The following is a 54,158-nucleotide window of genomic DNA, read 5'->3' as shown; positions in this document are numbered from 1 at the left end:
CTGAGCCAGGACATCGACATGGAGGGTCCGATGGCGTACCCCGCCTTCGAGAAGAGCATCGGCGCGCTGGTGATGGGGGCATCCACGTTCGAGTGGGTCATGCGCCATGAGGAGGGCCGCTGGACGTACACGCAGCCCACGTGGGTGCTCTCGCATCGTGATCTCGCGGTGCCGGAGGGGGCCGATGTCCGCGTGACGAGTGCCGACATCCGCGACGTGCACAGCGCGATGCTCGACGCCGCGGGTGGCAAGGATCTCTGGGTGGTCGGCGGGGGAGACCTCGCCGGGCAGTTCGCCGACGCGGGGCTGCTGGACGAGGTCTGGGTGCAGTACGCACCCGTGACCCTCGGCAGCGGGGCCCCGCTGTTGCCGCGGCGGCTCGATCTGGAGCTGGTCGAGGTGGCCCGCAACCGCAGCTTCCTCTGCGGGCGCTATCGCGTCGCACGGCCGGGCGCAGGGTCGTCGGCTCCCTAGACTGGTCCCATGGTCGCATTCACCAAGGGGCACGGTACCGGCAACGACTTCATCATCATTGCCGACCCCGATGGGCAGCTGGAGTTGACAGCGGAGCAGGTGGCCGTGCTCTGTGATCGCCACTTCGGCATCGGCGCGGACGGCGTGCTGCGCGTCGTGCGCTCGTCCGCGATCCCGGAGGGCGCAGCCGCCCTGGCAGAAGAGCCGGATGCCGAATGGTTCATGGACTATCGCAACGCCGACGGCTCCGTCGCGGAGATGTGCGGGAACGGGATCCGGGTCTTCGCCCACTACCTCGTCCGCTCGGGTCTCGCGGCGATCGAGCCCGGCAGCACGCTCCCGATCGGCACCAGAGCCGGCGTCCGTGACGTCACCCGCAGCGTGAGCGGCTATCAGGTCGACCTCGGCGCGTGGAAGCTGTCGGGAGACGACCCGCTGGTGCGCGCGGACGGGCTGACCGTCACCCGTCCGGGACTGGGCATCGACGTCGGGAACCCGCACGTCGTGGTGGCACTGGCCTCGGACGCGGAGCTCGGACTGCTGGAACTCACCCGCACGCCCGAGCTGGAGCCGGCTCCGCCCGCGGGAGCCAACGTCGAGTTCGTGGTGCCCGGTGAGCCCCTCGTCCGCGACGGCATCGGGCACGTGCGGATGCGCGTCTTCGAGCGCGGCGTCGGCGAGACGCTGAGCTGCGGGACGGGTGTCGCCGCCACGGCTCTTGCTGTGCGCTACTGGGCCGGCACTCAGGCCCCTGACAACTGGCAGGTCGAGGTTCCCGGCGGCACGCTCGGCGTTCGCATGTTCCCCGCCGAAGACGGAGAGCACGTCGCGCTGTCCGGGCCCGCGCAGCTCGTCTATCAGGGTGAGGTCGACCTCGTCTGAGGCCGCGGGGCTGACCTCTCAGACGACGTCGATGGGCTCCGTCGGCGGTGTTCCGTGCTTGCGCACCTTGAGGATGCGATAGCCCTTGCCGGTCGCCGTCCGGAAGACGCTGTAGCCGGGCTGGAAGGTCGCCGCGATCCAGCGCTGCAGGGAGTCGGCGCCGAGGTTTCGCTGGACGACGAGCCACGCATCGCTCCGCTCGTCGAGCCTCGGGATCCACTTCTCGAGCAGACCGTGCAGCTCGTTCTTGCCCACCCGGATCGGGGGATTGGATCGGATCGTGCGGAAGGTCACGTCTGCGGGAACATCTTCGGGCAGTGCGGCGTTGACATTGGAGAGGCCGAGGGCTGCGGCGTTGCGACGCACGAGGTCCAGAGCCCGCTCGTTCACATCGACCGCCCAGACGGTCGCGTGCGGCGAGGCCAGCGCCATCGACAGGGAGATCGGCCCCCACCCGCTGCCGAGGTCGAGAAGATGACCTCCCGGTGGAACCGGAGGCATGTTGGCGAGAAGCACTGCGGTGCCGGCATCGAGTCGATCCGGGCTGAAGACGCCACCCGCGGTGGTCACTTCGAGCTCTCGTCCTGCCAGGGATACGCGGATCTTGCGCAGGTTCTCGGGGCTAGCCGGGGCCGCAGTGAAGTAGTGGTCGGACCCCATACGGTGAGCGTACCGGACGGCGCGGGCTAAGGTTAAGGCTCGCGAGGAAACCAGAGACAGGAACGGATGACGGAGACGAAGACACCCTCCACCGACGACCAGACGGTCGACCGCGTGCTGGCGAACGCAGAGAAGCGATCGGAGGTGCGGATGTTCGGCGCCGCGCAGGCGCTCCAGGACGAAGCGACGGCCGCGCACTCGACCGCAGACGGCGACCAGTGGGACCTCGAGGACCGGCATGCGCTGCGGCGCGTGGGCGGTCTGTCGACCGAGCTCGAAGACGTCACCGAGGTCGAGTATCGCCAGCTGCGGCTCGAGAACGTCGTGCTCGTCGGCGTGTATCCGCAGGGGGCCCAGGAGGACGCGGAGAACTCGTTGCGCGAGCTCGCGGCGCTCGCGGAGACGGCAGGCGCCGTCGTGCTCGACGGCGTGCTGCAGCGCCGTCCGCACCCGGACGCCGCCACCTACCTGGGACGCGGCAAAGCGCAGGAGTTGAAGGAGATCGTCGCCGCCGTCGGCGCCGACACGGTCATCGCTGACGCCGAGCTGGCCCCCAGCCAGCGACGTGCGCTCGAAGACGTCGTGAAGGTCAAGGTGATCGACCGGACCACCGTGATCCTCGACATCTTCAGCCAGCATGCCAAGAGCCGAGAGGGCAAGGCCCAGGTCGAGCTCGCGCAGCTCGAATACCTGCTGCCCCGCCTGCGCGGCTGGGGTGAGTCGATGAGCCGCCAAGCCGGTGGACAGGTCGGCGCCGGAGGCGCGGGCATGGGCTCGCGCGGACCCGGTGAGACGAAGATCGAGCTCGACCGCCGACGCATCCGGACGAAGATGGCGCTCCTGCGCAAGCAGATCCGCGACTTCGCTCCCGCGCGCGAGGCGAAGCGGGCTGAACGCAAGCGCAACACCATCCCCTCCGTCGCCATCGCCGGGTACACGAACGCCGGGAAGTCGAGTCTGCTCAACGCTCTGACGAGCGCGGGCGTGCTCGTGGAGAACGCGCTGTTCGCGACCCTCGATGCGACCGTCCGTCGGTCCGAGACCGAAGACGGCCGCGTGTACACCCTCACCGACACGGTGGGATTCGTGCGCAACCTGCCGCACCAGCTCGTCGAAGCCTTCCGCTCCACGCTGGAGGAGGTCGGTGACGCGGACGTCGTGCTGCATGTGGTCGACGGCTCGCACCCCGACCCGGCCGGCCAGCTGCAGACTGTGCGCGACGTGATGGGCGATGTCGGCGTGCGCGACATGCCCGAGATCGTCGTCTTCAACAAGGCCGACCTCATCCCCGAGGACGAGCGGCTCGTGCTGCGCGGTCTGGAGCCGCGGGCGCACTTCGTCTCGTCACGGTCCGGCGAGGGCATCGTCGAGCTCCGCGCGGCGATCGAGGAGGCGCTGCCGAAGCCGGCCGTCGAGCTCCACGCCGTGATCCCGTACGACCGCGGTGACCTCGTCGCGGCGATCCACGAGACCGGGATGCTGCTGTCCGTCGAGCACCAGGAGGCAGGGACAGCCGTGCACGCGCACGTGTCCGAGCGTCTCGCCGCCGACCTCGCGGCCTACGTCGTCAGCGACTGACGGCGGAGGCTCAGCGAGCGAGGAAGCGCGCCTCGACGGTCGCCGTGAGGACGATGTCCTGCGGCTCGTACTCCATGGCCGGCGCGGTGTCGGCCGCGAAAGCGACGGCACCGCGTGCCTTCCCCAGCGGAGCTCCGGGCGATGGCGCCGCGGAGAGCAGGCCCATGTCGGCGATCTCCAGGGGCGTCACCTCGGCGAGGCCGAGCGCGGTGGCGTACGCCTCCGCTCTCGTCACCGCGACGCCGACGGCCTGCGCGGCGACCTCGCGCTCCACGCGGACGCGGGTCTCGAGGGTGAGGTGCCAATCGACCCCGCCGATCTCGACACCGTCCCACGCGGAGATGTCGGAGATCCAGAGGGAGAGTTCGGAGGCCTCCGCGAAGGTCGCGGTCACGTCGATGCTCGCGTAGTACACCGGGGCGAGCCGCTTGCCATCGGCGTTCCAGGGGCGCTCGGCGCGCACGGAGAGCCGCGTGCTGCTCCAGTCGAGGGCGGAGCCGGCGTCCACGCGTCCCACGATGCTGCTGCGGACCGGCTCGGCCAGGCGCATGACGTGATCGACGACGGTCGCGCGCTCCGGACCCTCGGCGCGGACCGAGACGCGGATGGTCGCCCGTTCCGGCGCCAGGCGGGCTTCGTGTTCGCCGCGGACGGTGACGGTCACATCGCTCATGGGGCGACTCTACGCGACGGGCACGGCGGCGGGGAATGGCGGCGGCGGCGCAGACGTTGTAGTCTGTGATGCTCGGGTGCTCGTCGCCCGAGGCTGACAATTCCACAGTGTGACAGCGGCTCCTTCGAGAGAAGGACCACGGGGCTGATCGGTTTCGACAGCGCCTGTGAATCCACGAGAAGCGGGCCGAGGATGCAGAGTTATCTCGTAAACGCTCTCTGCAAAACAATAGTTGCCGAATCCAAGCGCAACGACTTCGCCCTCGCTGCCTAAGCGAGCCCGATAGTCCGTCAGACCGTATGTGATTCCGATACGGATCCTGGCGTCATCTAGGAATCTTGCTGCGTGACGGCGTCTGGACGTCACGTGGGACTCTTCCCAGGCTGGGCTCGTCGACTTAGGTGTCTGTGACAAAGGTCGGAGCCGAGCAGAACGCTTCCACAGACTGCGCCCGGAGAAGGCGTGGAGACTCAGCGTTGGACGGGGGTTCGATTCCCCCCAGCTCCACCAGGTCGCTGTCACACAGAACGAGGCCCGCCTCCCTAGTAGTCACTAGAGAGACGGGCCTTTTCTGCGTTGTGGATAACTCGTCAGGCGCCGAGCCCTGCCCAGACTTTGCCCACATCTGCCGCCGTCGCGCGCTCGTCGAGCCGGTTCGCGACGTCGTCGAGGTCGGCGTCGAACAGGTCGACGTACGTGTCGAGGGTCATCGCCGCGGACTTGTGTCCGAGCATCCGCTGCACGGCCTTCACCAGCGCGCCCGAGCTGATGGCGAGCGACGCCGCCGTGTGCCTGAGGTCTTGCGGCGTGAGCCGCTGCAGGCGGGCTTCCTCAGTCGCGCGTGCAAACAGGGCCCGGCGCCCTCGCTCGTCTTGGCGCGCCGCAGGAAGTTGCCGCTCGCATCACCGAACACGAGATCGCCCTTCGACTTGCCGCCGCACTGCCCCTCGAGTGCGTCGACAACGAATCCGGGGAACGGGACTGTCCGCTTCTCCCACGACTTCGGCGCGCCGATCTCGATCACTCCGTGTGCCTCGACCGCGGCCCGGTTCACGTGCACGCGACGGCCGAGGATGTTGATGTCGGAGACGCGGCGCCCGATCGCCTCGCTCCATCGAAGCCCGCAGTAAGCGAGGACGAGGGTGAGCGTGGCGAAGGTGTGGTCGTGCGTCGCAGCCGCGAGGCGCACGACCTCCGCCTCGGAGAGGTATCGGCGCTCCTTGGCCGAGACCTTCTTCGGCAGGTTCCTCGCGCCGCGGGTCGGGTTCTTCGAGATCCGACGATCGCGCACCGCGACGTCGAGGATGCCGGCGAGCACGCCGAGCGCGCGCAGCACCACGGGCGCGGATCGCGGGCCGGGTGGTGTTCCGTCGGACCCGCTGCCGGTCGGTGACTGCCGTGCCGGCATCCTGCGCGACGACATCGACGAGATCAGGCGGATCGTCAAGGGCACCGACTCACGGCTCTACGGCGTCGAGCAAACCCAGAACTTCCAGGCACGCGACATCCTCGGCATCCGCGAGGAGATCGGTCAGATCCGCAAGTCCGAACGTTGCCAGTGGGACGCGATCGAAACGACGGCGGACAAGCGCCGGCAGAACCCAGGAGGCACTCCATGAGCAAGATATGGTTCCCGCTGCAGCGAGCGATCCGCACCGCGGTGCAGGTCTTCATCGCTGCGGCGGCCGTCCTCGCGACGACCGTCGTCGTCGCCCCGCAGATCATCGACGCCGTCGCCGACCTCGTGCCCGGGCCGGTGATCGCCTGGGCGACGGCCGCGGTCGCGACGCTCGCCGCGATCAGCGCCGCCATCGCCCGCGTGATGGCAATTCCTGCCGTCGACGAATGGCTCCGCCACATCGGCGCAGGATCGGCACCGGCCGGAGCCGTCGTCGCTCAGATCGACGGCAACGCGACCGGACTGACCCGCCGCCAATGGCGCCATGCAGGACGGCGCTGACACCGGCACCGACGACGTGGCCGAACTCTCCCGCGAGTGACGCCGACAGACGAGACCCCCACCTAGCCTCCTGGCTGGGCGGGGGCCTTTTCGCGTTCACGGGGCACCGAGGATCGCCGGGTCGGTGGTGACGTAGAGCGGCAGTCCGGCCGCGCTCATCGCGCGCACGGGCTTAGCTGATCGCGTCCATCTGTCCGGTGACCGGGCTGGTGTTCGCGGGCTCCGGGACGAGGTACAGGCCGGTTGGGGCGCTGGCTGTGTAGGCGAGCGCATCCACCCATGCGCGGTTGATCGCGGGTTGCCGGCTGCCGGCGTACTTGAAGACGATGGACGAGCCGGCGTGCACCCATACGGTCGTGCGTCCTCCGCCAACGCTGCTGTCGTCTTTCCAGGTGAAGGGAAAGGGCTCGCCGCGGCGGAGCTTTGCGGTGATGACGAGCTGAATGTGCGTGAGTGCGCGATCCTCGACCTCGACCTTGGGTCCACCGTCGTAGATGAACTTGCCCATAGTGGGCTCCTCTGTTCTGCCACAGGAACCTGTGTCAAGAGGCGCAACCGAGCTGATCGCTTTGTGGTGTAACTTCACGGTCCCACGTCACTGGAGGAATAGCCACCCTCTACGTTTGTCCGCCCGTGGAGACAAAAGTCGGGGTGAAGCTCAGCTCAAGCCTTCACCCCAGAAGTCGTCATTCCAGTCCCTGAAGGAGTTGCCCTGCGCACTCGGCGCGGCTCCAGCGGGGTGGTCGACGCTGACAACCGCTCTCGTGTACTGGGTGACGAGGACGCTGAGCGTTTCGAACCGAGAAGCGAAAGTCACAAAGCCCGATTCGCCCTGGGACGCGGATTCGATCCGCTCCATCAGATCGCCGACGTCGCAGTCTGCGGCCAAAATGAAACTGTCTCCGTCGATGCTGATTCGTGTGGTGGGATTCATGGGCAATCTGTGCATCGTTCGCGGAAAATGGTTCATGCGATGTTCTGTTCACGCAACACTACGCCCCTTACTGACCCTGCACTTCCGGGGCTTGCGTAACCGTCGAACCTGTGCAGGCCAACGCGCGTAGACCGTCACCCCTAGAGTGAACCCATGGGAACCATCCAGTACGGCGACAGCAGCGAGATCCACATCGAAGACCGAGCTCTCGCGCACCTCAAGGTTGCGATCGCGACCAAGCTGCGCCGCAACGAGAGCTTCACCCTCTCTTGGAAGCACCCAGAAGGCGACGCCCCCGGTCGCTCCACAATCTGGCTTCACCCGTCCATCCCCCTGCGTTTCACGTTCGAGACACCGGAGAACCCGCAACTCAACGCCAAGTGGGTTCAGACGCTCATGATGGAAGCCAGCTCCTCCGGCGGTATCACCCTCGTCGACGAGGTCGTTGACACCCCAGTGGAAATCGATGCTTCCACCCTCGCCGGCCTAGGGGCAGAATAGGCGGCACCGGGGAGGGGAGCGCGCGCCCATCTTGCGGCGCAGCTTGCTCGGCTGATCCCCTTCCCGCCGACCGCGGGGAGGGGATCATCTCTTCTCACTCGACGCTGATGGAGAGCGGTAGCGCGGCGGCCTGACCGTGGCCGAGAACTGCCGGTGTCGACGGAGCTGGGAGTGACCGGCGGTGCTGACCCAACGCGATGCACGGCTCTAGCGCGGCCAGCGTCCTTCGGCGAGCACGTCGGCGGGGTCACCGGCGGTCGAGCGGAGCTCGGCGATCACGGGTGCCGGGTCGGTGGTGTACCTGTTGCGGGAGCAGAGCGGGTCGAGGGCGATGCTGGGCTTCACGGTGGGGGAGAGGGCCCGAGTGGGCATGGCCGGGTGTCCTTCCTCCGGCCGAGACGAGATCTCAGTCTACGGTTGCCTCGTCGCCGCAGCGTGGGTGCTGGGGCGGAGGGGGGACCTCGTTACGAACGTGACCATCGCGCTGAGCTATGTCGGCGACGACGAGCTTCCTGCCGACGACCCCGGATCGACCAGAGCAGACAGCTCGTGGGCCCTCGCGCTCGAGCGCTTCATCACCTTCCCACCGTGGACGATCGAAACCCCGGAGGGACCCGAGTACGCGCTCTGGTGGGAAGCCCGCCAGGGAAGCGACTGCGAAGACGGTCTGCGACAGGCGCCGCGGCGCGGTGACCGCGATCGTCTATGCGGTCACCCAGCGGACGCCGTCGGCGTCGGGCGCGAAGCGGCGCCCGGCGTCCGTCTCCAGCTCCTCCATGAGCGGGATGATGACGCTCCACAGCGCCCAGTGCTCCGGCGTGCCTTCACCACCTTGTGCCCTCCCTTCCCACCGGGCGGCCGCCGGAAGTGGAACGCGGAAGCCGAACCGGGTCCCCGTCGAGTCGGTGACCTCTGCGCTCAGCGACCCCGCTCCGGCCGCCAACTGCGTCAGGGTGAAATCCCGGGGGACGATGAGTGTTCCCCGCGCACGGTCCCAGGCCTCGCGGACCGCCGTCAGGAACGGCCCCGCGATGATGTCGGTCGTCATCAGAAGTCTCCTTCCCCGATCGGCGGGACAGCGCCCGCCCGTTCGACTCCCTCATCGCGATGATCGCAGGCGGAGGGACCGGATGTCTGTCCCCTCTTCGGGGGACGCGACCGATGCGCGGTGCGCGTACGGCCGAACCGGCGCGCGCAAGGGGGTCGGAGGCGACTGCGCTCGCGAGGTACCAAGGGGGTCCACGACGAAGGGAGACGCCATGCCGAAGGGCGATGTCGACACGTTCCACCAGGAAGGCGGCTGGTTCAATCGCGTCCAGGGCGAGGTGAACACGTTCAGCGGGCCGCATGACACGAAGGACGAGGCGGTCGCCGTCGGGCGGGAGACGGCTCGGGCGCGCCAGGTCGAGCACCTCATCCGACGGGAGGACGGCACGATCGGGGAGCGGAACAGCTACGGCAACGACCCGCGCGACGTCCGCGGCTGAGAGGTGGGCGGGGATGCAGGCGGCATGACAGCCCTGGTGGCCGAGGCAGGCGAGGCCTAGCATTCGGTCATGGGGTTCATCATGTACGACAGCACGAGCCAGCTCCACATCGAGGACCGCGCGCTCGCGCACCTCAAGGTCGTGATCGCGACGAAGCTCCGACGCAACGAGAGCTTCACGGTGTCGTGGACCCACCCCGAGGGCGACGCATACGGACGCTCCACGATCTGGCTGCACCCGTCGATTCCGCTGCGCTTCACCTTCGAAGGGCGGGAACCGCCGAAGCTGAACCCACAGTGGATCGACGACCTCATGCAGTCGGCGAACTCGACCGGCGGCATCACCCTCGTCGACGAGATCGTCCAGAGCTCGTCGACGGAGTGACAGCGCAGGAGCCCCACCTCTTCGCGAGGCGGGGCTCCTGCGATCCGGACGAGCGGCTCAGTGTGAGCGGTCCGGATCCTCGGCGAGCACATCGTCGCCGTCGTCATCCGATCCGTCCGTGGGCGGAACGGTGCGCGGTTCGCCCTTGTTGTCCTCCGCGCCGAGGTTGTCGTTCTCCTCGGGGCCGGGGGAGGGCTCGGTGCTGATGTCGTTGCGGTCGCTGTCGGTACCCATGCGCGTTCCTTTCCTCGACGGATGTCACCAGCATCGTCCGTCTGCGGCCTCAGGCCCAGCGGCTTGACAACACCAGCCGAGTGGTGTGCGGCGTCAGCGCTGTCCCTCGATGAGGAGGAGCCCCTGCTTCGTGTCGGCGACCTTCACCCAGCCGTCGCCGAAGAGGTAGGTCATGCCGTACCCGTCCTCGTCCGTGCTCATGGCGAACTGCGGGTCCTCGGTGACGTACGTGCCCTGAGCGTCTTCCTCGCTCCGCCACCCCTCCTCCTCCAGGCCCGCCTGTGCGCGCTCCGCCTCCTCGGAGGACAAGGGAGACCAGCCGTACATCTGACCGTGGTCGGAGGGCACGCTGAAGTCCGCCCAGAAGCAGAGGAGTCCCTGCCTCAGCTCGATGCCCCCGACACGGAACTCGCGTGGCTCTGCCGTCCATCCGGCGTCGGTGAGGGCCGCGACGGTGCCTTCGGTGATCATCGACTCGCACGTGAGCTCGTCCCCGCTCGGTGTCGCGCTCGCGCCGCCGTCTCCCGTGGGAGTGGCGGAGGCCGGCGCCGACGGATCAGCGGTGTTTCCACCCGTGCACGCCGTGAGGGCGGCTCCCGCGAGCACGAGACCGGTCAGGATCGCGAGTCGTCGGGTGGTCATTGCGGCCTCGGGGTGGTCAGTCGTGCAGGAGACGGAGGAACTCGTCGTGAAGGGTGCCGTTGGTGGCGAGCGTCGAGCGGGCGGAGATCGTCTCGGAGCCGTCGAATGCCGTCATGCGCCCGCCGGCCTCATTCACGATCGCCACAGCCGCTGCGATGTCGTACTCCTTCACATCGAACTCCGCGACCGCCTCCAGTCGCCCTTCGGCGAGGAGCATGTAGGCGTAGACGTCCCCGTACGCCCGATCGCGCCAGACGTGCTCGCTCAGGCGCAGCAGGGCATCCAGCTGCCCGGCGTCACGCCACTGCGCGATGCTCTGGAAGCTCACGCTGGCCTCGTCCAGCGAGGAGACGGTCGAGGTGGCGAGACGGCGCTCGCTGCGGTCGCTGACGGTCCAGGCGCCATGTCCGGCCGCCGCCCACCAGCGTCGACCGAGGGCGGGCATGCTGACCACGCCGACGCGCGGCACGCCGTCGATCGCGAGGGCGATCATCGTGCCCCACAGCGGGACACCGCGGAGGAAGTTCGCGGTGCCGTCAATCGGGTCGATGATCCACTGCCGGGCGGTGCTGCCCTGAGCGCCGAACTCTTCGCCGAAGATGCCGTCGTCGGGACGATCCTCCTCGAGGATCCGGCGGATCGCCCGCTCTGTCGCCAGGTCGGCGTCCGTCACGTGCGAGTGGTCCGCCTTCGTGGAGATCTCCAGGTCGGCGGCGTCGAAACGGGGGAGCGACTGGGCATCCGCGGCGTCGGCGAGGCGAAGGGCGAGCTGGAGATCGGCGCGCAGGTCGGCGGCGTCGGGAGTGGCGGTCACGCTCTCAGGATAGTCGCCGCCCGGACCGCGCCCGCAGAGACCATCGGCCAGGATCAGGGGGCGAAACGCCCGAGCCACGCCCGGGCCGCGCTGGATTTCGTGTCGGCGCCATCCGCTGGTAATGTAATTCCTCGGTCGGGGTTATCCCGGGCCACGCACCTCTAGCTCAATCGGCAGAGCAACTGACTCTTAATCAGTGGGTTCAGGGTTCAAGTCCCTGGGGGTGCACGGAACAAGCCTCAGAGATCTCGCCATCTCCGGGGCTTTTTCTCTGCCTGTTTCGGGGCCGGATCGCTCAGGGCGGGATCGAAATCGTGCCTCTCGCGGCCGGGAGAGGCACCTTTTCGAACCCGCATGGGGCGGGAGGGACGACCTGCCGACGCGGGGATCGGAAACGCGCGTTGCGGCGGCGGGTGGCGCGCGCGTCAGGCGCGGCGGACGGAGAGCAGCTGCCAGCCCTCCGGGACCTTCGCCTCGATGCCCGTCATGTCCTCGGCCTCGATCTGCTCGACGCCGTCGACGCGCTGGAACGTCCCCGTGGCCTCCATCTTCGCCTCACCCTTGAGCATGCGCACCGGAGCGGAGGTGAGCGCGTAGCCCGGCTCACGATGAGCCTCGAGCTGTGTGTGGACGTCTTCGAGGGATGTCCCGGTGACGTCGACGGTCATGGATCCTCGGGGGCGGATGAGGGCGACGAGCATCCGTCCAGTCTACGAGCGGACCGTGCTGCTCACAGATCCCAGTCGAGCGTGGAGCGCACGTCGATGGGGGCGTCGTGGCCGGCGTCCTCGCGGATCAGGTAGACGACGACGCGCGACTGCGCGGTGATGAGCACGCTCGTCAGAGCGTCGCCGGTCGCCAAGTCGATGAACGTCGGTTGCGAGCGCGCCGCCGCCTCGATCCGAGACATGAGGTCCGCGACATCCGTGCTGCGAGGCAGGAGGAAGTCGTGCCCATCGATCTCGATGTGCGTCGTCGTCATTCCCGTCTGGTTCCCCATGGGCTCCACGGTACGAACCACCTCGATCCCCGACAAGAGGGGTTGAACCCTGTCGACCCTCGTGTTAGGAGCGGGTGAGAGCGCTCTCGCTGCCGTCCGGCTGCTGCTGGTCCGCGGGCTCGGGGACGAGGTACAGACCGCTCGGGGCGTTGGCGGTGAACGCGAGGGCCTCGATCCAGGCGCGGTTGACGCTGGGCTGGCGACTGCCGTGGTACTTGTACACCAGCGAGCTTCCGGCATGGATCCAGACCGTCGTGCGGCCGCCGCCCATGCTGACGTCGTCCTTCCAGGTGAAGCCGAAGGGCTCGCCACGGCGGAGCTTCGCGGTCATGACCAGCTGGATGTGAGTGAGAGCGCGGTCTTCGATGTCGACCTTGACGCTGTTCTCGTAGATGAACTTGCCCATCGCAAGATTCCCTTCTCTCCACGGGAACCTGTGCAAGAGGCGCGGCCGAGATGACCGCTGGTGTGGGGTGTGCTCAGCGTGTCACACATTCGCCCGATCTCCTATCCCACCGGGGTGTCGCGAGTCCTGGCGTGTCTCTCCGTTTCACGCCACCGGCTCGAGGAGGGTCGGGTCGGAGGGGTCGACGGTGCGGGTGTTGCTCACCTTGCGGTCGACGACGTGTCCGCGGAGCGTCGCCGCGACATCGGCGGAAGTGTGATCGAGCATCGCCAGCGTGTCGAGCTTGGTCTGCCCGGTGAGCTTCTCCGGTGTGAGCCACGCGTCCCAGGTGTCCGGAGTCAGGAAGGCGGGCATCCGGTCGTGCACCTCCCCACCGGCGTCTCGCGCTTCCCGGGTGACGACGACGAAGCAGCGCACCTTCTCTCCCTCATGCTCCATCGACCAGGTGAGGCCGGCGGCGGCGAGCAGGCCGTCGCCGTGGAGGAAGTGCGGGGTCTTGTGGCCCTTCTCGCCCGTCCATTCGAAGTACCCGCGCATCGGCACGAGGCACCGCGCGGCGGAGAACGCCGGCGCCCAGAACCCGGCGGCGAGCTTCTCCATCCGCGCGTTGATCAGCGGGGCGCGCTGCGGACGGTTGGGGGGACTCTGCCAGTCCCACCGCACGAGTTCGAGGATGCGGCCCTCGCCGCGGTCCCGCACGATCGGGGCGCTCTCGGTCGGCGCGATCGAGTACGCGCCGTGCCAGGACTTCCACCAGTCCTCCGGTCGCCCACCCTCGGCGACGAATTCCCGGATCAGCTCGTCCGTCGTCGCGTCGTTCGCGAATCGTCCGCACATGTCGTCGCCTCCGTCTCGCCGGTCGCTCGCGCCGCGGTCGGCATCGCCTCCATCATGGGGCATGGCGCGGACATCCGGTCAGACGACCTCGATCACCGTGCCTGCGGTGAGGCTCGAGAGCTGGGCGAAGGTCAGCGGCATGACGGTGTGCGGATGGCCGGCCGCAGCCCAGATCACGTCGTGCGCCTGCAGGGTGCTGTCGATGAAGGTGGGGAGGGACGTGGGATGGCCGACGGGCGCCACTCCGCCGATCGCCTGTCCGGTGGCGTCGCGCACGGTGGCGGGCGGTGCCATGACGACCTCGCTCGCCCCCACGCTTCGCGCCAGGACGGCGAGGTCCGCCCGATGCCCGCCGCTGGTCATGACGAGGACGGGCCGACCGTCGGCGAGGAAGACGAGACTGTTGGCGATCGCGGCGACGTCGCAGCCGATGGCGGCGGCCGCCTCGGCGGCGGTGCGCGCCGAGTCCGGAAGGACCCGGATCTCGGTCTCGACACCGGCCGCGAGGAGGTGTTCCTGCACGCGTCGGCTGCGCTCGGGGAGGGGAGGAGCGTCGGTCATGTCCTCACGGTAGCCGAGCGGGTCAGCCGGCGTCACCGACGAGGATCGCCGCCGCGTCCTCGGTGGCCACGTCGCCGGGCTCGTCGTCGATGTGCGCGAGGACCTTCCGGCCGAGGAGGATCGTCAGCGCGGCCAGCAGGACGGCGGCGGCGGCGAAGAGGTACGGCACGGTGGCGGTGAACAGGTGCCACAGCAGGGCCGCGATCGGCGGGGCCATCGCGCCGCCGAGGAAGCGGACCGCGGAGTAGGCCGAAGAGGCGACGGAGCGGGGGAGGTCGGTCGCCTCCATGACGGCCTCGGTCAGCACGGTGTTCATGATGCCGAGGAGCAGACCGCCCACGATGATGCACACGACGAGAGCGGCCGGTTCGGCGACGACGAGTCCCGCGACCACGAGGTCGACGGCGAGCAGGGGCAGCACGGTGAGGATCACGTGCGTCCTCGGCATCCGGCGCATCAGCACCGGCGCGACCCACACGCTGGTGATCGCGAGGGCGACACCCCAGCCGAAGAACGTCAGGCCGATGCCCATCGCGCCGAAGCCCAGGGGGAAGGGCGAGAACGCCAGCAGCACGAAGAACCCGATGTTGTAGAACAGGGCGGCCACGGCGAGGATCGCGAGCGCGGGACGGCGCAGAGCCGTGAAGGGTGCGGAGAACTTCACCGGGGTGCGCTTCTCGCCCGGACCCCGCAGCAGCACGAGCACGGCGATGAAGGCGATGGCCATCAGGGCCACGACGCCGAAGAACGGGCCGCGCCAGCTCTGCTCGCCGAGGATGCCGCCGAGCAGGGGACCCACGGCGATACCGAGGCCGAGCGCCGCCTCGTACAGCACGATGGCCGCGCTGCTGCCGCCGGATGCGGCGCCGACGATCGTGGCCAGCGCCGTCGAGATGAACAGCGCGTTGCCCAGCCCCCAGCCGGCACGGAAGCCGATGACCGCGTCGACGCTGCCGCTGATCGCGCAGAGGAGGGCGAACACGACGATCAGGCCGAGACCGACGAGGAGGGTCGCCTTGGCGCCGATCCGGCTGGAGATCCAGCTGGTGACGAGCATCGCGAGGCCGGTGACGAGGAGGTAACTGGTGAACAGCAGTTCCGTCTCGACCGGCGTGGCCTCGAGGGACTCCGCGATGGCCGGGAGGATCGGATCGACGAGGCCGATGCCCATGAAGGCGACGACGCACGCGAAGGCGACGGCCCACACCTGGGCCGGCTGCCGCCAGACCGAGGGGGCGGGGGTTGCGGGGGCGGTGTTCAACGGATGTCTCCTGTCCGGTCGGCTGAGGTGTGGGCGGCGAGGATCTCGGCCGCACGGGTGAGGGCATGCCAGTCGTCGTCGTCGAGGTCGGCGAACCGCGGTGCGATCGTCGCCCGGAACTCGGAACGCCAGGCGGCCAGGGCCGCCGTGCCGTCGGGGGTCGCGGCGACGACGGTGGCACGGGAATCGTCGGGGTCGGGGGAGCGGCGGACGAGGCCCTCGCGTTCGAGGGTGCCGAGCAACCGGGTCATCCCGGGCTGTGTCGTGCGGGCCGCCGCGGCGAGCTCGCCGACGCGACGGGGACCCGACTGGTCGAGCAGGCTGAGCACCCGCCATTGCGCGGCGGGCGCCTCGTTCCCCGCGTCCTGGGCGGCGATGCGACCCAGCGCGTAGCCCGAGAGCACGAGCGACGGGATGACCTCAGAGCGATTCATACCAGAAAGTATATACCGGCTGGTATGTATCAAGGTCACCGTCGGGCGTGCGCGATCCTCGCCGAGAGCTGATGCGCGTGAGCGAGGAGGATCCGGCCCAGCTCGGCCTGACGCTCCGGGCCGAAGCGGAAGGCGACACCGGTGAGGCTGAGCGCCCACTCCGGGCGTCCGGCGCGGTCGAACACCGCCGCGCCGAGGCCCCAGCTCCCCTCGACGATCAGGCCGGGGTTGACGGCGAACCCGCGTTCCTTCGTCTCGGCGAGGCGCTTCCGCAGCGGGCGCTCGCCGTGGGCACGCCCCCAGTTCTCGACGAGCTCCGGATGGCGCTCCAGGTAGGCATCCACATCGTGGTCGGGGAGGAAGGCGAGGATCGCGAGGCCGGCGCTCGCCACGCCGAGCGGGAAGCGCACCCCCTCGCTCAGCACGAACGAGCGGATGGGGAACGACCCCTCCTCGCGCAGCAGGCAGACCGTCTCGTCCGCGCGGCGGACGGAGAAGAAGGCGCTCTCCTCGGTCTTCACGGCGAGCGACCGCACGATGTCCCGGGCCAGGGCCGTCACGTCGTATCGTGCGGCGGCCACGGATCCCATGAGGAAGAGCTCGGGTCCGGGCATCCAGCGCGTGCTGTCGGCGTCGCGGTCGACGAGGCCCTCCGCGCGGAGGGCGCTGAGCAGGCGATGCGCGGTGGGCCGGGAGAGGCCGGCGCTGCCGGCGAGTTCTTGCAGGGTGGCGCCGTCGGTGCCGGCGGCCGTTACCAGTCGCAGGAGCCGCGCCGCCCGCGCGACGGCCTGAGTACCGGGGACGGGATTCGTCGCAGTGTCCACATCGTGGACGCTAGTGGCGCGGGCGTCCACATCGCAAGAGGGCGCTGGCCGTGACTGCGCCGGGGCGGGAGGCTGGTGGGGACACGGAACCGAAGGAGCAGACGTGATCGACAAGCAATGGGAGTCCGCGGCCGCCGCGGTCGCCGACATCCCGGACGGCGCCTCGCTCGCGGTCGGAGGCTTCGGGCTCTCCGGGAACCCGATCGCCCTCATCGAGGCGCTCCTCGCCCAGGGCACGACCGACCTCAGCGTCGTCAGCAACAACTGCGGGGTGGACGACTGGGGGCTCGGCATCCTGCTCGCCGCGCAGCGCATCCGCAAGATGACGTCGTCGTACGTGGGGGAGAACAAGGAGTTCGAGCGGCAGTTCCTGTCCGGGGAGCTCGAGCTGGAGCTGACCCCGCAGGGCACGCTCGCCGAGAAGCTGCGGGCGGGAGGATCCGGGATCGCGGCGTTCTTCACCCAGACGGGCGTCGGCACCCAGGTGGCCGAGGGCGGTCTGCCTCGCCGGTACCACGCCGATGGCTCGATCGCGGTGGCCTCGCCACCCAAGGACGTCCGCACGTTCACGGTGCACGGCGAACCGCGCGAGTTCGTGCTGGAGGAGGCGATCACCACCGACTTCGCCCTGGTGCACGCGGCCCGCGGCGACCGGCACGGCAACCTGGTTTTCACGAAGGCCGCGCGGAACTTCAACCCGCTCGCCGCGATGGCCGGGCGCGTGTGCATCGCGCAGGTGGAGCGGCTCGTCGAAGCGGGAGAGCTCGACCCGGACGCGATCCATCTGCCCGGCGTCTTCGTGCACCGCATCGTCGAGGTGGGCGAGGACATCCCGAAGCGCATCGAGCGACGGACCGTCGCCGCGGAAGGAGCCTGACATGGCGCTCACGAGAGACCAGATGGCCGCGCGTGCGGCGGCCGAGCTGCCGGACGGCGCGTATGTGAACCTCGGCATCGGCCTGCCCACGCTCGTGCCGAACCACGTCCCGTCCGACGTGACCGTGGTGCTGCAGTCGGAGAACGGCATCCTCGGGGTCGGGCCCTATCCGCGGGAGGACGAGGTCGACCCGGATCTCATCAACGCGGGGAAGGAGACGGTGACCACGCTGCCCGGGGCGGCGTTCTTCGACTCCGCCCTCAGCTTCGGCATGATCCGCGGCGGGAAGATCGATGCCGCGATCCTCGGGGCGATGCAGGTCTCCGCCACGGGCGATCTCGCGAACTGGATGATCCCCGGCAAGATGGTCAAGGGCCCCGGGGGCGCGATGGACCTCGTGCACGGCGCCGGACGGGTGATCGTGCTGATGGAGCACGTCGCCAAGGACGGCTCGGCGAAGATCGTCGACGTCTGCACGCTGCCGTTGACCGGACGCGGCGTCGTGGACCGGATCATCACGGACCTCGCGGTGATCGACGTGACGCCGGACGGGCTCGTCCTGGTCGAGCTCGCGCCCGACGTCTCGGTGGAGCAGGTGCGGCAGGCCACGGAGCCCCCTCTCCGCCTCGCCCCGGAACTGGACAACGGAAGGACCGAGATCAATGAGTGAGAACGACGTCGTCATCGTCGCCGCGGCGCGCACCCCGCAGGGGCGGCTGAAAGGACAGCTCGCCGCGTTCACGGCGCCGCAGCTCGGATCGTTCGCGATCCGAGGTGCGCTGGAGCAGGGCGGGGTGGACCCCGCAGACGTCGATGCGGTCATCGTGGGGCAGGTGCTCGCCGCGGGGTCGGGACAGAACGCCGCCCGTCAGGCCAGCATCGGCGCCGGGATCGGCTGGGACGTCCCCGCCCACTCCGTGAACAAGGTGTGCCTGTCCGGGCTCACGGCCGTGATCGACGCGGCGCGCATGATCCGGACCGGGGACGCCGCGGTCGTCGTCGCCGCCGGCATGGAGTCCATGACCCGCGCACCGCACCTGCTCATGGGATCGCGCGATGGCTGGACCTACGGCACCGTCGAGGTCCTCGACCACATGGCCTACGACGGGCTGACGGACGCCTACGACCGGGAGAGCATGGGTGCGTCCACGGAACGGCACAACGCGCGCTACGAACTCACCCGGGAGGCCCAGGACCAGGTCGCCGCGCTCTCGCATCAGCGGGCCGCCGCCGCGCAGGAGAGCGGTGTGCTCGACGCGGAGATCGTCGCCGTCGAGGTGCCGCAGCGCCGGGGCGAACCCGTGCGGGTGACCCGAGACGAGGGGGTGCGCCCCGAGACCACGGTGGAGACCCTCGCGGGACTGCGAGCTGCCTTCGCCGAGGGCGGCTCGATCACGGCGGGCAACTCGTCCCAGATCTCGGACGGCGCCTCCGCCGTCGTCGTCACGACGCGCGGGACGGCCGAGGCCAAGGGCTGGCCGGTGCTCGTGACCGTCGGGGCGAGCGGCCAGACCGCCGGCCCGGACAACTCGCTCCAGGCGCAGCCGGCGCGGGCGATCGAGCAGGCATGCCGGAAACAGGGCATCACGCCGCAGGACCTCGACCTCGTGGAGATCAACGAGGCGTTCGGGGCCGTCGTGGCCCGCTCGCAGACGGAGCTCGGGCTGGACGATGAGATCGTCAACGTGCACGGCGGCGGCATCGCGATCGGTCATCCGATCGGTGCCTCCGGCAACCGTCTCGTGGTGCACGTCGCGCACGAGCTGGCCCGCCGGGGAGGCGGAACCGCGGCGGTCGGCCTGTGCGGCGGCGGCGGTCAGGGCGAGGCGCTCATCCTCACCCGGTGACGCGGGAGGCGCGGGGGCGCGTCAGGACCGCTTGTCCTGGGCGTGCCCCTGCGCGTCGGCGAGGGCCTTCTGCGAACGGAACTGCAGACGCTGCGCCTTCTTGGACTTCTTCACCGACTGCGGGGAGTCCGCGTCCACCGGCACGCCGTGGCGTTCGCGGCGCATGTCGACAACCGCGCCGACCGCGAGCGCCATCGTGATGCCCCAGCTCACCCACGACAGGAGCGAGCGCCAGGTGATGGGTTCGTTGCGGGTGCCGCGCAGCAGCGAGATCCCAGCCGAGATCGCGGCGACGAGTCCGGTGCTGAAGAGGTAGCGCATGCCCCTACGGTACCCGCAGGGAGCGCACGCGGGCCGGTGGCTTGACAAGGCGGGGGAGCGACTGGCAGGGCGTGCGTCCCGAGGCACCGGATATCATGGGAGGGTCGCGGTTCGCCCGCGGCCGCAGAAACCGTGTATCTACCGGCCGTCGGCATCTCCGGCGGACAGCGGCGGCACCCGACATCGCGTCGTCGACGCGCGAGAGCCATGACACACGCCAGCACCACGCCCGATATCGCCGAGCCGAGCCTCTTCCGCCTCGCCGGCCTGCCCTACTTCCTCATCGCGTTCATCGCGCGTCTGCCCTTCGCCATGATGGTGGTCGGTGTGCTGACCGTCGTCGTGTCGGCGCGGGAATCCCTGTCGCTCGGCGGGCTCACGTCCGCTGCGGTCGGTCTCGGCACCGCCTGCTTCGGCCCGATCCTGGGCGCCGCCGCCGACCGCTTCGGCCAGCGCACAGTCCTCCTCGCGCTCACCGTGGGCAACGCGGCGATGCTCCTGCTCTTCACCGCGGTGGTCTACGGTCCGGCCGCCGACGGCTTCGTGCTTCTCACCGCGATCGGCATCGGTGCGACGGCCCCGCAGGTCGCGCCGCTCTCGCGCTCCCGTCTGGTCACGATCATCGGCGAACGGATGCCGGCGGAGCGCCGCGCCCGCACGGTCTCCGGCACGATGGCGTACGAGTCGGCCGCCGACGAGACCGTCTTCGTGTTCGGTCCTTTCCTCGTGGGCGTCCTCGCCTCGGCACTCGCGCCCTGGGCCCCGCTGGTCGGCGCCGCCGTGCTGACCCTGGTGTTCGTCGGGGCCTTCGCGCTGCACCCGAGCGGGCGGCATGTCTCGCAGGACCGCACCGAGGACGGTCGGGCGCCCTCCGCCGTGTCCGAGCTGTTCCGGCCGCAGCTCCTCATCGTCGTCCTCGGCATCCTCGGCGTCGGCATCTTCTTCGGCACCATGCTCACCTCGCTCACGTCGTTCATGGCCGACCTCGGTGCCCCGGAGCAGGCGGGCCTGCTGTACGGCGTGATGGGCGTCGGCTCCGCGCTGCTGGCCCTGGGTGTCGCGTGGCTCCCCGCGCGGTTCTCGCTCCGGGCGCGATGGCTCGTCTTCTCCGGAGTCCTCCTCGCCGGCTCACTGCTGCTCGGCATCGTCGACTCGCCGGCGGGGATGATGCTCGCCCTGGCCATCATGGGCATCGGCATCGGTCCGACCCTTGTCACCCAGTACAGCTTCGGAGCGGCGCGGAGCCCCCGTGGCCGGTCGGCGACGGTGATGACGATGCTCGGCTCCGGCGTGATCGTCGGCCAGTCGATCGGCGCCGCGGTGGCGGGGGAGATCGCGGAGAGCCTCGGCACGTCGGCCGCCCTCGTGCTTCCGATGATCGCGGCCGGCATCGCGTTCGCGGCGGGTCTCGGCAACTGGGCCCTCAGCGGTCTGCACCGCGGAACGTCCGCTGTCAAGGCCTGACCGAGGACCAGCGGTCGGCGCTCATCCTCGGTAGGTTGGAAGCTCCTGGACCGAGGAGTGCCCCTGTGACCGCTGCTGATTTCGTCGTCGTCGCCAACCGCCTCCCGGTGGACCGGGTCGTGGGGCCCGACGGCGAGGAGACCTGGCGGACGTCGCCCGGCGGCCTCGTCGCCGCCCTCGAGCCGATGATGCGCCGCGTGCACGGCGCCTGGGTCGGCTGGCCCGGTCAGCCGGACGTGGAGCTCGAGCCCTTCGACGCCGACGGGATCCATCTCATCCCGGTGACGCTGAGCTCCGAGGAGGTCGCGGACTACTACGAGGGCTTCGCGAACGACACGATCTGGCCGCTCTACCACGACGTCATCGCCCCGCCGCAGTACCACCGTGAGTGGTGGGAGGCGTATGTGCGGGTCAACCGCCGGTTCGCCGAGGCCGCCGCGGCCGCCGCCGCTGAGGACGGCACCGTCTGGGTCCACGACTACCAGCTCCAGCTGGTGCCCCAGATGGTCCGCGAGCTGCGCCCCGACGTCACGATCGGCTACTTCCACCACATCCCGTTCCCCGCGCACGGCCTGTACGCCCAGCTTCCGTGGCGCGACCAGGTCCTCCGTGGACTGCTCGGCGCCGACGTCATCGGCTTCCAGCGGGCGCAGGACGCGACCTACTTCCTCACCGCGGTGCGGCGCCGGTTGCGCTACGAGGTGAAGGGGCCGAACATCACGGTCCCGGAGCAGGGCGGCTCACGGACGGCGATCGCCAAGGCGTTCCCGATCTCCATCGACACCGCCCCGTACCTCGAACTCGCCGCACGGGAGGACGTCCGGGCGCGGGCCGCGGAGATCCGCGCGAGCCTCGGCAACCCCAAGCGCATCCTCCTCGGCGTCGACCGCCTGGACTACACCAAGGGCATCGGGCACCGGATCAAGGCCTACGGCGAGCTCCTCGAAGACGGCCGCCTCGATGTGGAGGACGTCACGCTCATCCAGGTGGCGAGCCCGAGCCGGGAGCGGGTGGACGCCTACGCGCACCTCCGGGACGAGATCGAGCTCGCGGTGGCCCGCATCAACGGCGACCACGACACGGTCGGCCACTCCGCCATCCGCTACCTGCATCAGGGGTACCCGCGCGAGGAGATGGTCGCCCTGTACCTCGCGGCGGACGTCATGCTCGTGACGGCGCTACGCGACGGCATGAACCTCGTCGCGAAGGAGTACGTCGCCACGCGGACCGACAACCGCGGCGTGCTGGTGCTCAGTGAGTTCACCGGCGCGGCGGACGAGCTCCGTCAGGCCGTACGCGTCAACCCGCACGACATCGCGGGACTCAAGGACGCGATCATGGAGGCGGTGGAGATGTCGCCCGCTGAGCAGGGGCGCCGTATGCGGTCCCTGCGCCGACGGGTGCTGGACAACGACGTGAACGCCTGGTCGTCGTCCTTCCTCGAGGCCCTGGCGGACGCCCGTCGCCGCTGACCGCCCCCCTGCACCCCCCTTCTTCCTCTCGATCGGAGACACCGTGACGCGCCCCTGGATCCCCGGAACCGCCGACGCCGACCTCACCGCCCTCGCGACGACGCCGCGCCTGGTGGTCGCCCTCGACTTCGACGGCACCGCCTCCCCGCTCGTCGTGGACCCCATGGCTGCACGGGCGCTGCCCGAGGTGGCCGCGCAGATGACGCGCCTGGCCGCGATGCCGGACACGGTCGTCGCCTACGTCTCGGGGCGCAGCATGCACGACCTCCGGGAGATCACCGAGCACACCGACGACTCCGTCGTGGTGCTCGCCGGATCGCACGGCGCGCAGTACTGGTTCCCGGGCGAAGGCGCCGCTGACGCGCCGGGCGATGTGACCGAGGCCGGGGCGCGCGAGGAGCTGTGGGCGGCCGCGCAACCGATCATCGACCGCTACGAGGGAGCGGAGCTGGAGCCCAAGACCTTCGGCATGGGCGTGCACACCCGGCGCGCGGACCGGGACACCGAGGAGAAGGTCTTCGCCGAGATCGACGCCCTCGTCGCCGAGCGCTTCCCGCACTGGCGGCGGCGCGCCGGTCACCGGGTCCTCGAGTTCTCGTCGCGGAACGAGGGCAAGGACGCCGCGATGATCGCCCTCCGGGAGCGCTTCGACGCGACGGGCATCCTCTTCGCCGGCGACGACGTGACCGACGAGGACGCGATGCGCGTGCTGCAGGAGGGCGACCTCGGCGTGCGCGTCGGGCCGGGGGAGAGCGCCGCGACCCTCCGTGTGGACTCCCCACAACAGATCGCCGCGCTTCTGGAGACGCTCGCGAACGAGAGGGCCGTCGCGCAGGAATAGACTCTCGTCATGTCCTCGCATGATCCCTCCACCAGCGCGCCCATCGACATCAAGCCCCGCAGTCGCGTCGTCACCGACGGCATCGAGGCCACGACCTCCCGCGGCATGCTCCGTGCCGTCGGCATGGGGGATGCCGACTGGGACAAGCCGCAGATCGGCATCGCGTCCAGCTGGAACGAGATCACGCCCTGCAACCTGAGTCTCGACCGGCTCGCGCAGGGAGCGAAGGAGGGCGTGCACTCCGGCGGCGGCTACCCGCTGCAGTTCGGCACGATCTCGGTCTCGGACGGCATCTCGATGGGCCACGAGGGGATGCACTTCTCGCTCGTCTCCCGCGAGGTCATCGCCGACTCGGTCGAGACCGTGATGATGGCCGAGCGCCTCGACGGCTCCGTCCTCCTCGCCGGCTGCGACAAGTCCATCCCCGGCATGCTCATGGCCAGCGCGCGCCTCGACCTGTCGAGCGTCTTCCTCTACGCCGGGTCGATCGCGCCGGGCTGGGTCAAGCTCTCCGACGGCACCGAGAAGGACGTCACGATCATCGACTCGTTCGAGGCGGTCGGCGCCTGCCGGGCCGGCCTCATGAGCGAGGAGGACCTCAAGCGCATCGAGTGCGCCATCGCCCCCGGTGAGGGCGCGTGCGGCGGCATGTACACGGCCAACACCATGGCCTCCGTCGCCGAGGCGCTCGGGCTCAGCCTCCCTGGCTCCGCCGCGCCGCCCGCGGCCGACCGTCGTCGCGACTACTTCGCGCACCGGTCGGGCGAGGCGGTCGTGAACCTGCTCCGCCAGGGGATCACGACGCGCGACATCCTCACCAAGGAGGCGTTCGAGAACGCGATCGCCCTCGCGATGGCCCTCGGCGGCTCGACCAACGTCGTCCTCCACCTCCTCGCCATCGCCCGCGAGGCCGAGGTCGAGCTGAGCCTGCACGACTTCAACCGCATCGGCGACAAGGTCCCGCACGTGGCCGACATGAAGCCGTTCGGCAAGTACGTCATGAACGACGTCGACCGGCACGGCGGCATCCCCGTGATCATGAAGGCGATGCTCGACGAAGGTCTGCTGCACGGCGACGCGCTCACCGTCACCGGCAAGACGCTCGCCGAGAACCTCGCCGAGCTCGACCCGCAGCCGATCGACGGCGAGGTCATCCACACGTTCGACAACCCCATCCACGCCACCGGCGGACTCACGATCCTGCACGGATCGCTCGCGCCGGAGGGTGCCGTCGTCAAGACCGCCGGCTTCGACGCTGCCGTCTTCGAGGGTCCCGCGCGGGTCTTCGAGCGGGAGCGCGCCGCCATGGACGCGGTCGCCGAGGGCAGCATCGAGCCGGGGACGGTCATCGTCATCCGGTACGAGGGCCCCAAGGGCGGACCGGGCATGCGCGAGATGCTCGCCATCACCGCGGCCATCAAGGGCGCGGGGCTCGGAAAAGATGTACTACTCTTGACGGACGGACGATTCTCAGGCGGCACAACCGGCCTGTGCATCGGCCACATAGCACCCGAAGCGGTGGACGCAGGTCCTATCGCCTTCGTGCGCGATGGTGATCTGATACGGGTCGATATCGCAGCTCGCTCTCTCGATCTACTCGTCGACGAGGCAGAGCTCGCCTCCCGCCGCTCTGGCTGGGAGCCGCTTCCCCCGCGCTACACCCGAGGCGTTCTTGCCAAGTACTCGCGCCTCGTGCGGTCCGCCGCCGAGGGCGCGACGACCGGCTGATCCATCGACCGGCTCAGCAACCGCTCGATCGGAGCGCCGGTGTCCCGCACAGTTCATCAGAAGGAATGTCATGACTGCTGACTCCGTCTCGGCCGTGCCGAGGCCGCCCGCCCGCCCATCCGCTCCGGAGATCACCGGTGCGGAGGCCGTCGTCCGCTCGCTCGAGCTGCTCGGCGTCACGGACGTCTTCGGCCTTCCCGGCGGCGCGATCCTCCCGGTCTACGACCCGCTCATGGACGCCTCGCAGCTGCGCCACATCCTCGTGCGGCACGAGCAGGGCGCCGGCCACGCGGCCGAAGGCTACGCGTCCGCATCCGGCAAGGTCGGCGTGTGCATCGCCACCTCCGGTCCCGGAGCGACCAACCTCGTCACGGCGATCGCCGACGCCTACATGGACTCGGTGCCGCTGCTGGCGATCACCGGTCAGGTGTTCTCGACGCTGATGGGCACGGATGCGTTCCAGGAGGCCGACATCGTGGGGATCACGATGCCGATCACGAAGCACTCGTTCCTCGTGAAGGACGCCGCGGACATCCCCGGCGCCATCGCCGCGGCCTACGAGATCGCCGGCACCGGGCGCCCCGGTCCGGTGCTCGTGGACATCACCAAGGATGCGCAGCAGGCGACGGCCCCGTTCGTGTGGCCGCCGAAGATCGACCTCCCCGGGTACCGACCGGTGACCAAGGCGCACGGCAAGCAGATCCAGGCGGCCGCCGCCCTCCTCGCGGAGGCGAAGAAGCCGGTGCTGTACGTGGGCGGAGGCGTCGTCCGCGGCCGGGCCGCGGCCGAGCTGCTCGAGCTCGCCGAGTCGACCGGTGCGCCCGTCGTGACGACGCTGATGGCGCGCGGCGCGTTCCCGGACTCGCACCCGCAGCACCTGGGCATGCCCGGCATGCACGGCACCGTTCCCGCCGTGCTCGCGCTGCAGGAGGCCGACCTCCTCGTCTCGCTCGGCGCCCGGTTCGACGACCGAGTCACCGGCAAGGCCGCGCTGTTCGCGCCGCACGCGAAGGTCGTGCACGTCGACATCGATCCGGCGGAGATCTCCAAGATCCGCACGGCCGACGTGCCGATCGTGGGCGACGTGCGCGACGTGCTCACCGACCTCGACGCCGCCTTCCGCGGAGCGACGGCCGACGCGAAGCCCGACATCGAGGAGTGGTGGTCGTACCTCGACGGGCTCCGCAACGAGTTCCCGCTCGGGTACGCGCCGACGACCGACGGTCTGCTCGCCCCGCAGTACGTGATCCAGCGCATCGGCGAGCTCACCGGTCCGGAGGGCATCTTCGCCTCCGGTGTGGGACAGCACCAGATGTGGGCCGCGCAGTTCATCAAGTACGAGCGTCCGAACGCCTGGCTGAACTCCGGCGGGGCGGGCACGATGGGCTACTCGGTGCCGGCGGCCATGGGTGCCAAGGTCGCGGAGCCGGAGCGCCAGGTCTGGGCGATCGACGGAGACGGCTGCTTCCAGATGACCAATCAGGAGCTCGCCACCTGCGCGATCAACAACATCCCGATCAAGGTCGCGATCATCAACAACTCGTCGCTGGGCATGGTCCGGCAGTGGCAGACGCTCTTCTACGACGGCCGTCATTCCAACACCGACTTGAACACCGGGCACGGCACGATCCGCATCCCCGACTTCGTGAAGCTCGCGGAGGCGTACGGCTGCCTCGCGATCCGCGTGGAGAAGGAGGAGGAGGTCGACGCCGCCATCCAGCTCGCGCTGGAGACGAACGACCGCCCCGTGGTGATCGACTTCGTCGTGAGCGCCGACTCCATGGTGTGGCCGATGGTGCCGCAGGGGGTCAGCAACAGCTATGTCCAGTACGCGCGCGACCACGCGCCCGCGTTCGACGAGGAGGACTGAGCCATGTCGACCCACGTCCTGAGCCTGCTGGTGGAGAACACCCCCGGCCTCCTGACCCGCGTCGCCGGCCTGTTCGCGCGCCGGGGCTTCAACATCGACTCCCTCGCCGTCGGCGTGACCGAGGTGCCGGGGATCTCCCGCATCACGGTCGTCGTCGACGTGGAGGAGCTCCCGCTCGAGCAGGTGACCAAGCAGCTCAACAAGCTGATCAACGTCATCAAGATCGTCGAGCTCGACCCGGCGTCGTCCGTGCAGCGCGAGCACATGCTCGTGAAGGTGCGCACGGACAACGCCAGCCGTTCGAACGTGATCGAGGTCGTCAACCTCTTCCGCGCCTCGGTCGTCGACTACGCCGCCGACGCCCTCGTCATCGAGGTCACCGGGGACAAGGGCAAGGTCGAGGCGCTGCTGCGCGCTCTGGAGCCCTTCGGCATCAAGGAGATCGCCCAGTCCGGCCTCCTCGCGATCGGCCGCGGCGGCAAGAGCATCACCGAGCGCGTCCTGCGCGGCTGACCCTTCGACAGACTCAGGGACCGCGCGTCCCGCACAACCACAACCAAGGAGAGAAACCAGTGAGCACCGAGATCTTCTACGACGACGACGCCGACCTGTCCCTGATCCAGGGCAAGAAGGTCGCCATCGTCGGCTACGGCTCGCAGGGCCACGCCCACGCCCAGAACCTGCGCGACTCGGGTGTCGAGGTCGCGATCGCCCTCAAGGAGGGCTCGAAGTCCGCCGCGAAGGCCGAGGAGGCCGGCTTCCCCGTGAAGACCGTGGCCGAGGCGACCGAGTGGGCCGACGTCATCATGATCCTCGCGCCGGACCAGCACCAGCGCACGATCTACAGCGAGTCCATCGCCCCGAACCTGACGGCGGGCAAGACCCTGGCCTTCGCGCACGGCTTCAACATCCGCTTCGGCTACATCGACGCTCCCGAGGGCGTCGACGTGATCCTCGTCGCGCCGAAGGCTCCCGGTCACACCGTGCGTCGCGAGTTCGTCGCCGGCCGTGGCATCCCGGACATCATCGCCGTCGAGCGCGACGCGTCCGGCCAGGCCTGGGACCTCGCGCTCTCGTACGCGAAGGCGATCGGCGGCACCCGCGCCGGCGTCATCAAGACGACCTTCACCGAGGAGACCGAGACCGACCTCTTCGGCGAGCAGGCCGTGCTCTGCGGTGGCATGAGCCACCTGGTGCAGGCCGGCTTCGAGACCCTCGTCGAGGCGGGCTACCAGCCGCAGATCGCCTACTTCGAGGTGCTGCACGAGCTCAAGCTCATCGTCGACCTCATGTGGGAGGGCGGCATCGCCAAGCAGCGCTGGTCGATCTCCGACACCGCCGAGTTCGGCGACTACGTCTCCGGCCCGCGCGTGATCGACGAGCGCGTCAAGGAGAGCATGAAGGGCGTCCTGTCCGACATCCAGTCCGGCGCGTTCGCGAAGCGCTTCATCGAGGACCAGGACAACGGGGCCGAGGAGTTCCTCGCCCTCCGCGCCAAGGAGGAGCAGCACCCCATCGAGGCGACCGGCAAGGAGCTGCGTTCGCTCTTCGCCTGGAAGCAGCAGGACGAGGACTACGTCGACGGCAGCGCCGCGCGCTGATTCGACTCGCGAACGAACGGGCGTCCCTCCGGGGGCGCCCGTTCGGCGTTCCGTACGGCATTCCGCGGCGCAGACATCGGATGTCTGTGCCAGGATGGACGCATGCGACAGGAATGGTTTGATGACGCCCGCTTCGGCATGTTCGTCCACTTCGGCCTCTACAGCGGGGCCGCGCGGCACGAGTGGGTGCAGAACTACGAACGCCTCACCGACGAGGAGTACCGCCCCTACTTCGACAACTTCGATCCCGACCTCTTCGATGCCGCGGCCCTGGCGAAGACCGCCAAGGAGACGGGGATGGGCTACGTCGTGCTCACGACGAAGCACCACGACGGCTTCTGCCTCTGGGACTCGAAGCTGACCGACTTCACCTCCGTCACGGCGGTCGGGCGGGACCTCGTGCGCGAGTACGTCGACGCCCTTCGTGCCGAGGGCATCCGCGTCGGCCTCTACCACTCGGTCATCGACTGGCATCACCCCGACTTCACGGTGGACTGGAACCACCCCCGACGCGACGACGAGAACGCGCACGCCCTGAACGAGGGGCGCGACATGGCCCGCTACCGGGAGTACCTGCACGGTCAGGTCCGCGAGCTGCTCACCGAGTACGGCGACATCGACTACCTGTTCTTCGACTTCACCTATCCCGAGTCCAAGGACGGCTGGGAGGGGAAGGGGCCGCAGGACTGGGACGCCGAGGCGCTGCTCGCGCTGTGCCGCGAGCTGCAGCCGGAGATGCTCGTCAATGACCGGCTCGGCATCCCCGCGGACTTCGTGACGCCCGAGCAGTATCAGCCGACGGCTCCGATCGTCCGCGACGGCGTCCCGCTCGTGTGGGAGGCGTGCCAGACGCTCAACGGCTCGTGGGGCTATCACCGGGACAACACCGACCAGAAGTCGCCGGTGCTGCTCGTGCAGATGCTCGTCGACTCGGTGTCGATGGGCGGCAACATGCTGCTCAACATCGGCCCGGACGGGCGCGGGGCGATCGCGCCCCGGGACGCGGCGACCCTCGCCGAGATCGGGGAGTGGATGCGCCTCCACGACCGCGCCGTGATCGGCGCCGGTCACGCGCCGTTCACGCCGCCCCGAGAGGGCGTGTACACGCTTCGCGGCGACCGGCTCTACCTGAGCCTGTTCAGCTGGCCGCTGGGCTTCGTGCATCTGCCCGGCCTTGCGGGCAAGGTCTCGTATGCGCGCCTGCTGAACGACGGGTCCTGGCTGCGTACGAGCGTCAGCGACCCGGACCAGCAGGCCGACCTGATGACGCCGGCAGGCGAGGCCGCGGGGACGCTCACGGTGCATCTCCCGGTGCGGCGTCCCGACGTGCTGATGCCGGTCATCGAGCTGCGCCTGACGGGGGAGTGAGGCCGTCGGTGGCGGCGGCTCAGGCCGTCGCCACCGGGATCTCCATGCCCTCGAGCGCGAGGCGGGCGGCGCCGTGCAGGATCGCGTCCGCTCCGGTGGCTGCGGCCTCGATCCGCAGGCGCTGGGTCGCGAGCGGGTGGCAGGCCTCGTAGACCCGGCTGCGCACCGCGGCGATGAACGGCTCGGAGGCGCTCATGCTCCCGGTCAGGAAGAGGGCGTGCGGGTTGAAGAAGTTCACGACCCCGGAGAGCGCCTGGCCCAGGTGGGTCCCGGCGGTGCGGACGAGCGTCGTCGCCAGCGGGTCCGCGTCCCGTGCCAGTGTCAGCACGTCGGCCGTGGTGCGGACGTCGGTGTTGCCGCGCTCGCGCATCTGGCGGACGAGGCTCGCGCCGCTGGCCACCGTCTCCAGGCAGCCGGTGTTGCCACAGGAGCAGGGGATGTCCCCGCTGCCGTCGATCCGCGTGTGCGTGATGTCGCCGGCCGCAGCGGTGGCCCCGCGGTGGATGTGGCCGTCCACGATCATCCCGCTGCCGATCGCGGTGCCCGCCTTGACGGTGATGCTGTGCTGGGTGTGCCCGAGCTGGCGACGGTGCTCGCCGAGGGCGGCGAGGTTGGCGTCGTTGTCGACGAAGACGGAAACGCCGTGGCGTGCCGAGAGGTGCTCGCCGACGCGGAATCCGGGCCACCCCGGCATCCGCGAGGGCTGATCCACGGCGCCGGTCTCGACGTCGACGGGACCGGGCAGGCTCACCCCGATCGCGTGGACTCGCGTCTCGGCGAGCAGGCGCTCGAACACCTCCGACACTCTCTCCAGTGTCGCCTCCGGGCCGTCCGCGACGTCGATCGCGATGGTCTCCGAGTGGAGCAGGCCGCCGCTGAGGTCGTGCCGGCCGATGCGGGCATGGCGCCCGCCGAGATCGGCGGACAGCACGATGCCGTCGCCGGCGATCCGGAGCACGCGCGGCCGTCGTCCGCCGCGGGAAGTGCCGGCCCCGGCCTCCTCCAGCACGCCGGCATCGAGAAGCGCCTGCACGCGCAGGCCGACGGTGGAGGCGGCCACGCCGAGAGCGGAGGCGAGCTCCGAGCGGGAGCGGGCCTGCCCGCGCGCGACGAAGTCGAGGATGCGCCGTGTGTGCGGGTCGTCGACGGGGGTGTCGGCGGGGTTCGTCATAAAGGTCCTTCGTCTCGGAGCATGGTCAGCGTAGCGGGGGGATGTCGCATGTTTCGGAGGCGTGACGAATTATCACCACCCGATAAACATCGGATGTTCAGCTTGCGGCACCCTGCGAACTATGACAGCGTAACTTCATACGAAATCCTACTTGGTTAGTTCGAGTCTCGAAATAACCGTTCCCTTCTCAGGAGGCATTCAATGAAGAAGTTGCGTGTGGGGGCTGTCGCCGCTGTCGCGGGCGTGGCCGTGGCGATGACCGGCTGTGCGAGCAGCGGGGGATCCGGAGGCTCGGCCGACGGCGACACCATCGTCGTGGACATGTGGGCCGGCAGCGAGTCGGACGTCGACGCACTGGAGGCGCAGATCGAGTTCGCGCAGAAGCAGAACCCGGACATCAAGATCAAGTTGCAGACCTCGCCGTGGAGCGACTTCTTCACGAAGCTCACCACCAACATGGCCAGCGGCAACATGGCCTGCATCACCGGCATGAGCGGTGCGCAGCTCGGCGGCTACACGGCGGGCTTCCGTCAGCTCAGCGACGAGGACCTCGAGACCGCCGGCATCGACTGGTCGGAGTTCAACCCGAGCGCGGACGGCATCCTCAGCTTCGAGGGCAAGGTCTACGGCGTGCCGTTCGACGTTGCCACCATGCTCGTCTACTACAACCAGGACATGCTGACGGCCACCGGCGCCGCGACTCCGGAGATCGGCTGGACGTTCGACGACTTCGCCACGATCGCGGCCGACGCCACGAAGGACGGCAAGTACGGCTTCGGCATGGGCATGGGCGGCTACCAGTGGATGTCGATGCCGATCGCCTACTCCGCCACGCAGCCCGCCTCCGAAGACGGCACACTGCACATTGACGACGAGGACTTCGTCGACGCGGCGTCCTGGTACGCCGGCCTGGTCACCGAGAAGAAGGTCGCGGCTCCGGTCGCCTCCGCGTCGGACACCGGCTGGGGCGAGAACCAGTACACGGGCGGCAACGCGGCGATGGCCGTCGACGGCACCTGGAACGCGGTCAGCTACCTCAACAACGAGTCCGGCTTCGCCGCCGGCATGGTGCCGCTGCCCGCCGGCGTGGACGGCAACCCCGGTCCCATCCTCGGCTCCGGCTACGGCATCGCCGAGAACTGCAAGAACCCGGAGGCCGCGCTGAAGGTGCTCGGCTCCCTCGTCGGCGAGGATGCGCAGGACTACATCGCCTCGTCCGGCCGCTCCTACCCGGCCCGCACCTCGTCGCAGCCGCTGTACTTCGAGTCGATCGACGAGCAGTACCGGGACCAGGTCCAGTCGGTGTTCGAGGCCGCGTTCGGCGACACGGTGCCGCTCTACATGACCAAGAACTGGCAGAAGCTCGACAGCTACATCCAGCCCAACCTCGTCAGCGTCTACAACGGCCAGATGACGATGGAGGAGCTGCTGTCGAACGCCCAGGCGCAGTTCGGCGAGTGAGCCGGATCCGGCCCGCACAGCAGTAACAGAGAAAGACGACGAGATGACGATCACGACGAGACGTCGAGGATCGCTCGCCAAGGTCGAGGGCCGCCAGGCGCTGGGTTTCGCAAGCCCGGCCCTGGTGGGCCTCGCCCTGTTCACGATCGTGCCCGTGGGGCTGTCGATCGTGATGAGCGTGTTCGACTGGCCGACCTTCGGCGAACGCACCTTCAACGGGGTGGACAACTACGTCAAGTTGTTCACCAGCAGTCCGGACTTCTGGCCCGCGCTGCGGAACTCGGCCGTGTACACGCTGCTGTACGTGCCGTTGAGCGTCGCTCTCTCGCTCGTGCTCGCCCTCGGACTCGGCCCCCGCATCCGCGGCCGCGGTGCCCTGCGCGTCCTCTTCTTCATCCCCGTCGTGACCCCGATGGTCGCGAACGTCCTGGTGTGGAAGATGATGCTGCAGCCCCAGGGGCTCTTCAACGGCCTCTCGGTCACCTGGTTCGGCATCGAGCTGCCGAACTTCCTCGCCGACCCCAACTGGGCGATGATCATGGTCGTCGTCATGAGCGTCTGGCAGGGTCTCGGCTACAACATGCTGATCTTCTCCGCGGCCCTCGAGCAGCTCCCGGAGAGCGTGCTGGAGGCCGCCAGTATCGACGGTGCGCAGGGGTTCCGGCGGGTCTGGAGCATCATCATCCCGATGATCTCGCCGTCGATCTTCTTCGCGACGATCATGACGATGATCACCTCGCTCCAGGTCTTCGTCCAGCCGCAGATGCTCACCGGAGGCGGCCCCGGCAACGCCACCAAGCCGCTCGTGATGTACATCTGGGAGCAGGGCTTCACCTTCGGCGACCTCGGGCTCGCCGCCGCCGCCGCATGGATCCTCTTCGCGATCATCATCGCGATCACGGGCATCCAGTTCGCCGCACAGAAGAAGTGGGTGCACTATGAGCACTGAGACCCTCGTCCGGCCCACCGGCACCGCCCCGCGGCGTCAGCGCGAGCGCGAGCGGGCCCGCGGCGCGGCGACAACGCCCGGCGCCCGTGCCCGGCTGATCCTCGCGCACGTCACCATCTACGTCGCGGCGCTCATCTTCATCGCGCCGCTCGTCTACGCGTTCTTCTCGGCCCTCAAGCCGAACTCCGAGATGTTCTCGATGCCGCCCACCCTCGTGGGCTCCGAGATCCGCTGGAGCAACTTCGTCGACGTCTTCGCCTACGGACCGTTCCTGACGTACATCATGAACTCGTTCATCGTGGCGATCGGCGGCACCCTGGTCGTGCTCGTGGTGTCGACCACGGCCGGATACGCGTTCGGGCGCCTGCGGTGGAAGGGCAGGGACGCGGTGTTCGTCCTCTTCCTCGCCACGCTGATGGTGCCCGCCGAGGTGCTCGTCATCCCGATGTTCCAGGTCATGCAGTGGTTCAACTGGGTCGACACCTATCAGGCGCTCATCCTGCCCTTCGCGTTCGGCGCCTTCGGCACGTTCCTGATGCGGCAGTTCTTCCGCGGCATCCCCTACGAGCTGGAGGAGGCGGCCCGCGTCGACGGCGCGGGTCCCGTCCGGTCGTTCCTGCAGATCATCCTGCCGCTGTCGAAGTCCGCGGTCGCCGTGCTCGCGGTCTTCACCTTCCTCTCGTTCTGGAACAGCTACCTCTGGCCCCTCATCGTCACCGTCGACTACAACGCGCACGGCACGCTGCCCGTCGGTCTGGCGAGCTTCGCCGGCCTCACCGGCACCCGCTGGGACCTGCAGATGGCCGCCGCCATCATCTCGATGATCCCCACCACCCTGCTCGTGATCGTGCTGCAGAAGCACCTGGTTAAGGGCATCGCGATGGCCGGACTGGGCGGACGATGAGCGCCGTCGGGCAGCAGACGGACGACCCTCGACGAACCAGCACAGGCCTCGCGGCCGACCTGGCGCTGGCCGGGGTGGACATCGGGGGCACGAAGATCGCGGCCCTCGTCGTGGACGCCTTCGGAGTCGTCCTCGCACGCGGTAGCGTACCGGCGCCCGCGAGCGTCGGCGGCGCGGCGATGGCGGATGCGGCGGCCGGTCTCGTCGCGCGGCTCGCAGCCGAGGCCGGTGTCACGGTCGCCGCGGTGGGGGTGGGCGCCGCGGGGGTCATCGACCACGAGAGCGGCACCATCCGCGCCGCGTCCGCCCTGTTCGCGGACTGGGCGGGTTTCCCGCTCGGCCCGGAGCTGGCGCAGCGCCTCGGCGTCCCGGTGCGGGTGGAGAACGACGTGAACGCCTTCCTCCTCGGTGAAGCCGCCGCGGCGGGTCCGAGCGTGCCCGATGTGCTCGGTGTGATGCTCGGCACGGGCGTCGGCGGCGCGCTGGTCATCGGCGGGGAGCTGCACCACGGCCCGCACGGCGCGGCCGGGGAGATCGGGCACACGCCCGGTTACAGCGACCTCGGCTGCACCTGCGGGCAGACCGGTCACCTGGAGACCCTGGCCTCCGGGACGTCGATCGCCCGGCGCTTCGAGGAGCGCACCGGGCGTCCGGTCAACGATGCCAGGGAGGTCGCGGAGGCCGCCAGGGCCGGCGACGCCGACGCCCGCGCGGTGTTCGACGACGCCGGGCGTGCGCTCGCTCTCGCCTGTGCGAGCGCCGCGACGCTCCTCGACCTGCCGACCGCCATCGTCGGCGGCGGGGTCACGGCGGCCTGGGACCTCCTGTCGCCATCTATCGAGCAGACCCTGCGCACCGACGCCCCGGTGTCCGGCATCGCGCTGCGCATCGTTCCCGCCGTCCTGGGCGCCGACGCCGTCGCGCTCGGCGCCATCGAGAGCGCCCGGCGCGCCCTCGCCCCCGTTTCCTGACCACGACTGCGACCGCAGAGGAGAACAGCACCGTGACCGCACGCCCGGAAGCCCACGAGATCTGGATGGGTCCGCTGCCGCCGCTCGCCGAGGGCGGGCTCGCGCGGCCCCGGATCGGCATCGGCGGCATCTCCATCGAGTCGAGCACGTTCTCCCCGCACATCTCCGGGGACGAGGCCTTCACGATCCGGACCGGAGACGCGCTGCGCGCGTACTACCCGTTCCTCGATGCCGGGCGTGAGCTCGCCGAGGCCGCGGAGTGGGTCCCGCTCACCCACGGCCGGTCGCTGCCCGGCGGCGCCGTGGACCCGGACACCTATCAGCGGATGAAGGAGGCGCTCGTCGAGGGGATCCGCGCGCAGGGGCCGCTCGACGGCTTCTTCTTCGACATCCACGGCGCGATGAGCGTCGTCGGGATGGACGATGCCGAGGGTGATCTGGCCCTCGCGGTGCGCGCGGCGTTGGGGCCGGACACCCTCGTCTCCACGTCGATGGACCTGCACGGGAACGTGTCGGAGACGCTGCGCGACGCGGTGGATCTGCTCACCTGCTATCGCATGGCCCCGCACGAGGATTGGCTGAACACGAAGGAGCGGGCGGTGTGGAACCTGCTCGACCGTCTCCGCGGCCCGCACGGCGGCGACGTGCGGGCGCGGCGGCCCTTCACCGCCTGGGTGCCCGTTCCGGTGCTGCTACCGGGGGAGAAGACGAGTACGCGGCTGGAACCCGCGCAGAGCATCTATGCCGAGCTCCCCGGGATCGAGGCCCTGCCCGGTGTCGTCGACGCCTCGGTGTGGATCGGCTACGCGTGGGCGGACGAGCCGCGCTGCCAGGCCTACGTCGTGGTCACCGGCGACGACCGGGAGGTCATCGCCCGGGAGGCGGAGCGCGTGGCCCGGATGTTCTGGGAGGCGCGGGAGGACTTCGTCTTCGTCGCGAAGACCGGAAGCCTCGACGACGCTCTGGAGGAGGCGCTGGCCCCCGGTGCCCCGCGTCCGTACGTGATCTCGGACTCCGGGGACAACCCGACGGCCGGGGGAGCGGGGGATGTGACCTGGACCCTCGCCCACCTGCTGCAGCGGCCGGAACTCACTGACGGGACGCGCACGACGCTCGTCGCCTCGATCTTCGATCCGCGAGCGGTCGCCGAAGCCGTGGCGGCGGGCGTGGGTGCGACGGTCACGCTGTCCGCCGGGGCCGCGGTCGATGCCGGACCTCACGGACCGGTCGAGATCAGCGGCACGGTGTTCTCGATCACCGATGGCGACCCGGACGCCGGCACCCAGGTGGTGATCGCGGTCGGCGGGCTGCACGCCATCGTGACCGCGCGCCGCAAGCCATTCCACCACCTCTCCGACTTCCGGATGCTGGGACTCGAGCCGACGACGGCCGACGTCGTGGTCGTGAAGATCGGCTATCTGGAGCCGGAGCTGTATGAGCTGGCCGCGGGATGGACGCTCGCGCTCACCCCGGGTGGGGTCGACCAGGACCTGCTCCGCCTCGGGCACCATCGCCTGCGTCCAGGGGTGTTCCCGTTCGACACGACCGGCGACCCCGACCTGACCGCGGTGGTCGTGCGCCTCGGCGCCGACGAGGAGGACACGGCATCATGATGAACTTCGAGAAGCGCACCGGCCCCGACTTCGGTGCGGCGGCCCCGGTCTACCCGGCGAACGGCGTGCCGGACTGGTACCGCGACGCCAAGCTCGGCTTCTTCGTGCACTGGGGCCTGTACTCCGTGCCGGCGTGGGCCGTGCAGCACGGGGAGGGCGTGAACATCCCCACCGAGGACGCCTATGCGTGGCACCAGTATGCGGAGTGGTACGGCAACACGGTCCGCATCCCGGGGAGCCCGACGTGGGAGCGCCACCAGCGCACCTACGGACCCGGGACCTCGTACGAGGACCTCGCCGACCGATGGGATGCCGCCGCGTTCGATGCCGACGCTTTCGTCGGTGAGCTCGTCGCGGCTGGAGCCCGCTATGTCGTGCCCACGACCAAGCACCACGAGGGGTTCTGCCTGTGGGACACCGCCACGACGGGATTCAACGCCGTCGCGCGCGGCCCTCGTCGCGACCTCATCTCTGAATTCCACGACGCCACGCGGCGGGCCGGAGCCAGGTTCGGCGTGTACTACTCCGGAGCGCTCGACTGGCACGTGAGCGACTTCCCGCCGATCGAGTCGGACACCGACCTGTTCCGGTTCCGTCGCAACGACGCCCACTTCTCCCGGTACGCCGCCGCGCAGCTCGAGGAGCTCGTGGAGCGGTTCGCGCCCGACGTGCTCTGGAACGACATCGAGTGGCCGGACGGCGGCAAGGGCACGGAGGACTACGCGGTGGCCGCACTGCTGCGGCGTTACTTCGACGCCGTCCCGGACGGCGTCGTCAACGACCGGTGGGGCGTGCCGTACCACGGCTTCCTCACCCGCGAATACACGGACATCCCGGACATCATCCCCGCGCCGTGGGAGTCGACCCGCGGACTCGGCTACTCGTTCGGGTTCAACCAGGCGGAGGACGAGCGGCACTCGCTCTCCGGGGCGGCCCTGATCCGGCTCCTCGTCGACGTCGTCGCGAAGAACGGCAACCTGCTCATCAACGTGGGCCCCGCGGCGGACGGGTCCATCCCGGCGCTGCAGCGGAAGGCGATGCAGGAGCTCGGCGGCTGGCTGGCCGTGAACGGCGCGGCGATCTACGGCACGCGGCCCTGGACGCGGATGGGGGAGCGGACGGGGGCTCCTCGCCGCTACACCACCTCCACTGACGCGGTGCACCTGCACGCGCTGGACCCGGCGGCAGGCGAGTTCGAGCTGCCGACCGAACTCGCGGGCGCTGCGCTGTCGTGGGCGGACGGGACTCCGGCCCAGACGTCCGCGGAAGGCGGTTCGACGCGCATCGTGATCCCGGCCGGTCTCCGCGGGTCTCCGGTCGCCGTGCTCACCGCGCACGGCGCCTGACACAGGCTCCGCAGAAGGGCCCTGTCGGTGATCCGACGGGGCCCTTCGTCGCTGGGCTAGGGGCGCGTGCGCTCCTCGAGAACCTCGATCACGTGGCGGTACGGGCGGCCGGTGGCGCGGGTCATGCCGATCTCGCACGTGCGGTTGGCCGACACGAAGGCGTCGAAGCCGCCGCGGGCCGCATCGGCCGCGGCGACTTCGGCCGATTCCTGGGCCGTCGCGCTCGCGGTGAGCTCGGGGTGCAGCATTCCTCGGTCGCCGGCGAACGCGCAGCAGCCCCAGCCGTCGGGCACGAAGACCTCGTCGGCGACGGCCTCAGCGATCGCCCTCAGTGCCCCGGTGGCGCCGAGCGCGGTCGTCGAACAGGTCGGGTGCACGGCGATCGAGGGGAGCTTCGCATCGACGGAGAGGCGCGGCAGCACCTCCCGCGCGACGAACGTGGTGGCGTCCTCGATGCGCAGACCGGCGTACTCCGGATGGGCGGCGACGGCCTGGGTGAGCATCACGTCGAGGCCCTCGGTGCAGGAGGCGGCGTCGCAGACGACCGGGAGCTCCCCGTGGCGGCTGGCGTCCCAGAGCGAGGCCAGCACCCGGTCCGACATGAGGCGATAGCCGTCGAGGTGTCCCTTGGACTTCCACGGCGTCCCGCAGCAGAGCCCGCCGTTCTCCTCCGGGACCACGACGGGGATCCCGGCGCGGTCGAGCAGAGCGCGCAGGGCGTCGCGGGAGCCGGGGCCCTCGTCCTCCGGGCCGAACATCGTGCCGATGCAGGCGCCGAAGAAGACGGCCTGGGCATTGGGCGGGGACACCGGTCGCGCCGGAGCAGTGCCGCCGCGGGGGAGGCCGCCGTCGTAGAGGGGCACGGTGTCGGCGCCGAGCACCGCCCGTCCGATCCGCGTCGCGCCGCGCACGAGCGGGACGGGGAGAGCGTCCGCGACCGTGAGGGCGACGCCCCCGGCGCGCGTGACGGTGCTCCAGTGCTTCGCCGCCGTTCCCCACGCAGCCCCCTCCACGGCGTTCTCCTGCTCGGCGCGGAGGCGGCGGACGAGGTCGCCGGTGTTGATGTCCACCGGACACGCGACGCCGCACATGCCGTCGACCGCGCAGGTCTGCACGCCGTCGTAGTCGTAGTCCGCGCGCAGATCGCGCAGCAGCGCCGTGTCGCCCTGCTCCTCGGCCCAGGCCATGTCCCGCCGCAGCACGATGCGCTGCCGTGGTGTGAGCGTGATGCGCTTGCTCGGGCACGTGGGCTCGCAGTAACCGCACTCGACGCAGCGGTCCACCTCGCGCTCGACCGTGGGCACGCGCTTCAGATCCTGCAGATAGGAGTCCGGGTCGTCGGACAGCACGACACCCGGGTTGAGGATCCCGTCCGGATCGAACAGCCGCTTGATCTCCCACATCATGTCGGTGAGCTCGTCGCCGTACTGCCGCCGCACGAACGGCGCCATGATGCGGCCGGTGCCGTGCTCGGCCTTGAGGGATCCCTCCTGCGCGAGGACGAGCTCGACGAGGTCGTCCGTGAAGCGGCGGTACCGCGCCACGCTGTCGGGGTCGTCGAAGCGCTCGTTCAGCAGGAAGTGGACGTTGCCGTCCTTCGCGTGCCCGAAGATGACGGACCCCTCGTAGCCGTGTTCCGCGAACAGCTCGATCAGGCGTTCGCAGGTGGCCAGCAGCCGGGGGACGGGGACGACGATGTCTTCGAGGAGGGCGGTCGTGCCGGACGGCCGCGCTCCGGCGACCGCCGTGTAGAGGCCCTTGCGGACGTGCCACAGCGCGGCGCGCTCTCCCGCATCCGTGGTCAGTCGCGGAGTGACGGCGAGGGGGAGGGCGTCGAAGTGCGCCTGCGCGGTCGCGCTCGCGACGGCGAGGGATTCGTCGTCGGCGGCGTGCACCTCGACGAGCAGCGCGGCGTGGCCCCGGACGTCGATCTCGGAGATCGCGGCGGGGACGTCGCTCAGGCCCTGGGCGACGCGCAGTGAGGCGGCGTCCAGGAGCTCGATCGTCGCGAGGCCGAGCTCGGTGAGAGCGGGGAGCGCGGTCATCGCCGCCGACAGCGTGTCGAAGACGAGCAGACCGGTGGCGATCGCGGGGCGCACCTCGATGGTGCGGAAACGGGCCTCCGCGACGAAGCCGAGGGTCCCTTCCGATCCGATGAGGAGGTGTTCGAGGATCCGCACCGGGTCGTCGAAGTCGAGCAGGGCGTTCAGTCCGTAGCCCATGGTGTTCTTCATCGAGAACTGCTGCCGGAGGAAGGCGACGTTCTCGGGCGAGGCGAGCAACCGCTCCCGGAGCGACGACAGCCCGGCGAACAGGGCGGGTTCCGCGGCGCGGAGCACGTCCGCGGCGTCCGCGCGTCCGGTGTCCAGAACCGTCCCGCTGGGGAGCACGACGACCATCGAGGTGATCGTCTGGTATGAGTTCTCGGTGATGCCGCAGGCCATCCCGCTGGAGTTGTTGGCGACGACGCCGCCGATCGTGCAGGCGATCTCGCTGGCCGGATCCGGCCCGAGCTTGCGGCGGTACCGGGCCAGCCGGGTGTTCACCTGCCGGACGGTGGCTCCGGGGCCGACCCGCACCGCGGCGCCGTCGTCCTCGATGTGGATGTCACGGAATTGGCTGCGCGTGTCGACGAGGATGTCGCCGCTGATGCCCTGTCCGGAGAGGCTGGTGCCGCCGGAGCGGAACGTGAGCGTGCGTCCGGCCGCCCGGACCGCCGTGAACGCGCGGGCGACACCCTCCGCGTCCGCGGGGGAGAGCACCGCGTCCGGGACGAGCAGGTAATGCGAGGCGTCGTGGGCGCGGGCGAACCGGTCGATGGATCGGGCGTGGACCTGCGTCTCGGCTCCCAGCAGCGCCGGGTCGAGAGGGTGGTCGAGGGTGGTGGGCACGGTGCTCCTCTGCTCCGCCGAAGATTGTCAGACAAGTGTACTGAACGACGGCGTGCTCACTAGACTGTTCCGCATGACCTCGATCGCGGAGCGCCCTCTCGGCGTGGTCGGCGTGGTCGACGCCGTGACCGGACAGCTGCGTACCCGGATCCTCTCCGGCGAGATCCGCTCAGGGGAGCCGCTCACCGAGGTGGCGGTCTCCCAGGCCTACGGCGTCGCCCGCCCCAGCGCGAAAGCGGCCATCGAGCAGCTGGTGGCCAGCGGACTGCTCGTGCGGACGGCGCATCGCACGGCGCGCGTGGTCGGCATCGAAGCGGAGACCGTCCGCGACGTCTACCGCACGCGGATCCGGCTGGAGAGCGCGGCGCTGCGCGAACTGGCGGAGAGCGCCGCCGTGCCGGCGGCCGCTGTGGCGGCGAACGCCGAGCTGCAGGCGATGGCACCGGGCCCCGATCCCGCGACGGTCGACCCCGACCTCCGTTTCCACACGGCCCTCATCGACGCGCTGGGCAGCGAGCGCACCAGTCGCATGTACCGGAGCGTGCTGGATGAGGTGCGGCTGTGCATGGCGCAGGTGCAGGGGCGGCGTCTCCTCGACGCGGAGCTCATTGCCGCGCAGCACGCGGAGATGCTCGAGGCCGTCGCCGCCGGGGACGCGGAGCGCGCGGCCGCGGTGCTGCGTGCCCACCTCGCCTCGGCGGAGGATCGTCTCGTCGAGGCCCTGGGCGCCTCCTGACGTCAGCCCGCGTCGGCGGGGGCGTCCTCGATCTGGATCGGTGCATCCGTCGGGTCGGCCCAGACCGGAGCAGGCAGAGGCGTGTCGACCTGGCCGGCCTGGATCGCGCGGAGGGCTTCGGTGATCTCGTCGGCGTTCTCGGGCACCGCCAGGCCGCAGGTGCGCAGCTCGGACGCGAACTGCAGGGTGAGCCGGATCTTCCCCGCCTCGATGGCCTCGGAGGTGGTGCCGGTGCGGATCTCGCTGCCCGTCTGGATCGCGGGCACCTCGTCGCAGACGTGATAGACCTTGCCGCCGTCGACCCACACGACCTCATCGGCCCCGAGGAGCTGGATCACGGCGGACTGGTCCGCGGTGTACTGCTCGACGGACGGCGGGGCGAAGCTCGTGCCGACGATCGCGGCGAGGACGGCGAGGACGATGCCGACGATGCCGGCGGTCGCCTTCTGTCCTTTGTCCATGTCCTTGTTCAGGAAGATGAGGATGACCAGGGGGAGGAAGGCGACGACCGCGATGATCGCGCCGAGCTGGTTCTGGACGAAGAACCGTGTCTTGTCCGCGCGCCGCGCCGGGTCGAGGGTGTTGGCCTTCTTCCACAGGATCGAGCCGATGATCGACAGCGCGGCGATCACGACCAGCAGGACGAGCAGGGCGATGAACGCCCACTGCGGGAACTGCGCGCTCGCTCCCTGCTCTTCCAGGAGGCCGGTGTCCGGATCGCGGAGCAGCGCGCCGCCCTCGTCGACGAACTCACGCTGGCGTAGGAGCCAGAAGATGCCGACGGCCTCGCCCGCGATCGCGAGCGCCCAGAGGACGGCGGCGATGATACGGAAGCGCGTCGCGGAGGCTTTCGCCTCCGGGCTCGGCGTCCACCCAGCGGGCGGTTCGCCGGTCGTGGCGCCGGTCGCGGAACGACGCGGCGCGGCGGACGACGTCTGCTCGTTCTCGGCCATGCTTGTCCTTTCCCCCGAAAGTGCTCGGCGACCCCGCCGAGGCATCCCCGAGCCTAGTGGCCGCGGTGTCCTACGCTGGAGAGATGACATCCGATTCGGACGACGCCCTGAGCTGGGAGGGCGACGACAGCGCGGAGCGACGCCCCCGGGACGCCGCACGGCGCACCACGCCGGCTCCGGAACCGACCCCGGCCGAGGCCGTCACGCCCGCGGCGTCCGCACCGGCGTCGGGGGACGAGACGACCGCGGCGCCCTCCGGGCTCAGCAACGCGATGCTGGTCCTCGTCGGCGTCGTCGGCGGCGTCTACCTGCTTTACACCCTCGGCTGGATCGCGGGCGGTCTCCGGCTGCAGCCGCTCGCCTCGTTCCTCGTCGCGGATTTCATGTTCCTGCCCTGGTTCGTGCTGGCGATCGCCGCCCCCGCGCTCTGGTTCCTCGCGACGTGGGTGCTGACGAGGGGCCGGGCCTCCTGGATCCGCGCCGCTGTGCTCCTGGCGGGCGTCGTGCTGCTCGTGCCGTGGCCGTTCGTGACCGTGGGGGTGATCGGCTCATGACCGCTCCGAAGTCCCCGTCCGCCGTGGCGACCGGCTCGCCGCGCTGGCTCGTATGGACTGTCATCGCCCTCGCCGGGCTCTTCTACGCCTACGCGGTGTGGAACGCGGTCGCCCACCTCATCACCATGGCCCAGACCGGCCTCACCGGCACCGGATGGGCGACGCTCCTGTTCGGCGTGGTGTTCCCCGTCCTCGTGTTCGGGTTCGCCTTCGCGATCGGGCGGCGGCGGCGGGTGGGCGAGCTCGCCCTGACGTTCCTCGCCGGACTCGGGATCGTCGCGGTGTTCTGGATGAGCCTGCTCGCGCTGAGTCTGACGCTGCCCAGCGCCTGAGCCCGATCCGTCACGCCGTCACACGGCACGGAGCGGTCCCGGCGCTCCGGTAGAGTTGTCGCGATCGCGCCCCCGACGGTGTGCGGCGCATCGGCCCCTCCCGCCTGTCGCGCTGCCCCGAAGGATCCACTGTGCCGAAGCCTGTCGTGCTCATCGCCGAAGTACTCTCTCCCGCCACGATCGAGGCGCTCGGCCCCGACTTCGACGTCCGCCACGTCGATGGCACCGATCGCGAGGCGCTCTTCGCCGCCCTCGCGGAGTCGGACGCGGTGCTCATCCGCTCCGCCACCCGCATCGATGAGGAGGCGCTGTCGCACGCGCCGAAGCTCAAGGTCGTCGCGCGGGCCGGCGTCGGCCTCGACAACGTCGACATCAAGGCCGCGACCGCGGCCGGCGTCATGGTCGTCAACGCCCCGACGTCGAACATCGTCTCCGCCGCCGAGCTCACGGTCGGCCACATCCTCAGCCTGGCCCGCCGGATCCCGGCCGCGCACGCCTCGCTGTCCGCCGGGCAGTGGAAGCGCAGCTCCTTCACCGGCGCCGAGCTCTTCGAGAAGACCGTCGGGATCGTCGGACTCGGCCGGATCGGCGCTCTCGTCGCCGCCCGCCTCGCCGCCTTCGACATGCGCGTGGTCGCCTACGACCCCTACGTCACGTCCGCGCGCGCCCAGCAGCTCGGCGTGCAGCTCCTCTCGCTCGACGAGCTCGTCGCCGAGGCCGACTTCCTCACGATCCACATGCCCAAGACCCCGGAGACGACGGGCATGATCGGCGCCGAGCAGTTCGCCGCCATGAAGCCGACCGCCTTCGTCGTCAACGTCGCCCGCGGTGGACTCATCGACGAGGAGGCGCTGCACGAGGCGCTCGTCGCCGGCGAGATCGCCGGCGCCGGCCTGGACGTCTTCACCTCCGAGCCCCCGGCCGAGGGCGGCAGCGCCCGCGCGCTCCTCGACCTCCCGAACGTCGTCGTGACCCCGCACCTCGGGGCGAGCACGGAAGAGGCGCAGGAGAAGGCTGGCGTCTCGGTCGCGCGCTCGGTGCGGCTCGCGCTCGGCGGCGACCTCGTGCCGGATGCGGTCAACGTCGCGGGCGGCGTCATCGACCCGTACGTGCGTCCCGGCATCTCGCTCGTGGAGAAGCTCGGCCAGATCTTCGCCGCGCTGGCCACGTCGCCGCTCACGAGCCTCGACGTCGAGGTGCACGGCGAGCTCAACGACTACGACGTGAGCGTGCTCAAGCTCGCCGCCCTCAAGGGCGTGTTCACGAACATCGTGAGCGAGACCGTGTCGTACGTGAACGCTCCGCTCCTGGCGGAGCAGCGCGGCATCACGGTGCGCCTGCTCAAGGACGACGTGAGCGAGGAGTACCGGAACGTCATCACCCTCACGGGGGCGCTGTCCGACGGGTCGCAGCTCTCGGTGTCGGGCACGCTGACCGGACCGAAGCAGGCCGAGAAGCTCGTCGGCATCAACGACCACGCCCTGGAGCTGCCGATCGAGAAGCACCACGTCGTGATGCTCTACACCGACCGCCCCGGCATCGTGGCCGTCTACGGGCAGAAGTTCGGCGAGGCCGGGATCAACATCGCCGGCATGCAGATCTCGCGGCTCGCGGCGGGCGACCAGGCGCTCAGCGTGCTGACGCTCGACTCGCCCGTCTCCGAGGAGCTGCTGGACGACGTGCGCGGCGCCATCGACGCCGACCTCTTCCGTCAGATCGAGATCACCGAGCTCTGACACCGCAGAGCGGGGGAGAAGGGTGGGAGCGCGATGCTCCCGCCCTTCTCCGTATCTGCGGCCTCATCCGGCGTCAGGCGGTGGCGCGCAGCACGAGGGCGATGAGATCGGCGAGCTCGTCGCTGCGCGGGACCAGGCGCTCCGGCCCGTGCACGTCGAGCGAGTTGTTGAAGTAGAGGCCGTCGCTCACGAGCATCACGAGGTCGAGGCTGGCGGTGTCACGGACGTGCGGGCGGATCGTCTCCGCCCAGCGGCGCCGGGTATCCCGGAGCATGTCGGACGCGGCGGTCGAACCGCCCTGGGCCAGCCGGGTCGTGGCGATCAGCGCCCGATCGAGGGCGTCGTCCTCCATCACCGAGGTCCGGACGTAATACGCGACGGGACCTTCGTCGGCGGTGCGCATGCGCTCCAGATCGAGGGTGGTCAGATGGTCGAGGCGCTCCAGGAGCCCGGCCTCGAGGTCGTCCTTGGAGCGGAAGTGGTAGAGCAGGCCGCCCTTCGACACGCCGGCGGCCTTCGCCGTGGCCTCGAGCGTCGCGGCGCGTTCGCCCTCGTCGATGAGGATCGCCTCGAAGGCGTCGAGGACCTTCTCACGGGCGAGGGGAGGGCGGGGCATCGGTCATCCTCTGAGCGGAAACGGCAGGGCGGCATCTGTTACTATACCAGCCGGACGGTTTAGTAACGAGTCGTCCGCAGGAAGGAAAGGTGTTCCATGACCCGTACTGCGTCGATCCCGACGACAGAGACGCAAGCTCCCCGCGTCGGGGCTCGGGGGTGGGCGGCGCTCGTCGTCCTCATGCTCCCGGTGCTGCTGGTGTCGGTGGACAACACGGTGCTGAGCTTCGCGCTGCCCGAGATCTCGATCTCGCTCGCGCCGAGCGGGGCCGAGCAGCTCTGGATCATCGACGTCTATCCGCTCGTGCTCGCCGGACTCCTGGTGACCATGGGAACGCTCGGGGACCGCTTCGGGCGTCGCCGCCTGCTCCTCATCGGCGCCACCGGATTCGCCGTGGTGTCCGCGCTGGCCGCCTTCGCGCCGACCGCGGGCCTGCTGATCGCCGCCCGTGCCCTGCTCGGGTTCTTCGGCGCCATGCTGATGCCGTCGACGCTGTCGCTGCTGCGGTCGATCTTCCAGAACCGCGACCAGCGCCGCATGGCCATCGCGGTCTGGGCGTCCGCGTTCTCCGCCGGATCCGCGCTCGGCCCGATCGTCGGGGGCTTCCTCCTCGAGCACTTCGCGTGGGGCTCGGTGTTCCTCATCGCCGTCCCCGTCCTCATCCCGCTGCTCATCGCCGCGCCGCTGCTCGTGCCGGAGAGCCGTGACCCGAACCCCGGCCGCATCGACCCGCTCAGCATCGCCCTCTCGATGGCCGCGATGATCCCGGTCGTCTACGCCATCAAGTCGTTCGCGGTCGACGGTCCGTCGCTGTACGCCGGGGGATGGGCTCTGCTCGGTCTCGTGATGGGGACGCTGTTCGTGCGCCGTCAGCTCCGCGCCGACACCCCGATGCTCGACATGGCGCTCTTCCGCCGCGGCTCGTTCTCGGGCGCGATCCTGGTGAATCTGCTCAGCGTCGTGGCCCTCGTCGGGTTCCTCTACTTCGTCTCGCAGCACCTGCAGCTCGTGCTGGGGCTCTCGCCGATGGTCGCCGGCCTCGCTCTCGTGCCCGGGATGGCGGCCATGATCGTCGCCGGACTCACGGTGGTGCCGATCTCGCGGCGGGTGCCGCCGCACGTGCTCATCCCGGCGGCGCTGGTGTTCTCCGTCGCGGGGTACCTCATCGTCGCCTTCACGACGCACGAGCACGGCGTGGCACCGCTCATCCTCGCCTTCGTCGTCCTCGGCATCGGCATCGGCGCGGCCGAGACCATCTCGAACGAGCTCATCCTCTCCAGCGCCCCCGCGGCGAAGGCGGGTGCCGCGAGCGCGGTGTCCGAGACGGCGTACGAGCTCGGGGCCGTGCTGGGTACCGCGATCCTCGGCGGCATCATCACCGCGTTCTACCGCGGCGCGCTGGTGCTGCCCGAGGGGCTTCCGGCGGACGTGGCGCGCGCTGCGCAGGAGACGCTGGCCGGCGCGTATACGGCCGCCCACGAGCTCCCGGCCGCGCTCGGCGACGCCCTGTGGCAGGCCGCGGCCGACGCGTTCGGCTCGGGAGTCACGGTCACGTCGCTCATCGGTGCGGGCCTCGTCGTCGTCGCGGCGGTCATCGCGGCCGTCACACTGCGCAAGGCACCCACGCACTGACCACTACGCTGGGGGGACCGGCCCGTTCGACCCGCGGTCGCGCCGCGGCCGGTCCACCCCCGTGCAGTGCGCAAGGAGTCTCATGTCGCGTGTCGTGAAGCTGGCCGTCATCCCGGGTGACGGCATCGGTCCCGAGGTCATCGCCGAGGCGGAGAAGGTGCTCGACGCCGTCACCGCCGACAGCGCCGTGACGTTCGACAAGACCCGCTTCTCGCTCGGTGCCGGGCGGTACCTCGAAACCGGCGACACGCTCACCGACGACGACCTCGCCGCGATCTCCGCCCACGACGCGATCCTCCTCGGCGCGGTCGGCGGCACGCCGGGCGACCCGCGCCTGAAGGACGCGAACATCGAGCGCGGACTCCTGCTGAAGCTCCGGTTCACCCTCGACCACTATGTGAACCTGCGCCCCTCGAAGCTCTTCGCCGGAGCGCCCGGTCCGCTGTCCGACCCGGGCGAGGTCGACTTCGTCGTGGTCCGTGAAGGGACGGAGGGGCCCTACGTCGGCAACGGCGGAGCGATCCGGAAGGGGACGCCGCAGGAGGTCGCGAACGAGACCTCCGTGAACACGGCGTTCGGCGTCGAGCGGGTCGTCCGGTACGCCTTCGCGCTTGCCGAGCGCCGCCGTCAGAAGCTCACGCTCGTGCACAAGACCAACGTGCTCGTGCACGCCGGTGCGATCTGGCAGCGTATCGTGAACGAGGTCGCCACCGAGCACCCCGACGTCGCCGTCGACTACCTGCACGTCGACGCCGCCACCATCTTCCTCGTCACCGATCCCTCGCGTTTCGACGTGATCGTGACGGACAATCTCTTCGGTGACATCCTCACCGACCTCGCCGGCGCCGTCACGGGCGGCATCGGCCTCGCCGCCTCGGGGAACATCAACCCCGATGGCGCCTTCCCGTCGATGTTCGAGCCCGTGCACGGCTCGGCTCCGGACATCGCGGGTCAGCAGAAGGCCGACCCGACCGCCGCGATCCTCTCCATCGCGCTGCTGCTCGACCACCTCGGCCTGACGGCCGAGTCGGCGCGTGTGAGCGCCGCGGTCGAGGCGGACATCGCCGCCCGCAGCGGTGCCCGCGCCACCGCGGAGATCGGCTCCGCGATCACTGCCCGTCTCTGAACGGCGGGCGTAGGCTGACAGGGCGCGAGGATGCGCCCACCCCACGAGGATTGGATGACGACATGACGACGATCGACGCCGAGACGAGCGTAGCTCCCCTGGAGTTCGCCGTGACGAAGAACCTGAACGCGGCCTCGCCGGCACGCGTCGCCGAAGTGTTGGAGAACCCCGGTTTCGGGGTCGTCTTCACCGACCACATGGTCGACATCTGCTGGTCGGCCAAGGGCGGCTGGCACCGTCCGCGCGTGCAGCCCTACGGCCCGATCCCGCTCGACCCGGCGGCGTCGGTGCTGCACTACGCGCAGGAGATCTTCGAGGGCATCAAGGCCTACCGTCACGCGGACGGTTCGATCCACACCTTCCGGCCCGACCGCAACGCCGCGCGCCTGCAGGCGAGCGCCCGCCGCCTGGCGCTGCCGGAGCTGCCGACGGAGTACTTCATCCAGTCGCTGCGCGAGCTCATCGCCGTCGACGGCCGCTGGGTGCCGTCCGGCGCCGACCAGAGCCTGTACCTGCGGCCGTTCATGTTCGCCAAGGAGGCCTTCCTCGGCGTGCGCGCGGCGCAGAAGGTCGCCTACTACGTGATCGCGAGCCCCGCCGGTGCGTACTTCACGGGAGGCGTGAAGCCCGTGCGGATCTGGCTCTCCGAGGACTACGCCCGCGCGGGTCGCGGTGGCACCGGCAAGGCGAAGACGGGCGGCAACTACGCCTCCAGCCTCCTGCCGCAGGCCGAGGCCAGTGCGAAGGGCTGCGACCAGGTCGTGTTCCTCAACGAGAACCGCGATGTGGAGGAGCTCGGCGGCATGAACGTCGTGTTCGTGTTCAAGGACGGTCGTGTCGTCACGCCCGAGTCGGACAGCATCCTCGAGGGCATCACGCGCGACTCGCTGCTGCAGCTCGCCGAGGACCGCGGCTACACGGTCGAGAAGCGTCCGATCTCTATCGACGAGTGGCGTGAGGGCGTGGCCTCCGGTGACATCGTCGAGGTGTTCGCCTGTGGCACGGCCGCGGTCGTGACCCCGATCGGAGCGCTCGTGGGTGAGGGCTTCGACGAGCCGCAGCCGCTGGGCGAGCTCGCGCTGTCGCTCCGCGAAGAGCTCACCGACATCCAGTACGGGCGCCGCGAGGACAAGCACGGCTGGCTGCTCCGCCTCGACGCCTGATCCGATTCCCCGAGACCCCGTCTTCCCGCCGACACCCCGCCGTGTCGACGCGTGGAAGGCGGGGTCTCGGCGTGTACCCGGGGTCTCGCGCGCTGGGACGGTTCCTGCACAACGCGGGGGGAGTGGGGGAAGAGAGGTGGGGGGGTGTGGAGAACGAGGGGGGAGGGAGATTGCGGGGGAGAGTGAGGGGATGTCGCGGCGCCTCTCGTTCTCCGAAGCCTGGGATCTCGTGCGGTCGCGGGAGGAGGTCCTCGACGCGGGGGTCACGGAACGGGAGCTGGGGGAGGCGGTCGCGCACGGCAGGCTGCGACGCGTGCACCGCGGGGCGTACGTCGACGGGGAGGTCTGGGACCAGCTGTGGCCCGAGGGAAGGCAGCTCGTGCGGGTGTGCGCCGTCCGTCGAGCCAGCGCCGGCGGAGGTCCGGTGTTCTCGCACCTCTCCGCGGCGGCGCTCTGGGGGCTGCCGCTCGTGGGCCCGATCCGGGACGACGTACACACCGCGATCCGCAGCCGTCGGCACAGCAGGACCGAGGCCGGAGTCGTCCGACACCAGATGGCGCTCGACGAGGGCGACATCGTCCGGCGGCACGGGCTCCGGTGCACGTCGCTGATCCGTACCGTGGTCGACCTCGCCCGGCTGCTGCGCCCGGAGGCCGTCGTCGCGGCCGGGGACGCGGCTCTGCGGATGGTCTCGATCGACGGACACGAGGTCGACCACGATGAGGTCGCCGCGTGGCGGGCCGAGGTCGACCGGCTGTGCGTGGCGGGGCTCCGGGGCGTGCGTCGCGCGCGGTGGATCGGAGCCTTCGCCGACGGACGGGCGCAGCTTCCGGGCGAGAGCGTGAGCCGCCTGCAGCTCCACCGACTCGGCTTCCGGGACATCGATCTGCAGATCCCCGTCGTCGGCTCCGACGGCGCGCGGTACTTCGCCGACTTCGGCTTCCCGCGGTCGCGGGCCTTCGGGGAGTTCGACGGAGAGGACAAGTACCGGGACGCGGAGCTGCGGACGACGCCCACGGCGGCCGATGCGGTGATGGCGGAGAAGCACCGCGAGGACGAGATCCGCGGGGTCACGGGGTGGCGCGTGGTGCGCTGGGGCTCCCCGCACATCCGCACCCCCGAGGACCTCGGGCGCCGGCTCGCCGCGTTCGGCATCCGCCCGCCCGGCTGAGGTCTGCCGAGCCCCCGGGGTCGCGTCGAGACCCCGCTCCGCCTCCGCACGTGAGCCGGGGTCTCGACGAGAGAGCGGGGTCTCGACGGGGGAGCAGGGGATCTAGGGTGGAGGGATGAAGATCGCTCGGTTCCGCCACGACGACGCCATTATGTACGGGATCATCGACGACCGCGAGCTCGTGGTCCTCGCCGGAGACCCGATGTTCTCCGGCTACGAGACCACCGGCGCGCGCATCCCGCTGACCGAGGCCACGCTGCTCGCGCCCGTGATCCCGCGCTCCAAGGTCGTGTGCGTCGGGAAGAACTACCACGACCACGCCGCCGAGATGGGGGGAGTGGCCCCCGAGGAGCCGCTGCTGTTCCTCAAGCCGAACACCGCCGTGATCGGCCCGGACGACGCGATCGTGCGTCCTGTCGCGCTGTCCGAGCGGACGGAGTACGAGGGCGAGCTCGTGGTCGTGATCGGACGCATCGCCAAGAACGTGAAGGCGGAGAACGCCCTCGACCATGTGCTCGGCTACACGATCGGCAACGATGTCACGGCGCGTGACTTGCAGCGCAAGGACGGGCAGTGGTCGCGGGCGAAGGGCTTCGACACGTTCTGCCCGCTCGGCCCCGTGATCGAGACGGACTTCGACCCCGCGCAGGCCACGATCGAGACGCGGGTGAACGGCGAGGTCCGCCAGCACGCACCGCTCACCGACATGATCCACTCGGTCGCCGCGATCATCGAGTACGCCTCGGCGGTGTTCACGCTCCTTCCGGGCGACGTCGTCATGACGGGGACCCCCGCCGGCGTGGGCACGTTCGAGGCGGGCGACACGGTCGAGGTCGAGATCTCCGGGCTCGGCATCCTCCGCAACACCGCGCGCGACGCCGCTCCCGCGTCATGACCGAGGTCGCCCTCACGGCGATGCAGCAGCAGGCGGTCCAGCGCCGCACCGTGCTCGTGCTGTCGCTGGGGCAGGTGCTTGGCGGCATCGCCTTCGGAGCCACCGTGTCGCTCGGTGCGCTGCTCGCCGCGGACATCTCCGGCAGCGACGCGCTGTCCGGGCTCGCGACGGCGTCGGTGACCCTGGGCGCCGCGGTCTGCGCGATCCCGCTCGCCCGGATGGCTGCACGGCTCGGGCGGCGTCGCGCCCTCACCCTCGGCAATCTCTTCGCCCTCATCGGCATCGCCGTGGTGATCCTCGCGGCATCCGTGCGCGTCTTCCCGCTCCTGCTCGTCGGCATCCTGCTGATCGGTGCGGGGAACGCGGGCAACCTGCAGTCCCGGTTCGCGGCGACGGACCTCGCGGCCCCGCAGCATCGTGGGCGCGACCTCTCGATCGTCGTGTGGTCCACGACGATCGGCGGCGTGGCGGGCCCGCTGCTGCTCGGTCCGGGGGAGATCGTCGGCCAGGCGATCGGCATGCCACCGCAGACCGGCTCGTACGTCTTCTCGTTCGTCGCGCAGTGCGCGGCGCTCGCGCTCTACCTCGTCGCCCTCCGCCCGGATCCGCTGCTCGCCGCGCAGCGACTCGCGCAGGCGGCAGCCGCCGCGACGAGCGCCGCCGTGGCGGACCGCCCGCGCGTGGCCCGCTATGCGATCTTCGCGATCGCGGGGTCGCACGTGGTGATGGCGTCGGTCATGGCGATGACCCCCGTGCATCTGTCCCACATGGCGCACGGCGCCCACGGTGCGGCGGCGACCCCGGCCGACGTCTCGGCGCTCGTCGGGATCACCATCGCGCTGCACGTCGGCGGCATGTACGCGCTCTCTCCGGTGTTCGGCGTGCTGGCCGACCGCTGGGGGCGGCTGCGCGTGGTGCTGCTCGGGCAGGCTCTGCTCGGCGGTGCCCTGGCCTTCGCCGTCTTCGCGGGCACCGAGGCGTGGGGCGTCATGGTGGCGCTCATCCTCCTCGGCCTCGGGTGGAGCGCCGCCACGGTCGCCGGCGCCGCCCTGCTCACCGAGGCGTCCGCACCCGACGTCCGCACGCGGCGGCAGGGTCGCAGCGACTCGCTGATGAGCCTGTCAGCCGCCGCCGGGTCGGTCCTCGCCGGCGTCGTGCTGTCGAACTTCCAGTACGCCGGGCTCGGCATCGCGGCCTCGGTGCTCGTCCTCGCGATCGTCGCGCTGTCGCCGCTTGCCCGGAGCAGCGCGCGGTGAAAGCCTGGGACGGCGTCGGGGAAGCCTATGCCGCCTCGTACGCCGCCCTGTGCGCGGGCACGGTCGATGTCCTCGCCGCAGCCCTCGGACCAGCGGAGGGTCGCAGCCTCCTCGACGTCGGGGCGGGCGAGGGTGGCCTCGCGGACCGCTTCGCCGGCCTGGGGTGGAACGTCACGGCCTGCGAACCCGAGCCGACAATGCGCGCCGTCGCCCGCCGGCGGCACCCGACGCTGCGCATCATCGACGGCGGCCTGCCGACGCTGCCGTTCGCCGATCGTTCCGTCGACGCCGTCGTGGCGAACTTCGTGCTGAACCACGTCTCCTCCCCGCGGACCGCCGCCCGCGAGCTGGGGCGGGTCGCACGGGAAGCGGTCGCCGCGACGACCTGGACCCGCTCCTCGTCGTGGTTCTGGACCGAGGTCGTCGAACGCGCGGGGCTGCGGCCGTCTGCGGGGGAGAGGCTTCCGGCCGAGGAGGACTTCGCACGCACCGCGGACGGCTTCGCGGCCATGCTTGTCGAGGCCGGACTCCCGGAGGTGGCGGTCAGCGAGCACACCTGGACCTGGCCCGCCGATCCGGACGCCCTGTGGGTCTCGGTCGAGGGCGGTGTGGCCGGCGCCGGGGCGCAGTATGCCGGCCTCTCCTCGGCCGAGCGATCCCGGTTCCGCGCGGGGTTCGAGGAGACCGTCGCGGCGCATCGGGTGGGAACGGTGCTGCTCCTGGAGCACCGCGCGGCCGTGGCGGTCT

The 54,158-nt window shown here is 70.2% G+C and carries 60 protein-coding genes, 1 tRNA gene and 1 other RNA gene (1 of these 62 only partly in view); 38 read left to right on the top strand and 24 right to left on the bottom strand.

Features of this window, described 5'->3' with window-relative positions:
- Together CJ226_RS16620 and dapF are read left to right on the top strand one after the other, a co-directional pair.
- Positions 1-474: the 3' portion of a dihydrofolate reductase family protein gene (locus CJ226_RS16620; RefSeq protein ID WP_102209866.1), read on the top strand. Its footprint begins 75 nt before the window's first position; only the last 474 of its 549 coding nucleotides appear in the window; the start codon falls outside the window, past its left edge; its stop codon occupies positions 472-474.
- 9 nt (positions 475-483) lie between these two features.
- Positions 484-1,356, top strand: coding sequence for a diaminopimelate epimerase (gene dapF / locus CJ226_RS16615; RefSeq protein WP_102209865.1), 873 nt, complete (start codon positions 484-486; stop codon positions 1,354-1,356).
- An 18-nt stretch (positions 1,357-1,374) separates the two neighbouring features.
- Here dapF and CJ226_RS16610 read toward each other — a convergent pair whose 3' ends face one another.
- The gene (locus CJ226_RS16610) at positions 1,375-2,016 is read right to left on the bottom strand and encodes a class I SAM-dependent methyltransferase (RefSeq protein ID WP_102209864.1); all 642 of its coding nucleotides are present in this window, start codon (positions 2,014-2,016) and stop codon (positions 1,375-1,377) included.
- Positions 2,017-2,082: 66 nt separating this feature from the next.
- On the opposite strand from CJ226_RS16610, the gene hflX reads away from it, so the two are divergent.
- Positions 2,083-3,594 carry a GTPase HflX gene (gene hflX / locus CJ226_RS16605; protein WP_102209863.1) on the top strand — a complete coding sequence of 504 codons (1,512 nt, stop codon included), beginning with the start codon at positions 2,083-2,085 and terminating at the stop codon, positions 3,592-3,594.
- A gap of 10 nt (positions 3,595-3,604) precedes the next feature.
- Here hflX and CJ226_RS16600 read toward each other — a convergent pair whose 3' ends face one another.
- Complete coding sequence (locus CJ226_RS16600; protein WP_062634884.1) at positions 3,605-4,267, bottom strand: SIMPL domain-containing protein; 663 nt, start codon at positions 4,265-4,267, stop codon at positions 3,605-3,607.
- Positions 4,268-4,407: 140 nt separating this feature from the next.
- Here CJ226_RS16600 and ssrA point away from each other — a divergent pair.
- Positions 4,408-4,777: a transfer-messenger RNA gene (ssrA, locus tag CJ226_RS16595) on the top strand.
- 80 nt (positions 4,778-4,857) lie between these two features.
- On the opposite strand, the gene CJ226_RS18520 is transcribed toward ssrA, so the two are convergent.
- Both CJ226_RS18520 and CJ226_RS16590 read right to left on the bottom strand, forming a co-directional pair.
- Positions 4,858-5,088, bottom strand: a complete 231-nt coding sequence (locus CJ226_RS18520; RefSeq protein WP_257996723.1) for a tyrosine-type recombinase/integrase — start codon at positions 5,086-5,088, stop codon at positions 4,858-4,860.
- Positions 5,016-5,603, bottom strand: coding sequence for a tyrosine-type recombinase/integrase (locus CJ226_RS16590; protein ID WP_257996718.1), 588 nt, complete (start codon positions 5,601-5,603; stop codon positions 5,016-5,018). Before CJ226_RS16590 ends, CJ226_RS18520 begins: the two co-directional genes overlap by 73 nt.
- Between CJ226_RS16590 and CJ226_RS18210 the strand changes: the two genes are divergently transcribed.
- The gene (locus CJ226_RS18210) at positions 5,572-5,886 is read left to right on the top strand and encodes a hypothetical protein (protein WP_180964639.1); all 315 of its coding nucleotides are present in this window, start codon (positions 5,572-5,574) and stop codon (positions 5,884-5,886) included. The genes CJ226_RS16590 and CJ226_RS18210 overlap by 32 nt on opposite strands.
- Positions 5,883-6,227 (top strand): hypothetical protein, encoded by a 345-nt coding sequence (locus CJ226_RS16585; protein WP_062634878.1) that lies wholly within the window; start codon positions 5,883-5,885, stop codon positions 6,225-6,227. Before CJ226_RS18210 ends, CJ226_RS16585 begins: the two co-directional genes overlap by 4 nt.
- Positions 6,228-6,399: 172 nt before the next feature.
- Here CJ226_RS16585 and CJ226_RS16580 read toward each other — a convergent pair whose 3' ends face one another.
- Together CJ226_RS16580 and CJ226_RS16575 are read right to left on the bottom strand one after the other, a co-directional pair.
- Entirely contained in the window at positions 6,400-6,735 is a 336-nt protein-coding gene (locus CJ226_RS16580; RefSeq protein ID WP_102209862.1) for an ATP-dependent DNA ligase, read from the bottom strand.
- 150 nt (positions 6,736-6,885) lie between these two features.
- Entirely contained in the window at positions 6,886-7,161 is a 276-nt protein-coding gene (locus CJ226_RS16575; RefSeq protein WP_062634875.1) for a hypothetical protein, read from the bottom strand.
- A gap of 153 nt (positions 7,162-7,314) precedes the next feature.
- Between CJ226_RS16575 and CJ226_RS16570 the strand changes: the two genes are divergently transcribed.
- Positions 7,315-7,662, top strand: coding sequence for a hypothetical protein (locus CJ226_RS16570; RefSeq protein WP_062634873.1), 348 nt, complete (start codon positions 7,315-7,317; stop codon positions 7,660-7,662).
- Between the two features lie 207 nt (positions 7,663-7,869).
- Here the strand turns inward: CJ226_RS16570 and CJ226_RS18205 are convergent, their stop codons facing one another.
- Positions 7,870-8,034, bottom strand: coding sequence for a hypothetical protein (locus CJ226_RS18205; RefSeq protein WP_157523939.1), 165 nt, complete (start codon positions 8,032-8,034; stop codon positions 7,870-7,872).
- Between the two features lie 331 nt (positions 8,035-8,365).
- Positions 8,366-8,710 (bottom strand): hypothetical protein, encoded by a 345-nt coding sequence (locus tag CJ226_RS18200; RefSeq protein ID WP_062634872.1) that lies wholly within the window; start codon positions 8,708-8,710, stop codon positions 8,366-8,368.
- A 211-nt stretch (positions 8,711-8,921) separates the two neighbouring features.
- Here CJ226_RS18200 and CJ226_RS16560 point away from each other — a divergent pair, with 211 nt between their 5' ends.
- Entirely contained in the window at positions 8,922-9,149 is a 228-nt protein-coding gene (locus tag CJ226_RS16560) for a DUF2188 domain-containing protein (RefSeq protein ID WP_062634870.1), read from the top strand.
- A gap of 69 nt (positions 9,150-9,218) precedes the next feature.
- Positions 9,219-9,533, top strand: a complete 315-nt coding sequence (locus tag CJ226_RS16555; RefSeq protein WP_062634868.1) for a hypothetical protein — start codon at positions 9,219-9,221, stop codon at positions 9,531-9,533.
- A gap of 57 nt (positions 9,534-9,590) precedes the next feature.
- Here the strand turns inward: CJ226_RS16555 and CJ226_RS18195 are convergent, their stop codons facing one another.
- The 3 genes from CJ226_RS18195 to CJ226_RS16545 all read right to left on the bottom strand — a co-directional run bounded on the left by CJ226_RS18195 (position 9,591) and on the right by CJ226_RS16545 (position 11,223).
- Positions 9,591-9,767 carry a hypothetical protein gene (locus CJ226_RS18195; RefSeq protein WP_180964637.1) on the bottom strand — a complete coding sequence of 59 codons (177 nt, stop codon included), beginning with the start codon at positions 9,765-9,767 and terminating at the stop codon, positions 9,591-9,593.
- Between the two features lie 93 nt (positions 9,768-9,860).
- A complete protein-coding gene (locus CJ226_RS16550) occupies positions 9,861-10,409 on the bottom strand; it encodes a hypothetical protein (RefSeq protein ID WP_102209860.1) in 549 nt (182 codons plus the stop codon).
- 16 nt (positions 10,410-10,425) lie between these two features.
- A complete protein-coding gene (locus CJ226_RS16545) occupies positions 10,426-11,223 on the bottom strand; it encodes an inositol monophosphatase family protein (RefSeq protein WP_102209886.1) in 798 nt (265 codons plus the stop codon).
- Positions 11,224-11,378: 155 nt separating this feature from the next.
- On the opposite strand from CJ226_RS16545, the gene CJ226_RS16540 reads away from it, so the two are divergent.
- Positions 11,379-11,451, top strand: a tRNA-Lys gene (locus tag CJ226_RS16540).
- A 197-nt stretch (positions 11,452-11,648) separates the two neighbouring features.
- On the opposite strand, the gene CJ226_RS16535 is transcribed toward CJ226_RS16540, so the two are convergent.
- From CJ226_RS16535 to CJ226_RS16500, 8 genes are all read right to left on the bottom strand, one after another.
- On the bottom strand, positions 11,649-11,924 hold the full coding sequence (locus CJ226_RS16535; protein ID WP_102209859.1) for a hypothetical protein: 276 nt from the start codon (positions 11,922-11,924) through the stop codon (positions 11,649-11,651).
- A 29-nt stretch (positions 11,925-11,953) separates the two neighbouring features.
- Positions 11,954-12,223, bottom strand: a complete 270-nt coding sequence (locus tag CJ226_RS16530; protein WP_126893022.1) for a hypothetical protein — start codon at positions 12,221-12,223, stop codon at positions 11,954-11,956.
- Between the two features lie 64 nt (positions 12,224-12,287).
- Positions 12,288-12,629, bottom strand: a complete 342-nt coding sequence (locus CJ226_RS16525) for a hypothetical protein (protein ID WP_025103253.1) — start codon at positions 12,627-12,629, stop codon at positions 12,288-12,290.
- 144 nt (positions 12,630-12,773) lie between these two features.
- A complete protein-coding gene (locus CJ226_RS16520; RefSeq protein ID WP_082802883.1) occupies positions 12,774-13,466 on the bottom strand; it encodes an SOS response-associated peptidase in 693 nt (230 codons plus the stop codon).
- Between the two features lie 78 nt (positions 13,467-13,544).
- Complete coding sequence (locus CJ226_RS16515; RefSeq protein WP_062635226.1) at positions 13,545-14,027, bottom strand: YbaK/EbsC family protein; 483 nt, start codon at positions 14,025-14,027, stop codon at positions 13,545-13,547.
- Positions 14,028-14,049: 22 nt separating this feature from the next.
- Positions 14,050-15,288: an MFS transporter gene (locus tag CJ226_RS16510; protein WP_102209858.1), complete on the bottom strand. Its 1,239-nt coding sequence runs from the start codon at positions 15,286-15,288 to the stop codon at positions 14,050-14,052.
- The gene (locus CJ226_RS16505) at positions 15,285-15,722 is read right to left on the bottom strand and encodes a MarR family winged helix-turn-helix transcriptional regulator (RefSeq protein WP_062634854.1); all 438 of its coding nucleotides are present in this window, start codon (positions 15,720-15,722) and stop codon (positions 15,285-15,287) included. Before CJ226_RS16505 ends, CJ226_RS16510 begins: the two co-directional genes overlap by 4 nt.
- Before the next feature lie 35 nt (positions 15,723-15,757).
- A complete protein-coding gene (locus CJ226_RS16500; protein ID WP_025103258.1) occupies positions 15,758-16,546 on the bottom strand; it encodes an IclR family transcriptional regulator in 789 nt (262 codons plus the stop codon).
- Positions 16,547-16,649: 103 nt separating this feature from the next.
- Here CJ226_RS16500 and CJ226_RS16495 point away from each other — a divergent pair, with 103 nt between their 5' ends.
- Genes CJ226_RS16495 through CJ226_RS16485 form a run of 3 tightly spaced genes read left to right on the top strand, consistent with a single transcriptional unit; the run spans position 16,650 to position 19,270 of the window.
- Positions 16,650-17,423, top strand: coding sequence for a CoA transferase subunit A (locus CJ226_RS16495; protein WP_102209857.1), 774 nt, complete (start codon positions 16,650-16,652; stop codon positions 17,421-17,423).
- Between the two features lies 1 nt (position 17,424).
- Complete coding sequence (locus CJ226_RS16490) at positions 17,425-18,093, top strand: CoA transferase subunit B (RefSeq protein WP_180964636.1); 669 nt, start codon at positions 17,425-17,427, stop codon at positions 18,091-18,093.
- Positions 18,086-19,270: an acetyl-CoA C-acetyltransferase gene (locus CJ226_RS16485; protein ID WP_102209856.1), complete on the top strand. Its 1,185-nt coding sequence runs from the start codon at positions 18,086-18,088 to the stop codon at positions 19,268-19,270. Before CJ226_RS16490 ends, CJ226_RS16485 begins: the two co-directional genes overlap by 8 nt.
- 21 nt (positions 19,271-19,291) lie before the next feature.
- Here the strand turns inward: CJ226_RS16485 and CJ226_RS16480 are convergent, their stop codons facing one another.
- A complete protein-coding gene (locus CJ226_RS16480) occupies positions 19,292-19,591 on the bottom strand; it encodes a hypothetical protein (protein WP_025103262.1) in 300 nt (99 codons plus the stop codon).
- A gap of 207 nt (positions 19,592-19,798) precedes the next feature.
- On the opposite strand from CJ226_RS16480, the gene CJ226_RS16475 reads away from it, so the two are divergent.
- The 8 genes from CJ226_RS16475 (at position 19,799) to CJ226_RS16440 (ending at position 29,935) form a co-directional block, all read left to right on the top strand.
- On the top strand, positions 19,799-21,055 hold the full coding sequence (locus CJ226_RS16475; protein ID WP_102209855.1) for an MFS transporter: 1,257 nt from the start codon (positions 19,799-19,801) through the stop codon (positions 21,053-21,055).
- 65 nt (positions 21,056-21,120) lie between these two features.
- The gene (locus CJ226_RS16470) at positions 21,121-22,527 is read left to right on the top strand and encodes a trehalose-6-phosphate synthase (protein WP_102209854.1); all 1,407 of its coding nucleotides are present in this window, start codon (positions 21,121-21,123) and stop codon (positions 22,525-22,527) included.
- Between the two features lie 43 nt (positions 22,528-22,570).
- Entirely contained in the window at positions 22,571-23,368 is a 798-nt protein-coding gene (gene otsB, locus CJ226_RS16465; RefSeq protein WP_102209853.1) for a trehalose-phosphatase, read from the top strand.
- Positions 23,369-23,377: 9 nt separating this feature from the next.
- The gene (gene ilvD / locus CJ226_RS16460) at positions 23,378-25,096 is read left to right on the top strand and encodes a dihydroxy-acid dehydratase (RefSeq protein WP_071328457.1); all 1,719 of its coding nucleotides are present in this window, start codon (positions 23,378-23,380) and stop codon (positions 25,094-25,096) included.
- Between the two features lie 70 nt (positions 25,097-25,166).
- Entirely contained in the window at positions 25,167-26,966 is a 1,800-nt protein-coding gene (locus CJ226_RS16455) for an acetolactate synthase large subunit (RefSeq protein ID WP_025103267.1), read from the top strand.
- A 3-nt stretch (positions 26,967-26,969) separates the two neighbouring features.
- Positions 26,970-27,479 (top strand): acetolactate synthase small subunit, encoded by a 510-nt coding sequence (gene ilvN / locus CJ226_RS16450; RefSeq protein WP_025103268.1) that lies wholly within the window; start codon positions 26,970-26,972, stop codon positions 27,477-27,479.
- Positions 27,480-27,538: 59 nt separating this feature from the next.
- Positions 27,539-28,567: a ketol-acid reductoisomerase gene (ilvC, locus tag CJ226_RS16445; RefSeq protein ID WP_025103269.1), complete on the top strand. Its 1,029-nt coding sequence runs from the start codon at positions 27,539-27,541 to the stop codon at positions 28,565-28,567.
- A gap of 102 nt (positions 28,568-28,669) precedes the next feature.
- Positions 28,670-29,935 (top strand): alpha-L-fucosidase, encoded by a 1,266-nt coding sequence (locus CJ226_RS16440; protein WP_102209852.1) that lies wholly within the window; start codon positions 28,670-28,672, stop codon positions 29,933-29,935.
- A gap of 19 nt (positions 29,936-29,954) precedes the next feature.
- On the opposite strand, the gene CJ226_RS16435 is transcribed toward CJ226_RS16440, so the two are convergent.
- Positions 29,955-31,106, bottom strand: coding sequence for an ROK family transcriptional regulator (locus CJ226_RS16435; RefSeq protein WP_102209851.1), 1,152 nt, complete (start codon positions 31,104-31,106; stop codon positions 29,955-29,957).
- Between the two features lie 201 nt (positions 31,107-31,307).
- Here CJ226_RS16435 and CJ226_RS16430 point away from each other — a divergent pair, with 201 nt between their 5' ends.
- The 6 genes from CJ226_RS16430 to CJ226_RS16405 all read left to right on the top strand — a co-directional run bounded on the left by CJ226_RS16430 (position 31,308) and on the right by CJ226_RS16405 (position 38,350).
- A complete protein-coding gene (locus CJ226_RS16430) occupies positions 31,308-32,567 on the top strand; it encodes an ABC transporter substrate-binding protein (protein ID WP_025103272.1) in 1,260 nt (419 codons plus the stop codon).
- A 43-nt stretch (positions 32,568-32,610) separates the two neighbouring features.
- A complete protein-coding gene (locus CJ226_RS16425; protein WP_025103273.1) occupies positions 32,611-33,516 on the top strand; it encodes a carbohydrate ABC transporter permease in 906 nt (301 codons plus the stop codon).
- Entirely contained in the window at positions 33,506-34,420 is a 915-nt protein-coding gene (locus CJ226_RS16420; protein ID WP_025103274.1) for a carbohydrate ABC transporter permease, read from the top strand. The genes CJ226_RS16425 and CJ226_RS16420 overlap by 11 nt, the downstream gene beginning before the upstream one ends.
- Positions 34,417-35,391: an ROK family protein gene (locus CJ226_RS16415; protein WP_102209850.1), complete on the top strand. Its 975-nt coding sequence runs from the start codon at positions 34,417-34,419 to the stop codon at positions 35,389-35,391. The genes CJ226_RS16420 and CJ226_RS16415 overlap by 4 nt, the downstream gene beginning before the upstream one ends.
- Before the next feature lie 65 nt (positions 35,392-35,456).
- A complete protein-coding gene (locus CJ226_RS16410) occupies positions 35,457-37,004 on the top strand; it encodes a M81 family metallopeptidase (protein ID WP_308409691.1) in 1,548 nt (515 codons plus the stop codon).
- A complete protein-coding gene (locus tag CJ226_RS16405; protein ID WP_102209848.1) occupies positions 37,001-38,350 on the top strand; it encodes an alpha-L-fucosidase in 1,350 nt (449 codons plus the stop codon). Before CJ226_RS16410 ends, CJ226_RS16405 begins: the two co-directional genes overlap by 4 nt.
- 56 nt (positions 38,351-38,406) lie before the next feature.
- Here CJ226_RS16405 and CJ226_RS16400 read toward each other — a convergent pair whose 3' ends face one another.
- Positions 38,407-41,241, bottom strand: a complete 2,835-nt coding sequence (locus CJ226_RS16400; RefSeq protein ID WP_102209847.1) for an FAD-binding and (Fe-S)-binding domain-containing protein — start codon at positions 41,239-41,241, stop codon at positions 38,407-38,409.
- Positions 41,242-41,314: 73 nt separating this feature from the next.
- Here CJ226_RS16400 and CJ226_RS16395 point away from each other — a divergent pair, with 73 nt between their 5' ends.
- Complete coding sequence (locus tag CJ226_RS16395) at positions 41,315-41,977, top strand: GntR family transcriptional regulator (RefSeq protein WP_102209846.1); 663 nt, start codon at positions 41,315-41,317, stop codon at positions 41,975-41,977.
- A gap of 2 nt (positions 41,978-41,979) precedes the next feature.
- Here the strand turns inward: CJ226_RS16395 and CJ226_RS16390 are convergent, their stop codons facing one another.
- Positions 41,980-42,930 (bottom strand): hypothetical protein, encoded by a 951-nt coding sequence (locus CJ226_RS16390; RefSeq protein ID WP_102209845.1) that lies wholly within the window; start codon positions 42,928-42,930, stop codon positions 41,980-41,982.
- 83 nt (positions 42,931-43,013) lie between these two features.
- Between CJ226_RS16390 and CJ226_RS16385 the strand changes: the two genes are divergently transcribed.
- The 3 genes from CJ226_RS16385 (at position 43,014) to serA (ending at position 45,552) form a co-directional block, all read left to right on the top strand.
- Complete coding sequence (locus CJ226_RS16385; RefSeq protein WP_025103281.1) at positions 43,014-43,484, top strand: hypothetical protein; 471 nt, start codon at positions 43,014-43,016, stop codon at positions 43,482-43,484.
- Complete coding sequence (locus CJ226_RS16380) at positions 43,481-43,816, top strand: hypothetical protein (protein ID WP_062634815.1); 336 nt, start codon at positions 43,481-43,483, stop codon at positions 43,814-43,816. The genes CJ226_RS16385 and CJ226_RS16380 overlap by 4 nt, the downstream gene beginning before the upstream one ends.
- A 131-nt stretch (positions 43,817-43,947) precedes the next feature.
- Positions 43,948-45,552: a phosphoglycerate dehydrogenase gene (serA, locus tag CJ226_RS16375; protein WP_102209844.1), complete on the top strand. Its 1,605-nt coding sequence runs from the start codon at positions 43,948-43,950 to the stop codon at positions 45,550-45,552.
- A 73-nt stretch (positions 45,553-45,625) separates the two neighbouring features.
- On the opposite strand, the gene CJ226_RS16370 is transcribed toward serA, so the two are convergent.
- Positions 45,626-46,168 (bottom strand): TetR/AcrR family transcriptional regulator, encoded by a 543-nt coding sequence (locus CJ226_RS16370; protein ID WP_025103284.1) that lies wholly within the window; start codon positions 46,166-46,168, stop codon positions 45,626-45,628.
- A gap of 96 nt (positions 46,169-46,264) precedes the next feature.
- On the opposite strand from CJ226_RS16370, the gene CJ226_RS16365 reads away from it, so the two are divergent.
- The 7 genes from CJ226_RS16365 to CJ226_RS16335 all read left to right on the top strand — a co-directional run.
- Positions 46,265-47,800, top strand: coding sequence for an MFS transporter (locus CJ226_RS16365; protein WP_102209843.1), 1,536 nt, complete (start codon positions 46,265-46,267; stop codon positions 47,798-47,800).
- Between the two features lie 82 nt (positions 47,801-47,882).
- Positions 47,883-48,926 carry a 3-isopropylmalate dehydrogenase gene (locus CJ226_RS16360; protein ID WP_102209842.1) on the top strand — a complete coding sequence of 348 codons (1,044 nt, stop codon included), beginning with the start codon at positions 47,883-47,885 and terminating at the stop codon, positions 48,924-48,926.
- 62 nt (positions 48,927-48,988) lie between these two features.
- Positions 48,989-50,089 (top strand): branched-chain amino acid aminotransferase, encoded by a 1,101-nt coding sequence (locus tag CJ226_RS16355; RefSeq protein ID WP_062634807.1) that lies wholly within the window; start codon positions 48,989-48,991, stop codon positions 50,087-50,089.
- Between the two features lie 190 nt (positions 50,090-50,279).
- Entirely contained in the window at positions 50,280-51,260 is a 981-nt protein-coding gene (locus CJ226_RS16350) for a type IV toxin-antitoxin system AbiEi family antitoxin domain-containing protein (RefSeq protein WP_062634805.1), read from the top strand.
- Between the two features lie 115 nt (positions 51,261-51,375).
- Entirely contained in the window at positions 51,376-52,155 is a 780-nt protein-coding gene (locus CJ226_RS16345) for a fumarylacetoacetate hydrolase family protein (protein ID WP_062634803.1), read from the top strand.
- A complete protein-coding gene (locus tag CJ226_RS16340; RefSeq protein WP_062634801.1) occupies positions 52,152-53,411 on the top strand; it encodes an MFS transporter in 1,260 nt (419 codons plus the stop codon). The genes CJ226_RS16345 and CJ226_RS16340 overlap by 4 nt, the downstream gene beginning before the upstream one ends.
- Positions 53,408-54,158, top strand: a 751-nt coding sequence (locus CJ226_RS16335; RefSeq protein WP_102209841.1) for a class I SAM-dependent methyltransferase, incomplete at its 3' end; no start/stop codon positions are given. The genes CJ226_RS16340 and CJ226_RS16335, both read left to right, overlap by 4 nt.

It is taken from the genome of Microbacterium sp. UMB0228 (genome assembly GCF_002871415.1).
In the GTDB taxonomy this organism is placed as follows: domain Bacteria; phylum Actinomycetota; class Actinomycetes; order Actinomycetales; family Microbacteriaceae; genus Microbacterium.
This window is presented reverse-complemented; position numbering and strand designations above follow the sequence as displayed.

Excerpts from the sequence above, each read along its gene's own strand:
- dapF (WP_102209865.1), top strand. The coding sequence starts at position 484 with ATGGTCGCATTCACCAAGGGGCACGGTACCGGCAACGACTTCATCATC.
- CJ226_RS16610 (WP_102209864.1), bottom strand. The coding sequence starts at position 2,016 with ATGGGGTCCGACCACTACTTCACTGCGGCCCCGGCTAGCCCCGAGAAC.
- hflX (WP_102209863.1), top strand. The coding sequence starts at position 2,083 with ATGACGGAGACGAAGACACCCTCCACCGACGACCAGACGGTCGACCGC.
- CJ226_RS16600 (WP_062634884.1), bottom strand. The coding sequence starts at position 4,267 with ATGAGCGATGTGACCGTCACCGTCCGCGGCGAACACGAAGCCCGCCTG.
- CJ226_RS18210 (WP_180964639.1), top strand. The coding sequence starts at position 5,572 with ATGCCGGCGAGCACGCCGAGCGCGCGCAGCACCACGGGCGCGGATCGC.
- CJ226_RS16585 (WP_062634878.1), top strand. The coding sequence starts at position 5,883 with ATGAGCAAGATATGGTTCCCGCTGCAGCGAGCGATCCGCACCGCGGTG.
- CJ226_RS16580 (WP_102209862.1), bottom strand. The coding sequence starts at position 6,735 with ATGGGCAAGTTCATCTACGACGGTGGACCCAAGGTCGAGGTCGAGGAT.
- CJ226_RS16575 (WP_062634875.1), bottom strand. The coding sequence starts at position 7,161 with ATGAATCCCACCACACGAATCAGCATCGACGGAGACAGTTTCATTTTG.
- CJ226_RS16570 (WP_062634873.1), top strand. The coding sequence starts at position 7,315 with ATGGGAACCATCCAGTACGGCGACAGCAGCGAGATCCACATCGAAGAC.
- CJ226_RS18205 (WP_157523939.1), bottom strand. The coding sequence starts at position 8,034 with ATGCCCACTCGGGCCCTCTCCCCCACCGTGAAGCCCAGCATCGCCCTC.
- CJ226_RS18200 (WP_062634872.1), bottom strand. The coding sequence starts at position 8,710 with ATGACGACCGACATCATCGCGGGGCCGTTCCTGACGGCGGTCCGCGAG.
- CJ226_RS16560 (WP_062634870.1), top strand. The coding sequence starts at position 8,922 with ATGCCGAAGGGCGATGTCGACACGTTCCACCAGGAAGGCGGCTGGTTC.
- CJ226_RS16555 (WP_062634868.1), top strand. The coding sequence starts at position 9,219 with ATGGGGTTCATCATGTACGACAGCACGAGCCAGCTCCACATCGAGGAC.
- CJ226_RS18195 (WP_180964637.1), bottom strand. The coding sequence starts at position 9,767 with ATGGGTACCGACAGCGACCGCAACGACATCAGCACCGAGCCCTCCCCC.
- CJ226_RS16550 (WP_102209860.1), bottom strand. The coding sequence starts at position 10,409 with ATGACCACCCGACGACTCGCGATCCTGACCGGTCTCGTGCTCGCGGGA.
- CJ226_RS16535 (WP_102209859.1), bottom strand. The coding sequence starts at position 11,924 with ATGCTCGTCGCCCTCATCCGCCCCCGAGGATCCATGACCGTCGACGTC.
- CJ226_RS16530 (WP_126893022.1), bottom strand. The coding sequence starts at position 12,223 with ATGGGGAACCAGACGGGAATGACGACGACGCACATCGAGATCGATGGG.
- CJ226_RS16525 (WP_025103253.1), bottom strand. The coding sequence starts at position 12,629 with ATGGGCAAGTTCATCTACGAGAACAGCGTCAAGGTCGACATCGAAGAC.
- CJ226_RS16520 (WP_082802883.1), bottom strand. The coding sequence starts at position 13,466 with ATGTGCGGACGATTCGCGAACGACGCGACGACGGACGAGCTGATCCGG.
- CJ226_RS16515 (WP_062635226.1), bottom strand. The coding sequence starts at position 14,027 with ATGACCGACGCTCCTCCCCTCCCCGAGCGCAGCCGACGCGTGCAGGAA.
- CJ226_RS16505 (WP_062634854.1), bottom strand. The coding sequence starts at position 15,722 with ATGAATCGCTCTGAGGTCATCCCGTCGCTCGTGCTCTCGGGCTACGCG.
- CJ226_RS16490 (WP_180964636.1), top strand. The coding sequence starts at position 17,425 with ATGGCGCTCACGAGAGACCAGATGGCCGCGCGTGCGGCGGCCGAGCTG.
- CJ226_RS16485 (WP_102209856.1), top strand. The coding sequence starts at position 18,086 with ATGAGTGAGAACGACGTCGTCATCGTCGCCGCGGCGCGCACCCCGCAG.
- CJ226_RS16480 (WP_025103262.1), bottom strand. The coding sequence starts at position 19,591 with ATGCGCTACCTCTTCAGCACCGGACTCGTCGCCGCGATCTCGGCTGGG.
- CJ226_RS16475 (WP_102209855.1), top strand. The coding sequence starts at position 19,799 with ATGACACACGCCAGCACCACGCCCGATATCGCCGAGCCGAGCCTCTTC.
- ilvD (WP_071328457.1), top strand. The coding sequence starts at position 23,378 with ATGTCCTCGCATGATCCCTCCACCAGCGCGCCCATCGACATCAAGCCC.
- CJ226_RS16455 (WP_025103267.1), top strand. The coding sequence starts at position 25,167 with ATGACTGCTGACTCCGTCTCGGCCGTGCCGAGGCCGCCCGCCCGCCCA.
- ilvN (WP_025103268.1), top strand. The coding sequence starts at position 26,970 with ATGTCGACCCACGTCCTGAGCCTGCTGGTGGAGAACACCCCCGGCCTC.
- CJ226_RS16440 (WP_102209852.1), top strand. The coding sequence starts at position 28,670 with ATGCGACAGGAATGGTTTGATGACGCCCGCTTCGGCATGTTCGTCCAC.
- CJ226_RS16435 (WP_102209851.1), bottom strand. The coding sequence starts at position 31,106 with ATGACGAACCCCGCCGACACCCCCGTCGACGACCCGCACACACGGCGC.
- CJ226_RS16430 (WP_025103272.1), top strand. The coding sequence starts at position 31,308 with ATGAAGAAGTTGCGTGTGGGGGCTGTCGCCGCTGTCGCGGGCGTGGCC.
- CJ226_RS16425 (WP_025103273.1), top strand. The coding sequence starts at position 32,611 with ATGACGATCACGACGAGACGTCGAGGATCGCTCGCCAAGGTCGAGGGC.
- CJ226_RS16420 (WP_025103274.1), top strand. The coding sequence starts at position 33,506 with ATGAGCACTGAGACCCTCGTCCGGCCCACCGGCACCGCCCCGCGGCGT.
- CJ226_RS16415 (WP_102209850.1), top strand. The coding sequence starts at position 34,417 with ATGAGCGCCGTCGGGCAGCAGACGGACGACCCTCGACGAACCAGCACA.
- CJ226_RS16410 (WP_308409691.1), top strand. The coding sequence starts at position 35,457 with ATGGGTCCGCTGCCGCCGCTCGCCGAGGGCGGGCTCGCGCGGCCCCGG.
- CJ226_RS16405 (WP_102209848.1), top strand. The coding sequence starts at position 37,001 with ATGATGAACTTCGAGAAGCGCACCGGCCCCGACTTCGGTGCGGCGGCC.
- CJ226_RS16395 (WP_102209846.1), top strand. The coding sequence starts at position 41,315 with ATGACCTCGATCGCGGAGCGCCCTCTCGGCGTGGTCGGCGTGGTCGAC.
- CJ226_RS16390 (WP_102209845.1), bottom strand. The coding sequence starts at position 42,930 with ATGGCCGAGAACGAGCAGACGTCGTCCGCCGCGCCGCGTCGTTCCGCG.
- CJ226_RS16385 (WP_025103281.1), top strand. The coding sequence starts at position 43,014 with ATGACATCCGATTCGGACGACGCCCTGAGCTGGGAGGGCGACGACAGC.
- CJ226_RS16380 (WP_062634815.1), top strand. The coding sequence starts at position 43,481 with ATGACCGCTCCGAAGTCCCCGTCCGCCGTGGCGACCGGCTCGCCGCGC.
- CJ226_RS16370 (WP_025103284.1), bottom strand. The coding sequence starts at position 46,168 with ATGCCCCGCCCTCCCCTCGCCCGTGAGAAGGTCCTCGACGCCTTCGAG.
- CJ226_RS16365 (WP_102209843.1), top strand. The coding sequence starts at position 46,265 with ATGACCCGTACTGCGTCGATCCCGACGACAGAGACGCAAGCTCCCCGC.
- CJ226_RS16360 (WP_102209842.1), top strand. The coding sequence starts at position 47,883 with ATGTCGCGTGTCGTGAAGCTGGCCGTCATCCCGGGTGACGGCATCGGT.
- CJ226_RS16355 (WP_062634807.1), top strand. The coding sequence starts at position 48,989 with ATGACGACGATCGACGCCGAGACGAGCGTAGCTCCCCTGGAGTTCGCC.
- CJ226_RS16350 (WP_062634805.1), top strand. The coding sequence starts at position 50,280 with ATGTCGCGGCGCCTCTCGTTCTCCGAAGCCTGGGATCTCGTGCGGTCG.
- CJ226_RS16345 (WP_062634803.1), top strand. The coding sequence starts at position 51,376 with ATGAAGATCGCTCGGTTCCGCCACGACGACGCCATTATGTACGGGATC.
- CJ226_RS16340 (WP_062634801.1), top strand. The coding sequence starts at position 52,152 with ATGACCGAGGTCGCCCTCACGGCGATGCAGCAGCAGGCGGTCCAGCGC.